Annotated in this window: 54 protein-coding genes, 1 other RNA gene and 1 pseudogene (1 of these 56 running past the window's edge); 29 read left to right on the forward strand and 27 right to left on the reverse strand. The window is 44.9% G+C overall.

Features of this window, described 5'->3' with window-relative positions; genetic code table 11:
- Window positions 1–116, forward strand: a pseudogene (locus FE392_RS14670) (IS5/IS1182 family transposase); the annotation flags it as partial.
- A 178-nt stretch (window positions 117–294) separates the two neighbouring features.
- Here the strand turns inward: FE392_RS14670 and FE392_RS14675 are convergent.
- The 3 genes from FE392_RS14675 to rsmI form a co-directional block, all read right to left on the reverse strand.
- Window positions 295–1,446 (reverse strand): IS701 family transposase, encoded by a 1,152-nt coding sequence (locus tag FE392_RS14675; RefSeq protein ID WP_319930967.1) that lies wholly within the window; start codon window positions 1,444–1,446, stop codon window positions 295–297.
- A 370-nt stretch (window positions 1,447–1,816) separates the two neighbouring features.
- An RNA gene (rnpB, locus tag FE392_RS14680) (RNase P RNA component class A) lies at window positions 1,817–2,203 on the reverse strand.
- A gap of 101 nt (window positions 2,204–2,304) precedes the next feature.
- A complete protein-coding gene (gene rsmI, locus FE392_RS14685) occupies window positions 2,305–3,183 on the reverse strand; it encodes a 16S rRNA (cytidine(1402)-2'-O)-methyltransferase (protein ID WP_319930968.1) in 879 nt (292 codons plus the stop codon).
- 63 nt (window positions 3,184–3,246) lie between these two features.
- Between rsmI and FE392_RS14690 the strand changes: the two genes are divergently transcribed.
- Genes FE392_RS14690 through dolP form a run of 4 tightly spaced genes read left to right on the forward strand, consistent with a single transcriptional unit; the run spans window position 3,247 to window position 6,763 of the window.
- Window positions 3,247–5,121: a penicillin-binding protein activator gene (locus FE392_RS14690; protein WP_319930969.1), complete on the forward strand. Its 1,875-nt coding sequence runs from the start codon at window positions 3,247–3,249 to the stop codon at window positions 5,119–5,121.
- A gap of 5 nt (window positions 5,122–5,126) precedes the next feature.
- Complete coding sequence (locus tag FE392_RS14695; RefSeq protein WP_319930970.1) at window positions 5,127–5,531, forward strand: YraN family protein; 405 nt, start codon at window positions 5,127–5,129, stop codon at window positions 5,529–5,531.
- 54 nt (window positions 5,532–5,585) lie between these two features.
- Window positions 5,586–6,176, forward strand: a complete 591-nt coding sequence (gene diaA, locus FE392_RS14700; protein ID WP_319930971.1) for a DnaA initiator-associating protein DiaA — start codon at window positions 5,586–5,588, stop codon at window positions 6,174–6,176.
- Window positions 6,177–6,187: 11 nt separating this feature from the next.
- Window positions 6,188–6,763 (forward strand): division/outer membrane stress-associated lipid-binding lipoprotein, encoded by a 576-nt coding sequence (dolP, locus tag FE392_RS14705; RefSeq protein ID WP_319930972.1) that lies wholly within the window; start codon window positions 6,188–6,190, stop codon window positions 6,761–6,763.
- 109 nt (window positions 6,764–6,872) lie between these two features.
- Here the strand turns inward: dolP and mtgA are convergent, their stop codons facing one another.
- The 3 genes from mtgA to arcB all read right to left on the reverse strand — a co-directional run bounded on the left by mtgA (window position 6,873) and on the right by arcB (window position 10,835).
- Entirely contained in the window at window positions 6,873–7,589 is a 717-nt protein-coding gene (gene mtgA, locus FE392_RS14710) for a monofunctional biosynthetic peptidoglycan transglycosylase (protein ID WP_319930973.1), read from the reverse strand.
- Between the two features lie 4 nt (window positions 7,590–7,593).
- The gene (gene elbB / locus FE392_RS14715; RefSeq protein WP_319930974.1) at window positions 7,594–8,247 is read right to left on the reverse strand and encodes an isoprenoid biosynthesis glyoxalase ElbB; all 654 of its coding nucleotides are present in this window, start codon (window positions 8,245–8,247) and stop codon (window positions 7,594–7,596) included.
- Window positions 8,248–8,483: 236 nt separating this feature from the next.
- Window positions 8,484–10,835, reverse strand: a complete 2,352-nt coding sequence (arcB, locus tag FE392_RS14720; RefSeq protein WP_319930975.1) for an aerobic respiration two-component sensor histidine kinase ArcB — start codon at window positions 10,833–10,835, stop codon at window positions 8,484–8,486.
- 704 nt (window positions 10,836–11,539) lie between these two features.
- On the opposite strand from arcB, the gene gltB reads away from it, so the two are divergent.
- The 3 genes from gltB (at window position 11,540) to FE392_RS14735 (ending at window position 18,287) form a co-directional block, all read left to right on the forward strand.
- Entirely contained in the window at window positions 11,540–15,997 is a 4,458-nt protein-coding gene (gene gltB / locus FE392_RS14725; protein WP_319930976.1) for a glutamate synthase large subunit, read from the forward strand.
- Between the two features lie 25 nt (window positions 15,998–16,022).
- On the forward strand, window positions 16,023–17,441 hold the full coding sequence (locus tag FE392_RS14730; protein WP_319930977.1) for a glutamate synthase small subunit: 1,419 nt from the start codon (window positions 16,023–16,025) through the stop codon (window positions 17,439–17,441).
- A 336-nt stretch (window positions 17,442–17,777) separates the two neighbouring features.
- Window positions 17,778–18,287, forward strand: coding sequence for a hypothetical protein (locus FE392_RS14735; protein ID WP_319930978.1), 510 nt, complete (start codon window positions 17,778–17,780; stop codon window positions 18,285–18,287).
- A 314-nt stretch (window positions 18,288–18,601) separates the two neighbouring features.
- Here FE392_RS14735 and sspB read toward each other — a convergent pair whose 3' ends face one another.
- The 6 genes from sspB to zapE all read right to left on the reverse strand — a co-directional run bounded on the left by sspB (window position 18,602) and on the right by zapE (window position 22,599).
- Window positions 18,602–19,114, reverse strand: coding sequence for a ClpXP protease specificity-enhancing factor (gene sspB, locus FE392_RS14740; RefSeq protein WP_319930979.1), 513 nt, complete (start codon window positions 19,112–19,114; stop codon window positions 18,602–18,604).
- Window positions 19,115–19,117: 3 nt separating this feature from the next.
- The gene (gene sspA, locus FE392_RS14745; RefSeq protein ID WP_319930980.1) at window positions 19,118–19,759 is read right to left on the reverse strand and encodes a stringent starvation protein SspA; all 642 of its coding nucleotides are present in this window, start codon (window positions 19,757–19,759) and stop codon (window positions 19,118–19,120) included.
- A 439-nt stretch (window positions 19,760–20,198) separates the two neighbouring features.
- On the reverse strand, window positions 20,199–20,591 hold the full coding sequence (gene rpsI / locus FE392_RS14750; protein WP_012990148.1) for a 30S ribosomal protein S9: 393 nt from the start codon (window positions 20,589–20,591) through the stop codon (window positions 20,199–20,201).
- Window positions 20,592–20,606: 15 nt separating this feature from the next.
- Entirely contained in the window at window positions 20,607–21,035 is a 429-nt protein-coding gene (rplM, locus tag FE392_RS14755; RefSeq protein ID WP_038259580.1) for a 50S ribosomal protein L13, read from the reverse strand.
- 221 nt (window positions 21,036–21,256) lie between these two features.
- On the reverse strand, window positions 21,257–21,388 hold the full coding sequence (locus FE392_RS14760; protein WP_319930981.1) for a hypothetical protein: 132 nt from the start codon (window positions 21,386–21,388) through the stop codon (window positions 21,257–21,259).
- Window positions 21,389–21,468: 80 nt separating this feature from the next.
- Window positions 21,469–22,599, reverse strand: a complete 1,131-nt coding sequence (gene zapE / locus FE392_RS14765) for a cell division protein ZapE (RefSeq protein ID WP_319930982.1) — start codon at window positions 22,597–22,599, stop codon at window positions 21,469–21,471.
- A gap of 233 nt (window positions 22,600–22,832) precedes the next feature.
- On the opposite strand from zapE, the gene zapG reads away from it, so the two are divergent.
- The 3 genes from zapG to degS all read left to right on the forward strand — a co-directional run bounded on the left by zapG (window position 22,833) and on the right by degS (window position 26,183).
- Window positions 22,833–23,234, forward strand: coding sequence for a Z-ring associated protein ZapG (gene zapG / locus FE392_RS14770; protein ID WP_319930983.1), 402 nt, complete (start codon window positions 22,833–22,835; stop codon window positions 23,232–23,234).
- Between the two features lie 252 nt (window positions 23,235–23,486).
- Window positions 23,487–24,869, forward strand: coding sequence for a Do family serine endopeptidase (locus tag FE392_RS14775; RefSeq protein ID WP_319930984.1), 1,383 nt, complete (start codon window positions 23,487–23,489; stop codon window positions 24,867–24,869).
- Between the two features lie 255 nt (window positions 24,870–25,124).
- Window positions 25,125–26,183, forward strand: a complete 1,059-nt coding sequence (gene degS / locus FE392_RS14780; protein ID WP_319930985.1) for an outer membrane-stress sensor serine endopeptidase DegS — start codon at window positions 25,125–25,127, stop codon at window positions 26,181–26,183.
- 85 nt (window positions 26,184–26,268) lie between these two features.
- Here the strand turns inward: degS and murA are convergent, their stop codons facing one another.
- The 7 genes from murA to mlaF all read right to left on the reverse strand — a co-directional run bounded on the left by murA (window position 26,269) and on the right by mlaF (window position 31,185).
- The gene (gene murA, locus FE392_RS14785) at window positions 26,269–27,531 is read right to left on the reverse strand and encodes a UDP-N-acetylglucosamine 1-carboxyvinyltransferase (protein ID WP_319930986.1); all 1,263 of its coding nucleotides are present in this window, start codon (window positions 27,529–27,531) and stop codon (window positions 26,269–26,271) included.
- Window positions 27,532–27,588: 57 nt separating this feature from the next.
- A complete protein-coding gene (ibaG, locus tag FE392_RS14790) occupies window positions 27,589–27,843 on the reverse strand; it encodes a BolA family iron metabolism protein IbaG (protein ID WP_319930987.1) in 255 nt (84 codons plus the stop codon).
- 218 nt (window positions 27,844–28,061) lie between these two features.
- Window positions 28,062–28,400, reverse strand: coding sequence for a lipid asymmetry maintenance protein MlaB (gene mlaB, locus FE392_RS14795; RefSeq protein WP_319930988.1), 339 nt, complete (start codon window positions 28,398–28,400; stop codon window positions 28,062–28,064).
- A gap of 1 nt (window position 28,401) precedes the next feature.
- A complete protein-coding gene (mlaC, locus tag FE392_RS14800) occupies window positions 28,402–29,031 on the reverse strand; it encodes a phospholipid-binding protein MlaC (protein WP_319930989.1) in 630 nt (209 codons plus the stop codon).
- Between the two features lie 40 nt (window positions 29,032–29,071).
- Window positions 29,072–29,584 carry an outer membrane lipid asymmetry maintenance protein MlaD gene (gene mlaD / locus FE392_RS14805; protein ID WP_319930990.1) on the reverse strand — a complete coding sequence of 171 codons (513 nt, stop codon included), beginning with the start codon at window positions 29,582–29,584 and terminating at the stop codon, window positions 29,072–29,074.
- Window positions 29,585–29,588: 4 nt separating this feature from the next.
- Window positions 29,589–30,377, reverse strand: a complete 789-nt coding sequence (gene mlaE / locus FE392_RS14810; RefSeq protein WP_319930991.1) for a lipid asymmetry maintenance ABC transporter permease subunit MlaE — start codon at window positions 30,375–30,377, stop codon at window positions 29,589–29,591.
- Window positions 30,378–30,381: 4 nt separating this feature from the next.
- Entirely contained in the window at window positions 30,382–31,185 is an 804-nt protein-coding gene (mlaF, locus tag FE392_RS14815) for a phospholipid ABC transporter ATP-binding protein MlaF (protein WP_319930992.1), read from the reverse strand.
- Window positions 31,186–31,415: 230 nt separating this feature from the next.
- Between mlaF and FE392_RS14820 the strand changes: the two genes are divergently transcribed.
- The 12 genes from FE392_RS14820 to FE392_RS14875 all read left to right on the forward strand — a co-directional run bounded on the left by FE392_RS14820 (window position 31,416) and on the right by FE392_RS14875 (window position 41,078).
- Complete coding sequence (locus FE392_RS14820) at window positions 31,416–32,393, forward strand: calcium/sodium antiporter (protein ID WP_319930993.1); 978 nt, start codon at window positions 31,416–31,418, stop codon at window positions 32,391–32,393.
- A 146-nt stretch (window positions 32,394–32,539) separates the two neighbouring features.
- The gene (kdsD, locus tag FE392_RS14825) at window positions 32,540–33,508 is read left to right on the forward strand and encodes an arabinose-5-phosphate isomerase KdsD (RefSeq protein WP_319930994.1); all 969 of its coding nucleotides are present in this window, start codon (window positions 32,540–32,542) and stop codon (window positions 33,506–33,508) included.
- Window positions 33,509–33,562: 54 nt separating this feature from the next.
- Window positions 33,563–34,126 (forward strand): 3-deoxy-manno-octulosonate-8-phosphatase KdsC, encoded by a 564-nt coding sequence (gene kdsC, locus FE392_RS14830; RefSeq protein ID WP_319930995.1) that lies wholly within the window; start codon window positions 33,563–33,565, stop codon window positions 34,124–34,126.
- A 17-nt stretch (window positions 34,127–34,143) separates the two neighbouring features.
- A complete protein-coding gene (gene lptC, locus FE392_RS14835; RefSeq protein WP_319930996.1) occupies window positions 34,144–34,737 on the forward strand; it encodes an LPS export ABC transporter periplasmic protein LptC in 594 nt (197 codons plus the stop codon).
- Window positions 34,718–35,266 carry a lipopolysaccharide ABC transporter substrate-binding protein LptA gene (gene lptA / locus FE392_RS14840; RefSeq protein ID WP_319930997.1) on the forward strand — a complete coding sequence of 183 codons (549 nt, stop codon included), beginning with the start codon at window positions 34,718–34,720 and terminating at the stop codon, window positions 35,264–35,266. Before lptC ends, lptA begins: the two co-directional genes overlap by 20 nt.
- A 6-nt stretch (window positions 35,267–35,272) precedes the next feature.
- The gene (gene lptB, locus FE392_RS14845; RefSeq protein WP_319930998.1) at window positions 35,273–35,998 is read left to right on the forward strand and encodes an LPS export ABC transporter ATP-binding protein; all 726 of its coding nucleotides are present in this window, start codon (window positions 35,273–35,275) and stop codon (window positions 35,996–35,998) included.
- A 68-nt stretch (window positions 35,999–36,066) separates the two neighbouring features.
- Window positions 36,067–37,506, forward strand: coding sequence for an RNA polymerase factor sigma-54 (gene rpoN / locus FE392_RS14850; RefSeq protein ID WP_319930999.1), 1,440 nt, complete (start codon window positions 36,067–36,069; stop codon window positions 37,504–37,506).
- A 23-nt stretch (window positions 37,507–37,529) separates the two neighbouring features.
- On the forward strand, window positions 37,530–37,817 hold the full coding sequence (gene hpf, locus FE392_RS14855; RefSeq protein ID WP_319931000.1) for a ribosome hibernation promoting factor: 288 nt from the start codon (window positions 37,530–37,532) through the stop codon (window positions 37,815–37,817).
- A 133-nt stretch (window positions 37,818–37,950) separates the two neighbouring features.
- Entirely contained in the window at window positions 37,951–38,418 is a 468-nt protein-coding gene (ptsN, locus tag FE392_RS14860; RefSeq protein WP_319931001.1) for a PTS IIA-like nitrogen regulatory protein PtsN, read from the forward strand.
- A gap of 85 nt (window positions 38,419–38,503) precedes the next feature.
- Window positions 38,504–39,355, forward strand: coding sequence for an RNase adapter RapZ (gene rapZ, locus FE392_RS14865; protein ID WP_319931002.1), 852 nt, complete (start codon window positions 38,504–38,506; stop codon window positions 39,353–39,355).
- A gap of 68 nt (window positions 39,356–39,423) precedes the next feature.
- Complete coding sequence (gene npr, locus FE392_RS14870) at window positions 39,424–39,696, forward strand: PTS phosphocarrier protein NPr (protein ID WP_319931003.1); 273 nt, start codon at window positions 39,424–39,426, stop codon at window positions 39,694–39,696.
- A 503-nt stretch (window positions 39,697–40,199) separates the two neighbouring features.
- The gene (locus FE392_RS14875; RefSeq protein WP_319931004.1) at window positions 40,200–41,078 is read left to right on the forward strand and encodes a hypothetical protein; all 879 of its coding nucleotides are present in this window, start codon (window positions 40,200–40,202) and stop codon (window positions 41,076–41,078) included.
- A gap of 262 nt (window positions 41,079–41,340) precedes the next feature.
- Here the strand turns inward: FE392_RS14875 and FE392_RS14880 are convergent, their stop codons facing one another.
- Window positions 41,341–42,336 (reverse strand): CgnE/CgnB domain-containing protein, encoded by a 996-nt coding sequence (locus FE392_RS14880; protein ID WP_319931005.1) that lies wholly within the window; start codon window positions 42,334–42,336, stop codon window positions 41,341–41,343.
- Window positions 42,337–43,274: 938 nt separating this feature from the next.
- Here FE392_RS14880 and alr point away from each other — a divergent pair.
- Together alr and rnk are read left to right on the forward strand one after the other, a co-directional pair.
- On the forward strand, window positions 43,275–44,507 hold the full coding sequence (gene alr, locus FE392_RS14885; protein ID WP_319931006.1) for an alanine racemase: 1,233 nt from the start codon (window positions 43,275–43,277) through the stop codon (window positions 44,505–44,507).
- Window positions 44,508–44,826: 319 nt separating this feature from the next.
- Window positions 44,827–45,237: a nucleoside diphosphate kinase regulator gene (rnk, locus tag FE392_RS14890; RefSeq protein WP_319931007.1), complete on the forward strand. Its 411-nt coding sequence runs from the start codon at window positions 44,827–44,829 to the stop codon at window positions 45,235–45,237.
- A 49-nt stretch (window positions 45,238–45,286) separates the two neighbouring features.
- On the opposite strand, the gene pmbA is transcribed toward rnk, so the two are convergent.
- The gene (gene pmbA / locus FE392_RS14895; protein WP_319931008.1) at window positions 45,287–46,630 is read right to left on the reverse strand and encodes a metalloprotease PmbA; all 1,344 of its coding nucleotides are present in this window, start codon (window positions 46,628–46,630) and stop codon (window positions 45,287–45,289) included.
- Window positions 46,631–46,828: 198 nt separating this feature from the next.
- Between pmbA and yjgA the strand changes: the two genes are divergently transcribed.
- Window positions 46,829–47,365 (forward strand): ribosome biogenesis factor YjgA, encoded by a 537-nt coding sequence (gene yjgA / locus FE392_RS14900; protein ID WP_319931009.1) that lies wholly within the window; start codon window positions 46,829–46,831, stop codon window positions 47,363–47,365.
- A gap of 75 nt (window positions 47,366–47,440) precedes the next feature.
- On the opposite strand, the gene FE392_RS14905 is transcribed toward yjgA, so the two are convergent.
- The gene (locus tag FE392_RS14905) at window positions 47,441–47,833 is read right to left on the reverse strand and encodes a BBE domain-containing protein (RefSeq protein WP_319931010.1); all 393 of its coding nucleotides are present in this window, start codon (window positions 47,831–47,833) and stop codon (window positions 47,441–47,443) included.
- A 450-nt stretch (window positions 47,834–48,283) separates the two neighbouring features.
- Between FE392_RS14905 and FE392_RS14910 the strand changes: the two genes are divergently transcribed.
- The 3 genes from FE392_RS14910 (at window position 48,284) to FE392_RS14920 (ending at window position 51,828) form a co-directional block, all read left to right on the forward strand.
- The gene (locus FE392_RS14910; protein WP_319931011.1) at window positions 48,284–49,237 is read left to right on the forward strand and encodes a D-2-hydroxyacid dehydrogenase family protein; all 954 of its coding nucleotides are present in this window, start codon (window positions 48,284–48,286) and stop codon (window positions 49,235–49,237) included.
- 327 nt (window positions 49,238–49,564) lie between these two features.
- Complete coding sequence (locus FE392_RS14915; RefSeq protein WP_319931012.1) at window positions 49,565–50,569, forward strand: PLP-dependent cysteine synthase family protein; 1,005 nt, start codon at window positions 49,565–49,567, stop codon at window positions 50,567–50,569.
- A gap of 23 nt (window positions 50,570–50,592) precedes the next feature.
- Window positions 50,593–51,828, forward strand: coding sequence for an MFS transporter (locus FE392_RS14920; RefSeq protein ID WP_319931013.1), 1,236 nt, complete (start codon window positions 50,593–50,595; stop codon window positions 51,826–51,828).
- 94 nt (window positions 51,829–51,922) lie between these two features.
- On the opposite strand, the gene FE392_RS14925 is transcribed toward FE392_RS14920, so the two are convergent.
- From FE392_RS14925 to yhdP, 5 genes are all read right to left on the reverse strand, one after another.
- Window positions 51,923–52,192, reverse strand: coding sequence for a barstar family protein (locus FE392_RS14925; RefSeq protein WP_319931014.1), 270 nt, complete (start codon window positions 52,190–52,192; stop codon window positions 51,923–51,925).
- A 4-nt stretch (window positions 52,193–52,196) separates the two neighbouring features.
- Window positions 52,197–52,667: a ribonuclease gene (locus tag FE392_RS14930; protein WP_319931015.1), complete on the reverse strand. Its 471-nt coding sequence runs from the start codon at window positions 52,665–52,667 to the stop codon at window positions 52,197–52,199.
- Window positions 52,668–52,800: 133 nt separating this feature from the next.
- The gene (gene tldD / locus FE392_RS14935) at window positions 52,801–54,246 is read right to left on the reverse strand and encodes a metalloprotease TldD (RefSeq protein ID WP_319931016.1); all 1,446 of its coding nucleotides are present in this window, start codon (window positions 54,244–54,246) and stop codon (window positions 52,801–52,803) included.
- 17 nt (window positions 54,247–54,263) lie between these two features.
- Window positions 54,264–55,112, reverse strand: coding sequence for a deaminated glutathione amidase (gene nit1, locus FE392_RS14940; protein ID WP_319931017.1), 849 nt, complete (start codon window positions 55,110–55,112; stop codon window positions 54,264–54,266).
- A protein-coding gene (yhdP, locus tag FE392_RS14945) for an AsmA2 domain-containing protein YhdP (RefSeq protein WP_319931018.1) crosses the window boundary here: on the reverse strand, window positions 55,109–57,671 show its 3' portion. Its footprint extends 1,271 nt past the window's final position; only the last 2,563 of its 3,834 coding nucleotides appear in the window; its start codon lies off the right edge, out of view — the gene reads right to left on this strand; the stop codon is at window positions 55,109–55,111. The genes nit1 and yhdP overlap by 4 nt, the downstream gene beginning before the upstream one ends.

Genomic DNA, 57,671 nt, shown 5'->3' on the forward strand with positions numbered 1-57,671 from the left:
GGATGAATCGTTACCGACGGAGACTAATTCGTTGGGAAAAGAAAATCAGTAGTTATGAAGGCATGCTGTATTTTTGTTGTGGGTTGATTGTGTGGAATAAAATCCTTTCGGGATAGGTTCTAATACTACAGTCGTAATCTCTCTATAATCATCAGGTTATTCCGAATCCGATAATGACATTGTTGTGCATAGTATTGGTGTCGCCGTCGCCACGATGACCAATGTAAAACCTGTTCGATGGTCTCTCCTGCCTTTTCCATCAATTTTGACAGCAATTTACGCAATTCCGCCACACTAAGGGCTATCAGCCCCAACGGCGTTTTTTTTCTCCTGTATCCGCAAAACCGCCAGAACCGCGTGGGCCAGTAGTGATAAGGTAATGTGCCGATACCAACTATGCCATTGCCGCACTTCGTAATGATCCAGACCGCATTCTCCCTTCGTTTCTTCAAAGCCACATTCAATTTCCCAGCGATGGCCTGCCACCTGAGCCAGGGTTGTTAGATCAGCCTGTTCTCGGCGCGCATACACGGCATAGTAAGCCCGTTCCCGTTTTTTATCCCGGCTGCGCCGGACCAGCAGATAATGGCCATATTTCCGGTCTTTCTCACTGAGTTGTAAGCGCCAGAGTGGCACCAAAATCCAGTCATACTGACGTTCGCCTTTCGCTCCCCGCCCCACAGAATGTGTTTCCCATTGCGAAGGCGTCAGGCTGTCCACAATGTTGTCCGCTCGGACATAGGTTGGCCCTTGCCACCACAACGGTTCATTTTTGGGGATCGCCAGTACAAAGGGTTGATATCGGGACTCCAGCCAACAGCGCAGCCGGCGATCCTGACCATAAACGGCATCTGCCGTCACCCAGCGACAGGGAACACCGGCCTCTAATGCGCGTTCCAGCATCTGCCGGGCGAGTTGCGGTTTGGTGGCAAAGGTGATGGAGTCAGGAATACCCGCGGCTTCGCAGCGTGGCCGGTCATCCATCCAGGGTTTGGGCAGGTATAACGCCCGGTCAATAAAGGCATGGCCGCCCTGACCGGCATAACAGAGAAAGACGCCTATCTGGCTGTTTTCGATGCGCCCAGCGGTACCACTGTATTGACGTTGAACCCCGGCAGAATGCGTGCCTTTTTTGATAAAGCCCGTTTCATCCACAATAAGTACACCATGCTCATCGCCCAAATGTTCTGTCACATAGTCCCGCAGAATATCGCGGGCGGCGTCGACATCCCAGTGAGCACGCTCCAGCAAATGTTGAATCCCATCAGGCGTGCGTTCGCCTATCCATTCCGCCAATTGCCAGCCATTTTTACGTTCAATGTCACTGAGCAGTCCTTTGAGATAAGCGAGGCTGCGTTGTTGTGGGCCGGGATGGTGAAACAAGGAGGCTAGGCGAGTATGAAGTGAGAGCAGTTCTTGTTCCCAGGCATTGGTCGGTGAGTGCATTGAACACCTCCCCGTATTTTCAGGAAAAAATGTTAGGGCTATCATGCCACAATGAGGTGTACGACTGTAGTACTAAGTCGCATTGATACTAAACTTTAATTCATATAATAAATGCGACTTTTGTCAGTGCAAAAATAGTTTTAAATAGTATCGATTGATACGTTTAGTTGAGGTTAACGCCTCAATAGTACATTTGTGGAGAAAAATCAGTGAGGTAAATTATTCAATTTGGTGGCAGTCAGCTATGCATTTGACTTGTTCAAGATGCATTTTCTGTGATGGTTGGTTGATTGGTATGGAAGTTAGTATGGAAATGGGCGCAGAGCAGAAAATAAATAAGCCCTATAGAGAAACCTCTATAGGGCTGAATTTGTGAAGTTGACCGATAAGCCGGGTTCTGTCTTGGACAGCCATTCATCTAGGCCAGCACTTGCGCACTGGCTCAAGCAACCTACCCGGGTTCGATACGGGCCGTACCATAAGAACCCCTATTTGGTCTTGCTCCGGGTGGAGTTTACCGTGCCACGAACTGTTACCAGCCGCGCGGTGCGCTCTTACCGCACCCTTTCACCCTTACCTGATCCCAATATTGCTTTTGCAAACAACATTGGGCCATCGGCGGTTTGCTCTCTGTTGCACTAGTCGTAGGCTTTCGCCTCCCAGACGTTATCTGGCACCCTGCCCTGTGGAGCCCGGACTTTCCTCCCCTTTACTTCCCCCGAAAGAGCGGTAAAGCGGCGACTGTCTGGTCAACTCCGGCGCGGATTATAAGGGGTTTATTACCCCATGTATAGGAGTTTTAACGCATCCCCTGCAATTTGCCGCACTTGCAGGCTTGGTTTGATTAAGCTTCCTTCTTTAATCCAGCTCGCCCGAATTATTTTGATCAAGTGAATAACGGTACAACGCATTTTTCTTCACGCCATGTATCTCCGCCGCCAATGCCGCCGCTTTTTTCAATGGCAGTTCTTTTTGCAACAATGCCAATGTCCGCAGTGCCTCAGGTGGTAAGCTATCATCCGCCGGTTTACGATACCCTTCGACAATCAGCACCATCTCCCCCCGGCGACGGGTTTCATCTTCTCTGACCCACGCCAGCAACTCTCCTGCCGGCATACCTTGGATAGATTCCCACGTTTTAGTCAGTTCACGCGCCAACACAACATAACGATCCGCCCCCCAGACTTCGACAATATCTTCTAAACTGTCCAGCAAACGATGTGTCGATTCGTAAAAAATAAGTGTCCTCGGTTCTTGTGCTAACTCACGCAGGGCATCCTGCCTCCCCTTGCTTTTTGCAGGCAAAAAACCTTCGTAGCAAAAACGATCGGAAGGCAATCCAGCGGCAGATAGCGCAGTAATTGCTGCACAAGGGCCAGGCAGCGGAACAACACGGATCCCGGCTTCACGACAACGACGTACAAGGTGATAGCCCGGATCATTGATCAAAGGAGTGCCGGCATCAGAAACCAAGGCGATGCTCATTCCTTGTTCTAATTTCGCAATCAATTGATCTGCTTTCTGCTGTTCATTATGATCATGAAGTGCGAACATGCGCGCATTAATGGCAAAATGTTGAAGCAACAGGCCAGTATGTCGCGTATCTTCGGCGGCAATCAGATCGACATGTTTAAGAACTTCAAGAGCACGCTGAGTAATATCCCCCAGGTTTCCAATTGGGGTTGGCACAACATACAGCGTGGATGTCGTAACCACTGCTCGATTGGTTTGATTCATTGTTTCATCCGAATGACCGATTTAAAATTGAGCATCTTTGAAAAAAACATCACTGGATACAGTATGCTTCCCTCAATTTTTGTGCGTTTCAAAACTGGTTTAGTCTATACAGCTCTGCTGTCGACTATGGTTATTGCAGGGTGTAGTACCATGCTCACACAGCAAGGGCAACCAACTTCTCAGCCTGAAGATAACATCAGCGCAGAGATTAACCGCTACCAAGCCATTATTGACGCCGCCCATAACCAACCATCGCTGGATGTTATCCGCGCTTATATAGCTTTGGAAACTTATCTCACGGGGAACCGAGTAACAGATGAAGCCGAACGCCAGAAAAATATCGATGATACCTGGCAGCAGCTGACACATCTTTCTCCACAGCAACTCAGTGAATTGGTTATCAATGCCAATGAGTATACGTTGCAGGGTTGGCTTGATTTGCTCAATACCTACCAGACCAACAATCAAGATCCCAATAAGCTGCGCTCAGCCATCCATGATTGGCAGATTCGTTACGCCAATAACCCGGCAGCCCGTCAATTGCCGAGCGCACTGCAACAAATGGAACAACAACCCAAAGATGGCTTAAACACGATTGGGTTATTCCTGCCGTTAAGCGGCCAAGCCAAGGTATTTGGTGAAGCTATCCGCCAAGGTTTTCTTGATGCACAAAAAGGGTTACCAAAACCAGTATCTCCTGTAAATGTCACCACTGCAAATGACGAGTCTGCAAATCCGGCAACAAGTGATGATCAAGCCAATGATATTGCTCAACCCAAGACTACAGATACCAGTAGCTCAGAACCAGAAAATCTGGGGTCAGAGAATACAGGTATTGCAAATGATTCTGCGGCTACAGAGGCTCCTGCCAATATTCAGACAGTAAAAGTGTATGACACAAACAGCCAGCCCCTTACCAATTTGCTGGCCCAGGCTGAACAAGATGGTGTGACGCTGGTCGTTGGGCCCTTACTGAAACCGAATGTGGAACAGTTGGCACAGGTTGATACTCCGCTGAATATTTTGGCGCTCAACGAGTTGGATGCACCACAATCCCGGCCCAATGTTTGCTATTTTGCACTGTCTCCAGAAGATGAGGCAAAAAACGCGGCCAGACACATCTGGCAACAACAAAAACATAATCCGCTGGTATTGATCCCTCGTACTGACTTAGGTACACGGGTCGCCAAAGCCTTTGCCGGGGAGTGGCAGAAGCTGGGTGGAAGAACAGTATTGCAGCAAACTTTTGCAACCCCGGCAGAAATGCGGCAATCCATGAATCGAGGCATCGGCATCCGTTTGTCCGGCACACCAATTCCTGTTAATGCTGCGGTGTCAGATCAGCCTGATACAGGTGCTGCCGTTATTGCCCAAAATACCGCCAACGGCTCGGTAGATGCTGTTTACATTGTTGCGACGGCAAACGAGCTGACAATTATCAAGCCAATGATCGATATGGCAATCAGCTCTCGTAAAAAACCTGCTCTCTATACCAATTCACGCAGCAATAAATCAGGTACAGGCCCAGATTTCCGCCTTGAAATGGATGGGATTCAATTCAGTGACATTCCTCTGTTAACCGGGGTAAATGTGCCACTGATGCAACAAGCTGCCAAAAAATTTGCCAATGATTACTCCCTGATGCGTCTCTATGCAATGGGCATTGATGCATGGTCATTATCCAATCACTTTACACAAATGCAGCAAGACACGGGTTTTCGTTTGAATGGAGAATCAGGGGAGCTTTCTGTTACGGGCAATTGCACCGTTTTGCGCCAATTACCTTGGATGGAGTTCAATAACGGCCGTATTGTGCTGGAAAATCGCTCAGTTGATGTGAATGCAGGCACAAATGATGGGGGAAATGCAGAAAGCACCGACGGCTTAACTCATTCAGACGATATGAATAATGCTGATTACAGTAATACAGTACAATAAGGGTAATGCAATATAAAAAGAGTGATAAGGCAAAGCTTGGTAAAAGTAATCGCTATGCATTGGGGCGCCATTACGAACTTAAGGCCAAGCATTTTCTGCAAAAACAAGGGCTTATTTTTGTCGCAGAAAATGTAAAAATTCGCGGTGGGGAAATTGATTTGATAATGCGTGATAAACACACGTGGGTTTTTGTCGAAGTCCGTTTCCGCCGCAGCGCACAATATGGTGATGCCATTGCTACAATTACCCAAAGCAAGCGCAACAAGCTATTGCATACCGCAGCGGTTTGGCTGTCCCAGCGCAATGAATCGCTGGACACCACACCCTGCCGCTTTGATATCTGTGCGATAACAGATAAAGAATTTGAGTGGCTAAAAAATGCTTTTACTCTGAACGAGAGCTTCTTTTAATCAGTTCTCAATTTGCTCTCTACTCAATGGATTTCAAGATAAATAGGTCATAACGTGCTGGATAGAATTAAAGTCTGCTTTACAGAAAGTATTCAAACTCAGATTGCAGCAGCAGAAGCATTGCCCGACGCTATATCACGCGCCGCAATGTTGATGGTTCAATCATTGCTGAACGGCAATAAAATTCTTTGCTGTGGTAATGGCGGTTCCGCTGCTACCTCACAACGTTTTGCTGCCAGCATGATAAATCATTTCGAAACGGAGCGCCCAAGTCTGCCAGCCCTGTCCCTGAATACTGATAATGTGGTGATAACGGCTATCGCCAACAGTAGACAACCCGATGAAGTCTACGCCAAGCAGGTCAGGGCGTTGGGCCATGCCGGAGACGTTTTGCTTGCTATTTCTACACATGGCAACAGTAGGGATATTATCAAAGCGGTAGAAGCGGCTGTCACACGTGATATGACAATTGTCGCGCTGACGGGTTTTGACGGTGGTGAAGTGGCAGGGTTATTGGGGCCTCAGGATGTTGAGATCCGCATTCCCTCACATCATAGCGTCAGGATTCAAGAAGTTCATATGTTGACAATCAACTGCCTGTGCGACTTAATCGACAATACGTTATTTCCCCATCAGGATGAGTAAGGATCCAAATAATGCGGTTATTTTCTCTATTATTGTTATGCCTTAGTACGATGTTGCTACAAGGATGTATTGGTGCTGCCGTTATCGGCTCTGCCGCGATTGCGACAAAAGCAGGTTCAGATCCGCGCACAATCGGGCAACAAGTTGACGACACAACTTTAGACGCTCGTGTCAGCACTGCCATCAGCAAAGATCCGCAAATTAAGGCACAAGCCCGTGTAGTAGCCACTGTATATCAAGGCAAAGTTCTCTTGACCGGGCAAAGCCCCAATATGGCATTGGCAAATAAAGCCGAACAGATAGCGTCAAAGGTTGACGGGACTAACGTCGTGTATAACGAAATCCGTCAGGGGGAACCGATATCATTGAGTACCGCTTCTGTTGATACCTGGCTGACAACCAAAGTTCTCTCCAAAATTTTGGCCAGTGATGCTGTTAAAACATCCAACATTAAAGTAGTGACTGAAAATGGTGAGGTCTTTTTGTTAGGTATAGTGACCACTGAAGAAGGTTCCGCAGCAGCAAAAATTGCCAGCGAAACCAGTGGCGTCAAGCGTGTAACCACCGCATTTACTTACCTGAACTGAAACCCTCTGCTGAAAAAGCGATAAAACGCGAATGTGAATGCCTGAGGAACGCGTCTCCTCAGGCATAATAACTTCAAAAAAACGTGTTCCTGCACCAATCATGTACCCTCTATCCCAACTCATTTCGCTTTAGGTAATTAACGCCTCCCATTAACTGCATCTGCCGTAAAATCCATTTCTGGCGTTGCAGTACATAAGCAGAAGGCGCATTCACTTTATATTGGTGAGGGTTTGGCAATACAGCAGCGAGCAAGGCGGCTTCGGAGGCCGTCAGCCTGCTTGCTGGTTTGCCAAAATAATGTCGGGCCGCTTCTTCGACCCCAAAGATGCCATTGCCAAATTCCGCGATATTAAGGTAGACCGTGAGAATGCGTTGTTTTGACCACAGTAATTCCACGACAAAGGTCATCCCCGCTTCCAGTCCTTTTCTTACCCAGCTACGCCCTTCCCACAAAAATAAATTTTTGGTCACTTGCTGGGAAATGGTCGACGCCCCCCTTATCCGCTTCTGATTTTTTTTGTTATACGCTATAGCAGTTTCGATAGCATTAAAATCGAATCCCCAATGATTGGGGAATTTTTGATCCTCAGCGGCAATGACGGCTAATGCCATATAAGGTGAAATTTGGTTCTGATCTATCCATGAGGAACGAGAAACATAAGATAAATTAATTGACATTAAGGCGCTCATTTGTCGCTCTATCATCACCATGGAAAACGGCACCGGCAGAAATGAAAAGGCAATTACAGCAACAAACCACAGAACTGTGATCGACAAAACAATTCTTTTGAACCAGCGCCATAATACTGAAAAAGGATTTCTCATCCAATTACTCAATCATTTCCAATATTTTCTGAACCAGCTTATCAATCCCTTTCTCTGCCTGAGACAAAGATTCTGCGAGCATATAAGCTGGCGTGGTGACAATTTTGTTTTCAAAATCAACAACAATGTCATCAACAGGACAATCTACGTGTATCCCCCCCATTTTCACTATCTCGGCAGCAGTTTCAAGATCATTGCCTATAGTGACTTTAATCGGTTTATCTAATATTTTGGGTATCATAACCGGAGAAATGCACATAAATCCCATTGGCTTGCCTAAACGATGCATCCCTTGCACCACACTTAAAAAATCTTTATTTATTTCACAATTTGACCCTTTAAAAGCGAAATTACTTAAGTTTTTGGCAGCCCCAAATCCGCCGGGAACAATTAACGCATCCAGTGTATTGATATCAACTTTAGATAAAGGCTGGATATTTCCACGTGTTATACGGGAAGATTCCTCCATTATGTTCCTGTTTTCTTTTTTCTCTTCCCCATTAAGGTGATTAATTACATGATGTTGTGCACCATCAGGTGAAAAAAAAGACACTTCAGCACCAAGACGGCTTAAAGAGAGCATAGTCAGGACTGATTCATGAATTTCACTTCCATCGTACACTCCGCAACCACTCAATATAACGGCAACAGATTTCATATTTCTCTCCATTTGTAGTAGATTAATGCTTAACCCCTTAGAGGGTTAAACACCAATCTTCATCACAGATTTTAATGAATCTTGTAACAAAAAATCTTATCTTTGCTATGTTGGTATCCGTGCTCTGTGCAGAAGAATTCTTTAGCTACTCGCACCGAAAACAAATATTAGATAAGCGGGTAAACAAGTTTCCCTGGTGTTGGCGCAGTATTCGCGCACCCCAACTTCGGTTGGGGTTATTTTTTTGTCACGTCCAACAACCAATTTCTCAATATTTCTATATCTTTCTTCCATTCCAACTTTAGCTCATCCACCCATTCCTGAACGTTGTCCCACCACGCAGGCAAATCAGGGGATTGGATCTGCTGAGCCAACTGCTGCAAATGACGCAAACCGACAGAGCCTGCCGCGCCCTTAATTTTATGAGCTTCTTCCACAATGCCTTTCTGATCTCTGGCAGTCATATTTGAATCCAACAAAGCCAGATAATTAGGCATCATTGTCTCGAAAATCATCAGATTATCGGTAATCATTGTTGGCCCGACCAATTCGATGTATTGGTTGAGCATTTCTATATCGAGTAATTCTTCATTCTTCTTCACAATATCAGCCCCTTCTTGTAGCACGCTTTCAGCATCAGAATCAGATGATGCCTTACCCCAATATTTCTCCATCATGGCAGTCAATTCTTTAACTGATAGAGGTTTATTGAGTACATCGTCCATTCCCGCTTCAAGATATTCTTTTTTATCCTTTAACACGTTTGCCGTCAGAGCTATCAGCGGAGGCAGGGATTGAGAGGAGTAACGCTGGTGCAACTCACGGGCAACATCAAGCCCCGTCATATCCGGCAGTTGGATGTCCAGCAATACTAAGTCATATTCATCAGGATCAAACATTGTCAGAGCATCATGGCCATTCATGGCAACATCAACACTGTTCCCCAGTTTTTCCAAAACAGAGCGGGCAACAATGACATTCAGTTCGATATCTTCTACCAGCAGGATGTTGAGGGCCGGCAATGGCAAACTATCCGGTTCTTCCTCCCCTGCGGGCTGTTCATCAATGGCAGGGGCGATAACTGACAACGTAAAGCAAGAACCTTTGCCCAGAGAACTGGTAACGACGATATCTCCACCCATGCTCTGTGCAAGGCGTTTAGATACAGCAAGCCCAATGCCGGTGCCGGTTGCAGGACGTCCGCCAGCACTGTCCGTGACTTGATAGTACATGGCAAAGATTTTTTCCAACTCATCGGAAGGGATCCCGATACCGGAATCGGTGACCTCGAAGAACAGGTAATCCCCTTCTTCACGCCAGATACGAACCCGAATTTCCCCTTTGGTTGTGAATTTCACGGCATTACTAATCAGGTTCCACAAGATCTGCCGCAAACGCGTTCCATCTGTCAGCACCTTGGCAGGCAATGGTTGTTTTGGCTCCAGTACGAATTTGATGCCTTTAGGCTGTGCCAGTAACCCTGAAACATTTTCCAAGTCTGACATAAAGCCAGTAAAATCAACTGGTTGGTTATAAAGTTGAACCTTGCGCCGCTCAATTTTATCTAACTCAATGATATCATTGAAAATATTACCCAAAGTAATGGCGCTGACATGGATGGTTTTCAAATAATTGCACTGCTCTGGTGTAACATCGCTGTCCATCAGGATCCGGCTTAAACCCACAATGCCATTTAAAGGCGTACGAAGCTCATGGCTAATCGTAGAGATAAAAGTGGTCTTATCCCTACTGGCATTCTCCAGCGCATCCTGATAACGCTTACGCTCTGTTATATCGCGCCCGAACCCCATTAACCCGTGCCGTTTTCCTACGCGATCATAAAAAGGGACTTTCCTAAGTTCAAAACAGGCCTTGCGGCCGTCTGGATACACCAACCACTGTTCGTAAGTCAGGGAAACATTGTGTCGAAAAACTTTTTCGTCAGTTTCCATCACCTTACTGGCTATCTCTTTGTCATAAACGTCCCTTGGAGTCAGGCCAATGAGATTTTTTTCGCTTTTGCCAGTCAGTAGTTCCATCGCCCGGTTGCAACCGGAAAACTCGTTATCTTCATTGCGGTAATAAACCAGATCCGGAGAAGCATCTAAAAATGACCGCAGGAGAATTGATTGCTGTTCAAGTTCAATCTGGGTTTTTTCACGATGCTCCATTTCCAGTTTAAGTTTATCCAGCAAGACTAGATGGGCTTTTTCTACTTTTTCCCTATCACTGATCTCCTGATTTAATTGGTCAATATTTTCTTTGAGTTGCAGGTTCAGTTCCGCATCGCGATGACGCATTTCTTCCAGTTTTGCGACCAAGCTGGATAAACGCTGGCGAGATTCCTCAAGCTGTTCCACCACGATAGAGAGAAAGTAAACGGCCCAAGGAGTGATCAACAAACCAAAAAAGATCGAGCGAATTAAGTCAATGCGCTGTACTTCACCATGCAATACAAATGTGACTGCCATTTGCATAGTCATCGCCAGAATAACCAGAGCAGATGCGAGCAATATAGAAAAGCGCACCAGCCCTAGCTTCATCATTAAATCTACATAATATTGGGCAAGCCCTCGAATAAACTTCATAACCACTCCCAGTCAAACGATTCGCAATAAAGCCACTTGATTGAATCATAACGTAAAAAAAACTCAACTTCGTTGAGGAATATCACCCTCATTTACTAAAGAATAAAAAGTCATTAAAACCAAATTAATATTCAATCTACCGCCAATTTATTTTTTAATGATGAAAAGTGTTCAATTATTTATTCTTATCGAACACAAAATACACGATATAACACCAAGTTAATCGAATTATTAAGAATAAAAAACCAATAAATTTGCACTTAACAGCATGGACAAAACAAATAATCAGAGTATTTTAGTGATATGAATCACATCATTTGATGCATATGATCTGGCTCACAAAACACGATATTCCATAATTTACTCATCTAATTCAGTTAGATAAAAACAAAAACATCAAGAAAAACACGATTTTTCGCTATTTGACCTATTCTATTTTTCTCGATAAGTTGAGAATTCACTGAAAATAACTTGTTGGATAATCAGCCAACTCATATTTATGCAGTGACGCATAATTTCATGCAGTAACACACTATGAAACACAACATCATTTTGATTTACCGCTTGTTGTTGCAAATTAACCTTGCAAAAAAACAAGTGGTGTTTGACTGAGGGCGCAATTCAGACGCCTGTAGAAATAATTAATATATCTATATCAACTCGCGAGTGATGTGAGGGTCGGACAGAACTTGGGGAGCATTACAATGTTGTATGACAAATTACAGGAAAAAGATAACTGTGGCTTTGGATTAATTGCACATATTGAAGGTGAGGCAAGTCACAAAGTAGTACGCACAGCCATACATGCGCTGTCTCGGATGCAGCACCGGGGCGCAATTCTGGCGGATGGCAAAACCGGTGATGGATGCGGCTTATTGTTGCAAAAGCCGGATCGTTTTTTTCAGATGATTGCCAACGAGCAGTCATGGCGACTCGCCAAAAACTATGCTGTCGGCATGCTGTTTTTAAGTCAGGATGCCCAAATCGCTCAATCATGCCGTGACATCATTGAACAAGAATTACAAAACGAAACGCTATCTATTGTCGGCTGGCGGGAAGTTCCCATTAACCAAGATATTTTGGGCGATATTGCCCTTTCCAGCCTTCCCCGGATTGAGCAGATTTTTATCAATGCACCAGCCGGGTGGCGGACGCAAGATCTGGAACGTCGCCTGTTCGTCGCCCGACGCCGCATAGAAAAACGCATTAACGACAGCGATTTCTATATTTGCAGCCTGTCCAATCTGGTCACTGTCTACAAAGGGCTGTGCATGGCGGCTGATTTACCCCGTTTCTACCCAGATTTAGCAGACTTGCGGATGGAATCGTCCATCTGTTTATTCCACCAGCGTTTTTCCACCAATACGGTTCCGCGCTGGCCACTGGCACAACCTTTCCGTTATTTGGCCCACAACGGGGAAATCAACACAATTACGGGGAACCGTGAATGGGCCAAGGCCAGGGCCTATAAGTTCCGCACCCCGCTGATCCCAGATTTGCAAACCGCAGCCCCCTTTGTGAATGAAACTGGCTCTGATTCCAGTTCATTGGACAATATGCTGGAGCTGTTCCTCAATGGCGGCATGGATCTCATTCGGGCAATGCGTTTGCTGGTTCCACCCGCATGGCAAAACAACCCAGATATGGATGATGACCTGCGTGCATTCTTCGATTTCAATTCCATGCATATGGAGCCGTGGGATGGGCCAGCCGGCATTGTTATTTCTGATGGGCGCTATGCAGCTTGTAACTTGGATCGCAATGGCCTGCGGCCTGCTCGTTATGTGATTACCACAGATAAGCTGATTACCTGTGCTTCTGAAGTCGGTATCTGGGATTACCAACCCGATGAAGTTGTGGAGAAAGGCCGCATCGCGCCGGGCGAATTGATGGTCATTGATACCTACGAAGGCCGCATCCTTCACTCCGCAGAAACTGACAATGATTTGAAAAGCCGCCATCCTTATAAAGAATGGCTGGAGAAAAATGTTAAGCGTTTAACGCCATTTGAAGCATTGCCGGAAGATCAGGTCGGGCAACGAAGTTTGGATGACAAACTGTTGGCAACCTACCACAAACAATTCGCCTACAGTAATGAGGAATTGGATCAAGTTATTCGGACATTGGGCGAAAACGCACAGGAAGCCACAGGTTCAATGGGGGATGATACACCGTTTGCGGTTCTTTCCAGCCGCCCGCGCATCATCTATGACTATTTCCGCCAACAATTTGCCCAAGTGACTAATCCGCCCATCGATCCACTGCGGGAAGCCCATGTTATGTCGCTCTCAACCCGTATTGGGCGGGAGATGAATGTTTTTTGTGAAGCGGAAGGGCAAGCTCACCGATTGAGTTTCGAATCCCCTGTTTTACTTTATTCTGATTTCGTGCAGTTAACGACACAGGCAGAGTCCTACTATCGCGCAGATACGCTGGATTTGATTTTTGATCCACAAGAAACCACGCTCAAGAATGCTGTATTAACCTTATGTCAGAAAGCTGAGGAACTTGTCCGCAATGGCGCGGTAATGCTGGTGCTATCTGATCGCAATATTTCACCGGAAAAATTACCGATCCCCGCACCAATGGCCGTCGGTGCCATTCAACATTGTTTGGTTGAGAAGAATTTACGCTGTGATGCCAATTTGATTGTAGAAACAGCCAGTGCGCGTGATCCACACCATTTTGCTGTATTGCTGGGCTTTGGCGCAACAGCGGTTTACCCCTATCTGGCCTATGAGTCGCTGGGGAAAATGGTCGATAACGGCACAATCAATGCGCCTTATGCCCGCGTTATGCTGAATTACCGTAACGGCATCCATAAAGGGCTATATAAGGTTATGTCCAAAATGGGCATTTCTACAATTTCGTCCTACCGCTGCTCGAAGCTGTTTGAAGCTGTCGGCTTAAATTCAGAAGTGACAGATATCTGCTTCAATGGTGTCGTCAGCCGTATTGAAGGGGCTGATTTCAGCGATTTTGAACAAGAGCTGATGAACCTTTCCAAACGGGCATGGCTGCATCGCCATTCCATCGATCAGGGCGGGCTGCTGAAATATGTTCACAATGGCGAGTATCACGCCTATAACCCTGATGTCGTGAATGCACTGCAAGCAGCGGTTTACAGCGGTGACTACAGTGATTACCAAAAATACTCTGCGTTGGTAAACGAGCGCCCGGTCACCACCCTGCGGGATCTGCTGGCGATATCTCCCCAAGGTGAGCCAATTTCTATTGACGAGGTTGAGCCTGCGGAAGCCTTGTTTAAACGTTTTGATACCGCCGCCATGTCCATTGGCGCGCTGAGTCCCGAAGCCCACGAAGCGCTGGCAGAAGCAATGAATACTTTGGGCGGGTTTTCCAACTCCGGAGAAGGTGGTGAAGATCCTGTTCGCTACGGTACGAAGAAAGTTTCTCGCATAAAACAAGTGGCATCCGGCCGATTTGGTGTCACTCCTGCGTATCTGACGAGTGCCGATGTGATCCAGATAAAAGTGGCTCAAGGCGCAAAACCGGGTGAAGGGGGACAATTGCCGGGAGATAAGGTCACTCCTTATATCGCCAGATTGCGTTACTCCGTACCGGGAGTCACACTGATTTCGCCACCACCGCATCATGATATTTATTCTATCGAAGATTTGGCACAGCTGATTTTCGATCTCAAACAAGTTAATCCAAAGGCACTGATTTCAGTCAAATTGGTTTCAGAGCCGGGCGTCGGCACTATCGCCACGGGTGTTGCCAAAGCGTATGCTGATTTAATTACCATTGCAGGCTATGACGGAGGAACCGGCGCAAGTCCCCTTTCCTCCGTAAAATATGCGGGTTGTCCGTGGGAATTGGGATTGGTGGAAACCCAGCAAGCGCTGGTAGCCAATGGGCTGCGCCATAAAATTCGGCTTCAGGTTGACGGTGGTTTGAAAACCGGCGTGGATATCATCAAGGCCGCTATTTTAGGGGCAGAAAGTTTTGGTTTCGGCACTGGCCCGATGGTTGCCCTTGGCTGTAAATATCTGCGGATTTGTCACTTAAACAACTGTGCGACCGGCGTTGCAACGCAAGATGAAAAATTGCGTCAATCCCATTATCACGGGCTACCCGAAAGAGTGATCAATTACTTCCGTTTCATTGCGCAGGAAACGCGTGAACTCATGGCACAACTGGGAGTCAGGCAGCTTACTGATTTGATCGGGCGGACAGATTTGTTGGAAGTCCTTGAGGGTATTTCGGCCAAGCAAAACAAGCTCAATCTTGAGCCATTGCTGGAAACGGCTGGGCCACATGCAGGTAAAGCCCTGCACTGCACAGAGGGGAATCCTCCCTTTGATAAAGGTGATCTGAATCAAGCCATTGTTACCCAAGCCCTGCCTTATGTAGAAAATAAGCAGAGCAAAACTTTTTATTTTGATATTCAAAATACCGATCGCTCCGTCGGTGCTGCTCTTTCGGGAGAAATTGCAACACGCCACGGCGATCAAGGTTTGGCTGCCGATCCGATCAAACTGCATTTCGCTGGAACAGCCGGGCAAAGTTTTGGCGTCTGGAATGCGGGGGGCGTTGAATTGACCTTAACCGGCGATGCCAATGACTATGTCGGCAAAGGCATGGCCGGAGGCCGCATCTCTATCCGCCCCCCTGTTGGTTCAGCTTTCAAAAGCAATGAAGCCACTATCATCGGCAATACTTGCTTGTACGGTGCCACCGGCGGAAAACTGTTCGCAGCCGGACGGGCTGGCGAACGCTTCGCAGTACGCAACTCAGGTGCCATCTCCGTTGTCGAGGGAATTGGAGATAATGGCTGTGAGTATATGACTGGCGGGATAGTCTGTGTTCTCGGTGATACAGGGGTCAACTTCGGGGCCGGTATGACAGGAGGCTTTGCCTATGTACTCGATGAGTTTGATGATTTCCGTAAACGCGTCAATGCCGAACTGGTGGAGGTTCTTTCGATAGATATACTCGCTATCCATAAAGAGCATCTCCGTGGGCTAATCACCGAACACGTCCAACTGACGGGTTCCCAGCATGGAGAAAACATCTTGGAGAACTGGTCACAATGGGTCAATAAATTTGCGTTGGTTAAGCCTAAATCCAGTGACGTCAGCGCGTTGTTGGGACACCGTTGCCGTTCTTCTGCTGAATTGCGGGTTCAGGCCCAATAGGGTCAGACACAGTAAGGAGTCAATAATGAGCCAGAATGTTTATCAATTTATCGACTTACAGCGTGTCGATCCACCTAAAAAATCGTTGAAACTCCGCAAAATAGAATTTGTGGAAATTTATGAACCGTTCTCAGAAATTCAGGCGCAAGCGCAGGCTGATCGCTGCATTGCTTGCGGCAATCCATACTGTGAATGGAAATGCCCCGTTCATAACTATATTCCAAATTGGCTGAAACTCGCCAATGAGGGGCGCATCATTGAAGCGGCAGAGTTGTCACACCAAACAAACAGCCTGCCGGAGGTTTGCGGGCGAGTCTGCCCACAAGACCGTTTATGTGAAGGTGTGTGTACGCTGAATGATGACTTCGGTGCCGTGACTATCGGCAACATTGAACGTTACATTAACGATACCGCCATTGCTATGGGCTGGAAACCCGATATGTCGCATGTCATCCCGACCGGCAAACGTGTGGCTGTGATTGGTGCCGGCCCGGCAGGGTTAGCCTGCGCGGATGTTCTGGCCCGTAACGGAGTTCAGGCCGTTGTGTATGATCGCCATCCTGAAATTGGTGGTTTACTGACATTTGGGATCCCCTCTTTCAAACTGGAAAAGGAGGTGATGATCCAACGGCGTGAAATGTTTTCTGGAATGGGTATTGAATTTCGCTTGAATACCGAGATAGGCAAAGATGTCACGTTGGCTGAACTCACAAAAGAGTTTGATGCCGTATTTCTTGGCGTAGGCACATATCAATCCATCCATGCCGGGCTGGAAAACGAAGATGCAAGCGGCGTTTATGACGCTTTGCCGTTTTTAATCGCAAATACTCGCCAGTTGATGGGATATCCTTCCCTGCCGGAGCAGCCTTATATCGATATGAAAGGCAAGCGAGTGTTAGTGCTGGGCGGGGGTGATACCGCGATGGATTGTGTTCGAACTGCGGTTCGTCAAGGAGCCACCCATGTAATCTGCGCCTATCGGCGTGATGAAGAGAATATGCCCGGCTCCCGCCGTGAAGTCGTCAATGCCAGAGAAGAGGGCGTAGAGTTCCGTTTTAATCTCCAGCCAATCAGTATTGAGGTTAACAGCACAGGGCATGTTTGTGGCGTCAAGGTTGTGAAAACCCAAATGGGTGCCAAGGATGAAAAAGGCCGCCGCCAAGCCCAGCTTATTGAGAATTCGGAGTTTTTGATAGAAGCTGACGCCGTGCTCATGGCGTTTGGTTTCCAGCCCCATACTATGAACTGGTTGAATGAACATCAGGTAGATCTCGATCAGAAAGGACGTATTGTTGCCCCTGAATCCAGTGAACTGCCTTTCCAGACCACTAATCCAAAAATATTCGCCGGAGGGGATGCAGTTCGTGGCTCCGACTTGGTCGTCACTGCCATTGCTGAAGGCAGAAAAGCCGCTTCAGGCATTCTGGATTATCTTGAAATCTAATATCTAGCTTTTTATTTATCTCCTAAACTATTTCTCCGGTCACTTGGCCGGAGATCATTTTCCCAAATGAAAAGAATTTACAAATGAAAGTATTCTAGTTTTTTCTTTTCTTCTTACTACCAGATTGGTTGTATTTTTTTGGTTTATTCGATTATTCTTGTAACCCAAAGTCAAATATTAAAATTTAATCTCCTGCACATTACAACAATACAACAATAGTGCAATACCATAATACAGCAGTAAGGTTCATTTTTTTCAAGAAGAAAGTTTCCCAGGGTAACTGATTTAATAGAAACAACTTAAAAGATTATTAAAATGAAACTACAGGAAGATAACATGCGCTTACTACTACAGATCCTCTTCTTTACTCTCACCGGTTTGGCGAGCTTGCCATCTATTGCCAAGTTATCTACTCCTGAGGAGATTATGCAACAATTGCAAGAAAGAGGGACCAATTCTGTTGTAGCTGAATTAGGTGAGGAACATGAGCGTAATGTTATTGCCCATAATATTTCAACAGGTGATAATCAATGGCTACAAATTGCTTCTAAGTTATATCCGAATATCCATCCCAAATTTTCAAAACAAATACGTGAATCTCTATCAATTGCTTTGATAAATAATCCCAAAGACGTATTAACTCTGACAGCAAAAAATCGCGCCCTTTCAATTATGGATGTCTGCACTATTCCTTCAACAATAAATGGAGCAACGCAACAGAGATCATTTATTCAGAAGGTAATAAATAGTCTACAAACGGCTGAAAAATCTAATACCGGAACCAATAAGGGTAACATTGAGATGTGTTTATGGGGATTTGAGAAAATAGCCAGCTACTATCTGTAACACGCTCATTTATTTGATAAAAATAGAGGAGATTTTAATCTCCTCTATTTTTGGAAAATGATTGCCACGCTCATCTTTCAAATTACAGCTTTATGCTCTTCGCATTTCAAGAGCTAATTTTGCATCAGTGCCACTGCTTCGGTGGTAAGTTCGCCATCGTTATCAACATATGGCTATAAACATGCCGTTTATCCAGAAGTTCATTCCCTTACAGGGCACTAAAATTCAAAATTTCTCTCGAAATCCTTTAGCATATTGGCCGCAATTTGAAATTTATCGGGAATATAACCTTGCGCCGCTATACTACGTTACGATCACTTCACAACACGTAAGGTAGGGCGACCTTTTGGTGGTTGGGGTGGTTCATCATCTGGCGAGTCATTGTCATGCGAATCATTGCTATGAGAGTCATTGTCATGAGAATCTTTGCTATCGTAGAGCTGTACCAGATTATCCGCCGTCGGTGACTCCATCTCTTCTGACTCAATATCGGATTCATAGGCAGGTTCTGGCTCAAACATCATTCCAGCACCATTTTCACGGGCATAAACCGCAATGACAGCCTCCATTGGAACATTAACCTGACGAGCAACACCGCCAAAACGGGCATTGAACCGAACTTCATCGTTAGCCAGCTCTAGATTCCCAACTGCCCTTGGCGAGATATTCAGGATGATTTGCCCATTTTGCGCATACTCCAGCGGGACGTTCACTCCATAAAAGCCAACGTCCACAACAATATGCGGGGTCATGTCATTATCCAACAGCCATTCATAATGTGCCCGCAATAAGTAAGGGCGACGTGGAGACATTTGAGTCATCTCCATAAATTAACTCCGGGACTGTAAGCGCATTTCACGTTCTGCTTCTGTCAATGAAGCCAAGAATGCGTCACGTTCAAATACACGCTGCATATAGATTTGCAGATCTTTTGAAGCTGAGCCAGACAATTCTACTCCCAATACAGGCAAACGCCACAGCAGAGGACACAAATAACAATCCACCAAGCTAAATTCTTCACTCATGAAGAATGGCATTTCTCTGAAAATAGGTGCAATAGCCAGCAGTTCTTCGGCAAGTTGCTTCCGTGCGGCATTCGCTTCCTGAGCGTTTCCTTCCTGGATTTTATACATCAGGGAATACCAGTCTTTTTCAATTCTATGCATCATCAGGCGGCTGGAGCCACGAGCGACAGGATACACAGGCATGAGTGGTGGATGTGGGAAGCGCTCATCCAGATATTCCATAATGATGCGAGAATCATACAAGGTCAGTTCACGATCAACGAGGGTAGGAACAGATTGGTAAGGATTCAAATCAATCAAATCCTGAGGCAAATTACCTGCTTCAACGTGTTCGATCTCAACGCTGACCCCTTTTTCCGCCAGTACAATTCGCACTTGATGGCTAAAAATGTCGGTCGGGCCGGAAAACAGAGTCATTACCGAACGTTTGTTGGCAGCGACAGCCATGAAAACCTCCAAGTTTATCTAAAAAAAGAAACGAACAGCCCTTTCTGAACAGCGGCTATTCTCGCTCATATTCTCATCCTGATTCGCACTTATTATCCGAGACTATCCCTTCTTCATCATTCCAGTTACGGGTTTAGTTCACGGTAACGAAAGGTTGATTGAAGATGGATTGGCCTCCACCAAATCAGGCAAACTCATGGATAAGGCAAAAAATTATTACTAGTCTACCAGATTTTGCACATTTTGTGAGGAAGTACATTGAGAATTAATGATGAAATGTTGATGTCTGAAGATTTGTCTATTTAATATGCTATTAAATAGGCTTTTTTAGCAGAAAAAGAGTATTTTTTAAGATTGGACAACGATGATAGAAATAAAAAACCCGCCATAAAATGACGGGTTTTTAACTTTAATCCACTGCCACCATAGTGGCAACAAATTAACGTTTGGAGAACTGTGGACGACGACGTGCTTTACGCAGACCCACTTTCTTACGTTCAACTTCACGAGCATCGCGAGTAACGAAGCCAGCTTTGCGAAGATCAGAACGCAGAGTCTCGTCATAAGCCATCAGTGCACGGGTAATACCGTGACGGATTGCGCCTGCCTGACCAGAGATACCACCACCTTTAACAGTGATGTACAGGTCCAGTTTGCCCAGCATGTCAACCAGCTCAAGAGGCTGACGAACAACCATGCGCGCAGTTTCACGACCGAAGTAAACTTCGAGGCTGCGTTGGTTGATTACGATGTTACCGCTACCTGGCTTAATGAAGACACGAGCGGAGGAGCTTTTGCGGCGACCAGTGCCGTAGTATTGATTTTCAGCCATTGCCTATAATCCCGATTAAATGTCCAGAACTTGTGGTTGCTGTGCCGCGTGGTTGTGCTCGCTGCCCGCGTAAACTTTCAGTTTACGGTACATTGCACGACCCAGTGGCCCTTTTGGCAGCATGCCTTTAACCGCGATTTCAATGACACGCTCAGGACGGCGGGCAATCATCTCTTCAAAGGTCGCTTGCTTGATACCACCGATGTGGCCAGTGTGGTGATAATAAATTTTGTCAGCACGTTTGTTGCCAGTTACAGCAACTTTTTCTGCGTTAACAATAATGATGTAATCACCAGTATCAACGTGCGGAGTGTATTCCGCTTTATGCTTGCCGCGCAGGCGACGAGCTATTTCAGTTGCAAGACGGCCTAAAGTTTTGCCATCTGCGTCAACAACATACCAGTCGCGTTTTACGGTTTCTGGTTTAGCTGTAAAAGTTTTCATTAAAGCTTACCCAATAATAAGTTACACGTTGGTGAACACTCGATGTTCAGAAACTGTTTTGAGGTTCACACGACTTTTGTCCAGCAAACCTACCCCTTCGAATAGCCTATGCCGGCACTAATGCAAGTTTTTGGGAAAAAAAAATCTTGCTGTAACGTGGGGTCGCAAGATTATAGAGAAGTCATCATAAAAAATCGACCCCAAATTCAATAATTATCCTGTCAGTTGATATTTCTTTCATCCAGACCGGAAATGTCCCCCATGAGTTTCGCGTTGTGTTTGGTCGGCAAGGATGTGACAAATTCGTTCCCGAAAGCCTGGATAAACAACTTCATGGCGATACGAACAACCATAAAAACGGCGGCCGGAGATTAATTGCCACCGATTATTGCCGTTGACTAAAGAGGCAACATGAAAGGCTCCCAGTGATGCATCAAGGTAAATGAGGAAGCTTCAAGTACTCTTCACTTTGCATTTCCTGCAACCGAGACAGGCAGCGCCGATATTCAAACGTCAGCAATTCGCCCTGATAAGCCTGTTCCATTGGTGCCTCGGCATTGATGATCAGTTTGACATGCCGCTCATAAAATTCATCAACCAGTGCGATAAATCGCCGCGCAGCACTTTCCTTCGATACCGCCATAACCGGCATGTCATGCAGCAAAACCGTATGATAAAGCTTAGACAACGCGATGTAATCCATCTGGCTGCGGGGATCTTCGCACAATGTTTTGAAATGAATTGCCAAGACGCCATCAACGCTGTGGATAACGGGCATGCTGCGGTGATTAATTTCCAGAATCGGGTTCGCTTCCCCTTCCTTGCCGGCCAGACGCAAGAACATGCGGTGCATCTCCTGCCGGTTTTCGTCCGACAAAGGTGTCAGATAGAGATGTGCCTGAGTCAATGTTCGCAAGCGATAATCAATTCCCGCATCGACATTCATAACATCACAATATTTTTTGATTTGTTCAATCGCGGGCAGAAAGCGCGCACGCTGCAATCCATTTCGGTAAAGCTCATCCGGCGGAATGTTGGAAGTTGCCACCAACGAAATTCCCCGGGCAAACAGGGCCTCCAGCAATGTACCGAGGATCATGGCATCAGTAATATCTGAGACAAAAAATTCATCAAAACAGAGAATGTCGGTCTGGGCCTTAAAACCATCCGCCACTATTTCCAAAGGATTTTCATATCCTTGTAACTTCATCAGCTCTTCATGCACCCGCAACATAAAACGGTGAAAGTGAAGGCGCAATTTTCGTTCCGTAGGCAAACTCTGGTAAAACATATCCATCAGCCATGTTTTGCCACGCCCAACCCCGCCCCACATATAAAGCCCCTGTACAGGCCGGTTCTGCTCAGGAGATGGCTGACGTCCAAACAATTTCCCCAACATCCCTTTCAGACCACTGGATTGCACAACATAACTGGGCCGAGCGTTGATAAGCTCGCGATGGATGATGTCCAGACGTGCAACAGTATTGCGTTGCACGTCATCAGGCTGGTACTGCCCTTCTGACAATGCAGATTGATAGAGAGATGAAGGTGTAATCGGTGACATGAAAGTGATAATCCTTAAAAATTTTATTCTCAGTTTGTATGGCATTTTACTGATAAGCATTGTGCCAATTCATAAAATAATTCGCTGCATAACCTGACAAACTTGTATAAAATTAACACATTAGACAGTACATTATTTAATTAAATAATAATCAATATTCCACTCTAGCCAAATTAGCGGTTATAGTGGTAGTAATGATATTGCAGAACAATGATGTGACTAAAGGAGTTGCTATGACCTGGGAATATGCACTGATCGGATTAATCATTGGTTTTATTGTCGGCGCGCTGGCTGTTCGCTTCGGTAGTTCAAAGCTGCGCCAACAAAATGCACAACAGGCAGAGTTGGATAAAAACCGAGCTGAATTGGAAGAATATCGCAAAGAGCTGGTCAACCATTTCGCTCGCAGTGCTGAGCTGCTGGACAATATGGCGCGCGATTACCGCCAGCTATATCAGCACATGGCTAAAAGTTCCAACGAACTGATGCCTGACATGCCAGTACGAGATAACCCTTTCAATTACCGCCTGAACGAACCTGAAACCGAAACAAGCAAAATAACCACGAATGAGCCTCCACGGGATTATTCTGAGGGTGCATCCGGCCTGTTCCGCCCTATTCAAGATAAGAAATAATCATTGCTTTAGCCGTGGTAGTTATAAATACCACGGCTAAACAACAGTGAATTCACGTAAATGCCTGTAAAGAAATACTGTAAAACTACATTATTAGTGAACTTTACTGAATAATCGGTAGTCATAACAGCATCGAAACAATTATGCTTAGGACCTATCCCATTGAGCGTAATTTCCGGGCAACGCCCCGCCTGGATAGGCTTCCCAAGCTTAATTTCCTTTTCTGACTTAGGTAATAAGAGAACGTATTCAATGAAAAGAAAAAACACATTGCTCAGCGCACTCGCAATCAGTATTGGACTATCTTTAGCTTCAGTTCCGATGGTAAGCAATGCAGCCTTACCTGCTGCAATGGCCTCTCAAGAATTACCCAGTCTCGCCCCCATGCTGGAGAAAGTACTGCCTTCTGTCGTTACCGTGCATGTTTCAGGCACAGCAGAAGTACAAAACCAACAGCTTCAGTTGCCAGAAGATTTTCAATTCTTTTTTGGGCCTGGTTTTCCTGCACCAGAACAGCCAAGCCGTCCATTCAAGGGGTTGGGCTCTGGGGTTATTATCAACGCAGATAAAGGCTATGTGTTAACTAATAATCATGTCATTGATAACGCCAATAAAATACGTGTTCAATTAAACGATGGCCGTGAATATTCTGCCAAGCTCATCGGGCGTGATCCGCAAACTGACATTGCCCTTTTGGAATTGAAAAATGCCAAGAACCTGACAGCTATCAAATTTGCCGACTCAGACCAATTGCGTGTTGGGGATTATGCTGTTGCAATCGGAAATCCATTCGGGTTAGGGCAAACTGTCACATCAGGGATCATTTCAGCCTTGGGCCGCAGTGGCCTGAATTTGGAAGGGCTGGAAAACTTTATCCAGACCGATGCTCCCATCAACCGTGGTAACTCTGGTGGGGCGTTAATTAACCTGAAAGGTGAATTGATCGGTATCAATACCGCCATCATCGCGCCGGGTGGCGGCAATGTTGGTATCGGTTTTGCGATCCCAAGTAATATGGCTAAGAGCCTTTCCGCGCAGCTTATTGCTACAGGGGAAGTCAAACGCGGTTTACTTGGCATCAAAGGCAGGGAGATGAATGCCGATATCGCCAACGCCTTCGGCATTGATGCACAACAAGGCGCATTCGTCAGCGAAGTTGTTCCGAAATCAGCCGCAGCGAAAGCAGGCATAAAAGCAGGCGATGTATTGGTTTCCTTTGATGGCAAGAAAATCGGCAGCTTTGCTGAATTGCGGGCGAAAGTTGGTACAACCACACCGGGCAAAGAGATCAAAATTGGCTTGCTGCGCAATGGGAAACCTATCACTGTCAGCGTCACATTGGATAACAATGATGGACAATCCACCAAAGCAGAAAAACTGAGTACTGCTTTGCAAGGCGCAACCCTGAGCAATGCGACAGTGAAAGAAACCCAAGGCATTAAAGTGGATTCCGTTGCTCAGAACTCACTTGCTGACAGATACGGTTTACAGAAAAATGACTTAATTGTCGGAGCCAATAACACACGCGTTAGAACTATCAATGAACTGCGTAAGATTATTGATAATAAACCGCCTGTGGTCGCGTTGAATATCATACGTGGCGACACGAACATTTACCTATTGCTGAAAAATTAAGCTGTTTGATATTGGGCATGTGATCTAATATTGATCAAACTCAGAAATTTCAAGTTGTCAGCGCAATGGCAAGGAAGCTAATCCCGGAAAAGTATAGAGAAGGCGAAGTTTATCGCCATACCGATGCACAGGGACAGCAAATACAGCCAACCAAGCAGTAACTTGAAAGAAAAAAGAGAACAGGCACAGTAAGTGCTGTGTCTGTTCATTTTAGTGCTATTCTTCTCTTTCATTCATTTATTACTGACTATTACCATGCTGATCAAGTTATTACGCTCTGTATTGATAGGCCTGTTGGTTGCTGCCATTTTGGTAGTCGCCATACCCTCCCTGCGCCCCCATGCCTTGAAAAATATGTTGAGTGATAACAACCACGACAAAATTTATAGCTTCAGCCAAGGTGTTCGGCGGGCAGCGCCTGCGGTTGTTAATATCTACAGCAGCAACATGGGGAGTTTTTCCCATGAAAGCCGGGAACTTCATCCTCTCGGCTCCGGCGTCATTATGAGCGAACAAGGTTACATTCTGACTAATAAGCACGTGATCAATAAAGTCGGCTCTATTATTGTCGCGCTGCAAGACGGGCGTTTTTATGAAGCGCTATTAGTTGGTTCAGATAGCCCGACCGATTTAGCCGTCTTAAAAATTAATGCCGAAAACCTTCCCGTTATCCCAATAAACCCAAATCGGGTGGCGCATGTTGGGGACGTCGTACTGGCAATTGGCAACCCGTACAATTTAGGTCAAACCATCACACAAGGCATTATCAGTGCAACTGGTCGCGTTGGTCTCAGTCCAACTCGCCGCCAGAATTTTCTGCAAACAGATGCATCAATTAATCAGGGAAACTCTGGCGGAGCTTTAGTCAATACATTGGGAGAGTTAGTCGGCATTAATACACTGACCTTCGATAAATCAGAATTTGGTGTCACACCTGAAGGGTTGGGATTTGCCATTCCGGCTAAACTGGCAGTGACTATCATGAAAAAACTGATCCGTGACGGACGGGTTATCAGAGGATATATAGGCATTACATCTTTGGAATTGCCCAACATTCGTTCATCCGGCAGTAATATCAATCAGATTAATGGGGTTCGCGTTTTCTTGGTTGAGGCAAATCAGCCTGCTGACAAAGCGGGAATTAAAGTCGGGGATATCATAACCAGTTTTGATCATCAGCCGGTGATTTCTCCTGCTGAAATGATGGATCACGTGGCCGAAATTCGTCCCGGCAAAGTTGTACCTGTCACCGTACTACGTGATGGCACCTCTCTCACACTTAACGTCACTATTGGTGAGTATAATGGCTACTGATGTTCCCTGCTCACACGTCCTTTGCCCACATTGAGCAAAGGACATTGGGTCGAAACGGGAAAAATAGAACTGTTTTCCCGTTTACTTATTCTGCTGACTTAATACGTTCGATGTTCGCACCAAGGCCGCGTAGCTTATCTTCGATGTGTTCGTAACCCCGGTCAATATGATAAATACGATCCACAACCGTCGTTCCTTCAGCAATACAACCGGCTAATACTAAGCTTGCTGAAGCACGCAAATCAGTCGCCATGACTTGAGCACCGGATAGTTTTTCAACACCGTGGCACAATACCGTATTGCTCTCAATTTCAGCCCGGCCACCCATTCGGATCAATTCTGGAATATGCATGAAACGATTTTCGAAAATAGTTTCAGTGATCATGCCTGCGCCCTCTGCAACCATATTCAACAAACTGAATTGTGCCTGCATATCCGTTGGGAAGCCTGGATGTGGAGCTGTGCGGAATGTGACAGCTTTAGGACGCTGACCATGCATATCAAGGCTAATCCAATCTTCTCCCACTTTGATATCCGCTCCCGCTTCACGCAGTTTGGCTAAAACTGCATCAAGAGTGTCAGGCTTGGCATGATGGCAAACAACTTTGCCACGAGAGATCGCGGCAGCAACCAAAAAAGTGCCGGTTTCAATACGATCAGGCAGGACACGATGAACACCGCCACCCAGACGCTCAACACCTTCAATCACAATACGGTCAGTACCTGCCCCGCTGATTTTTGCTCCCAATGTATTGAGGAAATTTGCTGTATCTTCAATTTCAGGTTCGCGGGCCGCATTTTCAATAATCGTTGTGCCTACTGCCAATGTTGCTGCGGTCATAATTGTTACCGTCGCACCAACGCTGACTTTATCCATAACAATGTTGGCACCTTTCAAACGCCCATCAACCGAGGCTTTGACGTAACCTTCATCCAGCACAATCTTCGCACCGAGCTGTTCCAAACCAGAAATATGGAGATCGACCGGACGAGCGCCAATGGCGCAGCCACCCGGCAAAGAAACCTGTCCCTGACCAAAGCGCGCCACCAACGGCCCCAATGCCCAAATGGAAGCCCGCATGGTTTTGACCAGCTCATAAGGAGCGCAAAATTCGTTGACGCCGCTGGCATCAACAAAAATAGAGCCATTGCGCACGACTTTCGTCCCCAGGCGATTGAGAAGTTTGATGGTGGTATCAATATCTTTCAATTCAGGAACATTTTGTAATTCCACTGGCTCTTCTGCCAGCAGCGCTGCGAACATAATTGGTAGTGCGGCATTTTTTGCCCCGGAAATCGTAACTTCTCCCGACAGGCAGGTCGGCCCTTTCACACGAAATTTATCCATCTATCATGATTCTCTTGTTTAATTCAAAGTGTGCTGTTCGCGGCGGAGCAAACAGCCTCAAAATCCCTGAAGCTTGCGGTCACGCTGCCACTGTTCTGGCGTATATGCCTTGATTGACAAAGCATGAATGCGGTTATCAGCAATATATTCCATCAAAGGGGCATATACAGCCTGCTGCTGCTTAACCCGGCTCAACCCATCAAAAATGGAACCCACTGCAATAACCTGAAAATGACTGCCATCACCGCTAACGATAGCTTCATCAAGTGCCAAATTTTCCATCAACACTTTTTTAATTTCTTCAGTATCCATAAATTGCTCACACCCGTCGTTAGAAAATAATAGTAGACGCCTATCCTAATGGAATCCAGCCGACTCTTAAACCAAGAAAAACGCCCTTGTAAGGAATGGCTTACAAGGGCGCGGATTATCAATTATCCTTCGTCTTTCAAGTTGACTCTTTGTTGGCTGGGCACATTCACTCCCTTGCCGCCGTGATGCCATTCGAAATCCATTGGATATAGATGGAATTAGGCATTTGGCTGGCTATCGTCAAGAAGGCTTTGCACCCCATACAGCGCTATCAACGTGTTGAGGCGTTCCCCAACATTTGAAAATGTCAACGCCTTGCCGCTTTGCTGAAACTCGCCTTTTAGACGAACTAACAAAGCCAATCCTGCGGAATCCACACGACTGAGCTGGGAAACATCAATATTAACGATATCTTCCAGCACACTGCTTTTTTGTTGCCAAAGCGGCAACAGACTGTCGCGATCCAACGTACCTTGCAAAAACAGGGTACTGCCGGTTTTTTCCCAACTGACTATGTCGTTATCCGCTACATTGCTGCCAGAACTGTTTTTTTCCATATCACTTTTTCTTTTCTAAAGTGATCGGCGCTTTCGCACTGATAGCCAATTGTTCGGTCAGGCCATCAATACCTTTCTGACGCAGGATATCCGCCCATTCGTTTTGCTTGGTCGTAATCATGCTCACGCCTTCTGCGATCATGTCGTAAGCCTGCCAGTTACCCGTTTTGGTGTTTTTACGCCATTGGAAATCCAGGCGAACCGGCGGCTGGCCATTAGGATCAGTAATAGTGACGCGGATAGCAAGCATGGTTTTATCACCCAATGGCTGCTCTGGTTCGATTTGGTAGTTTTGACCATGATACATCGCCAAAGCCTGACCATATGCCTGCTCCAGATAGGTTTCAAACGCCTTGAAATAAGCGTCACGCTGCGCAGGTGTCGCATCTTTGTAATAAGGCCCCAAAACCAGTGCGCCGGCATATTTTATCTGCACATACGGCAACAATTCTTCACGCACAATCTGACGCAGAACATCTGGGTTTGCCTGTATCTGAGGCTGATCATTCTTCAAGCGGGTAAACGTTTTTTCCGCTGCATCTTTCATCAACGCATAAGGATTGGTTTGATCCGCTGCGCTGGCCAATGGTGCGACCACCAGCAACGCAATCATGAGTAATCGTTTGAACATGGGTGTTTTTCCTTCTAAATTCTAAATAGTAGGTTGCCGGTTAGTGTGCCTGCCCAGGCGCAGAGGCAGATTTATCTTTATTTCCGCCACCGCTCTTGTACAAGAACTGACCAATCAAATCTTCAAGTACCATAGCAGAATGTGTGGTTTCAATGCGATCGCCATCCTTCAGCATGAAAGTTCCCAAATCTTCATCAGTAAATCCAATATTCAATGCAAGATACTGTTCACCTAACAGCCCAGACGTTCGGATAGAAAGTGAGCTGGTATTTGGGATATTGTCGTATTGAGTAAAAATATCCAGTTCAACTTGTGGTGCGTAATTTGTGTGATCCAGCCAAATTTTACCCACACGACCAATAACGACTCCGCCAACTTTCACGGGTGAGCGCACTTTCAAGCTACCAATATTACTAAATGAGGCATAGACACGGTAAGTTGGCTGATTGCCAAAAGAGCGGATATCCGCAACCTTCAGACATAAAAAAATGATTGCCGCCAACGCAATCAAGACAAAAGCCCCTACCCAAATTTCATTTTTCTTGCTTTGCATCGACTCAATTCCCAAACATCAGTGCTGTCAGCACAAAATCCAAACCCAATACCGCCAACGACGCATGAACAACCGTACGCGTCGTCGCCCTGCTAATCCCTTCTGATGTCGGGATAGCGTCATAACCATTAAATAGAGCAATCCACGTTACTGTGATGGCAAAAACAACTCCCTTCAGAAAGCAGTTGAGCAAATCTTTTTTCCACTCCACCGCAGATTGCATGGATGACCAGAAAAAACCGCCATCAATACCTTTCCAATCCACACCAACCATTGCACCGCCCAAGATGCCAACGGCAACGAAGATCAATGTCAGCAAAGGCATACTGATTAAACCTGCCCAGAAACGAGGAGCGATGACGCGGCGCAACGGATCTACCGCCATCATTTCCAAACTGGAAATCTGTTCAGTGGCTTTCATCAAACCAATCTCTGCAGTCAGCGCTGAACCCGCCCTGCCCGCAAACAGCAAAGCCGTCACCACAGGCCCCAGCTCACGCAGCAACGACAGTGCGACCATCATACCGAGGCTACCCTCTGCACTAAATGTGGTCAGAACCAGATAGCCCTGCAAGGCCAGTACCATGCCGATAAACAGCCCTGATACCACAATAATCAGCAATGATTGGACACCTATGCTGTAAAGCTGCTGGCGTAATAGCGCCCATTGTTTGGCAGGCTCTGGCTTGCCTATAATTGCACTGAACAGCATAAAGCCCGCACGACCGAATGAAGCAACCACTTCAATCGTTCGACTGCCCAGTGCCGCCAATGCCTGTGTCAACTTCAACATCCCATTATCCTAATAACTCAGTTTTATAATCCCCGGCAGGGAAACGGAAAGGCACTGGCCCATCAGCAACTCCATCAAGAAATTGCCGTACCCGTTGATCCTGATTTGCTCTCAACTGCTCCGGTGTACCTTCTGCGATCACTTTTCGTTCTGCCACAATGTAAGCATAATCTGCAATACTCAGCACTTCTGGCACATCATGGGAGACGACCACACACGTCACGCCAAGCGCCTGATTAAGTTCATCAATAAGTTTAACCAAAACCCCCATCGTGATCGGATCCTGACCAACAAACGGCTCATCAAACATGATCAAGTCTGGATCAAGTGCAATTGCCCTCGCCAATGCCGCTCGCCTTGCCATACCCCCGGACAATTCCGATGGCATCAAGTGTGCAGCACCACGCAGCCCGACAGCTTCCAATTTCATCATTACAGTTGTATGAATCAATTCTTCTGGCAATTGAGTGTGCTCACGCAAAGGAAAAGCAACATTGTCAAAAACATTCAGATCGGTAAACAATGCCCCCGACTGAAATAACATGCTCATTTTCTTGCGGGCAGCATAAAGACGCGGACGGGACAAGGCAGGAATGTTATCGCCATCAAACCAGATTTCACCTCGTTCAGGGCGAATCTGCCCTCCAATCAGGCGTAACAGCGTTGTTTTCCCGATACCGGAAGGCCCCATAATGGCAGTCACTTTTCCTTTCGGAACGGTCAGATTAATATCAGCAAAAATCGGACGTTGACCCCGGGTAAAATGCATCCCACAGATCTCAATAAGATTTGCTGTTTGTTGATTCATTATTAATAACCCCTAACCGTTAATAGGTCATTTTCATGACTGTATTTAAATAAACTATGGTGCATACTACAAAAAATTTTCCCAATTTGCGTTAGTAAAGTTGTGACAAATTTTACTTTTCTTTCTATGACCGTCAGAATGTATAAGTCTAGCTAAATAAACATTTCATGTTTAAAAATCAACCACTATCAGCATAATGCTCGGAATAAATTTCATTTAAGGGACACACCATGTTTCTGACTATTTTACTACTCATTACCGGACTGATTTTACTGGTCTATGGTTCTGATAGATTAGTTTATGGTGCGGCAGTTTTTTCCCGGGCACTGAAAATTCCGCCCCTGGTTGTGGGGTTGGTCATTATGGGCATAGGCACCTCATTACCTGAATTGATGGTATCTGTCACAGCAATTTTAGACGGGCAACCCGATATGGCCGTAGGCAATGCCATTGGTTCCAATATCACTAACCTCCTGCTGATTACTGGTGCAGCAGCTTTCATTAGGCCAATCAGAGTAAAATCGGATATCCTACGGCGGGAAGTGCCTTTGATGCTGCTGATTACTGCGTTTGCCGGGTATATACTATCCAACAATTATTTGAGCCGTTTGGATGGGATATTCCTGCTGTTTTCTGCCATTGTCTTCATTGCGTTGATGTTCAAAATGACAACATTATCTCAACATGATGGTGTTGACAGTTACACTCAGGAGCGGAATTCAGAAGTACCCGTTGAAGGCAACAAGGGGATTGCACTGCTTTGGGTTGTTCTGGGCTTAATTATCCTGCCGATCTCCACCCGCATGGTGGTTGACAATGCGGCTGTCATTGCACGCATTTATGGAATAAGCGAGCTGGTTATCGGCCTGACAATTCTTGCCGTGGGAACCAGTCTGCCGGAACTTGCCACTTCCATTGCTGCCGCCATAAAAGGTGAGAATGACATGGCAATGGGCAATATTATTGGTTCCAATGTGTTCAATGCCACCCTTGTCTTGGGGATCCCCGCCATACTTTCTCCCAGCGTTATTTCTCCGGAAGCGTTTTCACGGGACTTCTGGGTCATGATGGCAGCCAGTGTACTGTTCACTGTATTTTGTCTGGGAAGGAAGCATCGATTGAACAGGTTGAATGGCATTCTGTTGTTGGGTTGTTTTATCGCGTATTTTATCGTCCTTTTTGTTTCTGACTATTACCGCGTTGAATAACAGTCAATGAGCAGTAGCCATTGAATAGCAGTCATTAAATAACAACATTAAATGACAGTATCGGAGCACGGTACTGCATAATTGCCCTGAGTGAGCACAGGGTCAGTGGGAAAAAGAAGAGTTGGAAAAAACAGGAATAAATAAAAATGCCTAAAATCGATTTTCAACAAGCTGGTAAAAAAGTATTACATATCGAACTTGACGGATTAACCAGTCTGGAACAGTACATCAATGATGATTTCAACCGCGCCTGCGAATTAATGTTCGGCTGTGAAGGGAAAGTCATCGTGATGGGAATGGGCAAATCCGGTCATATCGGGCGTAAAATTGCGGCAACCTTTGCCAGTACCGGTACGCCTTCTTTCTTTGTCCATCCCGGTGAAGCCAGCCATGGCGATTTGGGCATGGTGACATCAAAAGACATTGTGCTGGCAATTTCCAACTCTGGTGAATCGAATGAAATTTTGGCATTGATCCCTGTTCTCAAGCGGCAAAAAGTTCAGCTCATTTGCATGACAAACAATCGCAACAGCAGCATGGGAAAAGCGTCGGATGTACATTTGTGCATTAAAACGCCACAAGAAGCCTGCCCGTTGGGTCTGGCACCAACCACCAGCACCACCGCCACACTTGTTATGGGCGATGCTATGGCCATTGCGCTTTTGCAGGCGCGTGGCTTTACTGCCGAAGACTTTGCCCTCTCCCACCCTGGTGGCGCACTTGGGCGCAAGCTTTTGCTACTGGCCAGTGATTTAATGGTTTCCGGCGAGCACATTCCCCGAGTTTCCCGCACCGCAACCTTGCGCGAGGCTTTGGTGGAAATTACCCGCAAAAAACTGGGCATGACGGTTATTTGCAGTGATGACATGCAAATTGATGGTATTTTTACCGATGGTGATTTACGCCGTGTTTTCGATATGGGAATCGATCTCAACAATGCAAAAATCGCTGATGTCATGACGTCCGGTGGTATCCGCATCAAGCCCAACTCGCTGGCTGTTGATGCCCTGAACCTGATGCAATCCCGCCACATTACATCCTTGCTGGTCACTGAAGACGATAAACTGCTTGGTGTATTGCATATGCACGATCTTTTACAGGCCGGAGTGGTATAACAAGGCGTGATGTAAACATTGATATGATATAAATCTTAAGAGAATCCCTTAATAATGAGTCAAAAAGAATATCTGGACACCTGTTATGGGCCAGTAAGCAAAGATATTATCGAGAAAGCCCGTAAAATCCGTCTTCTGATTTGTGATGTTGATGGCGTAATGTCTGACGGGCTTATCTATATGGGCAATGAAGGTGAAGAACTGAAAGCCTTTAACGTCCGTGACGGTTATGGTATCCGTTGCTTAATTACCTCCGGGATTGAAGTTGCCATTATTACTGGCCGCAAAGCAAAACTGTTGGAAAATCGTGCGAAAACGCTAGGAATTACACATCTTTACCAAGGGCAGAACGATAAGATTTTGGCGTATAAGGAACTGTTGGATAAACTAGCATTACAGCCAGATCAAATTGCCTATATTGGCGATGACCTTATTGACTGGCCCGTGATGGCACAAGTTGGGTTATCAGTTGCAGTATCTGATGCCCACCCGCTTCTGTTGCCAAAAGCAGATTATGTGACTCAGATTGCAGGTGGTCGTGGTGCAGTCAGGGAACTTTGTGATTTGGTGCTCTTAGCTCAGAATAAGCTGGAAGATGCCAAAGGGTTATCCATATAAATTAAAACTGAAAAAGAATGAGCAAAATTCAATCCTGGCTGATCGCAACATTGGTACTGATCGCACTTGTGCTGATTGGCTGGAATTTATCCAGTGTAAATGATGATTCTTCTTCATCCATTGTCGATGACGGTCATCCTACTTATCAAACGCAGGAAGCAGTTACTTTTGTCTATGATCCAGAGGGGAAACTGGTTTACAAGTTAGTGGCAGATGATGTCAAAAACTTTGCCGATACAAAACTGACTTGGTTTACCAAGCCAGTATTGACGACATATGACCCAAACAGCCCCTCTGAAAATCCGACCGCCACATGGACAGTAAGCTCGGTTAAAGCCAAACTAACCAATGACAGAATGCTCTATCTGTACGGAGATGTCCGTGTGAACAGCCTGACCGAAGCATCACAACTGCAACAGATAAAAACAGATAATGCGACTGTCAATCTGACAACACAAGACATTGCATCCGATGACCAAGTGACTATCACAGGTATTGGCCTGCAATCTGTCGGAATGAAAATGCGTGGCAATTTGCGAAATAAAACTGCTGAACTGATTGAAAAGGTGACTACTCAATATGAGATCCCACATGAACAACCTAATCCGTAACACCCTTATTGCCAGTACACTTTTTGCAACCAGCCTGCCAGTACTGGCTTTAAAAGATGATACAAAACAGCCCATTACCATCGATTCTGCAAGGCAGTCTCTGGATCTAACCGGGAATATTGCCACATTTACGGATAAAGTCATTGTAAAGCAAGGTTCTATTGATATTCGTGCTGATAAAGTTGTCGTTACCCGCCCCGATAACGATTCAAAAAAGACAGTCATTGAGGCTTACGGCAATCCGGCCACTTTCTACCAATTGCAGGATGACGGGAAACCCATTAAGGGCCATGCATCCAAAATGCGCTATGAAATGGGCAAAGAATTAGTCACACTGACGGGTAATGCTTACCTTGAGCAACTAGACAGCAATATCAAGGGCGATAAGATTACCTATCTGGTGCCGACACAGCAAATGGAAGCATTTAGTGATAAAGGTAAACGGGTCACTACCGTCCTGCTGCCATCCCAATTGCAAGAAAAAGGCCCGAATACCCACGGCTCTGATGTTCACAAAAAGAGTAAATAACGACTTATGGCAATACTAAACGCAGAAAATCTGGCAAAGGCCTATAAAAGCCGCAAGGTTGTTGAGAACGTCAGCCTGAAAGTAAAGTCAGGGGAAATTGTTGGCTTGCTCGGCCCCAACGGGGCAGGCAAAACCACCACTTTCTACATGGTGGTGGGCATCGTTCCACGTGATGCAGGCTCTATCACCATTGATGGAGAAGACATCAGCCTGCTGCCACTGCACGAACGTGCCCGCCGCGGAATCGGCTATCTGCCACAGGAAGCCTCTATTTTCCGCCGCCTGAGCGTATTCGACAATTTGATGGCGATTCTAGAGATCCGCAAAGATCTCAATCATGAACAAAGAAAGGAACGTGCCGAAGAGCTGATGGAAGAATTTCACATCGCTCACCTGCGTGATAACCTTGGGCAATCGCTTTCCGGTGGTGAGCGCCGCCGTGTGGAAATCGCCCGTGCGCTGGCTGCCAATCCAAAATTCATCCTGCTGGATGAGCCTTTTGCGGGCGTAGATCCCATTTCCGTTCTGGATATTAAAAAAATCATCCAACACCTACGGGATTCTGGGCTGGGAGTATTGATTACTGACCACAATGTCCGCGAAACACTGGATGTTTGTGAACATGCCTATATCGTCAGCCAAGGTCACTTGATTGCTCACGGCACACCTGATGAAATACTGAATAACGAACAGGTCAAACGCGTTTACTTGGGAGAAGGTTTCCGTCTTTAATCTTGATTTATCTGTCAGGCGCACTTTCAGGGATCATTCAAGCCAGATAAAGGAGAAGTGGTAACGCTATGAAGCAAAGTTTGCAACTCAGGCTCAGTCAGCAATTAACGATGACACCCCAGCTCCAGCAAGCTATCCGTTTGTTGCAACTTTCCACGCTCGAACTTCAGCAGGAGATCCAACAGGCATTGGAAACCAATCCATTACTTGAACAGGATGAGCAGCATAGCGAAGTAGAAACCCAGAGCCTTCCTGAGAATGAAGCTGAAGTGATGGATACCCGGGAAGCGCTTGAACAGCAAGAGATGCCGAAAGAGCTGCCCTTGGATACCAGCTGGGATGAAATTTACAGCGCCGGCATACCTTCGGGGTCGCACAGTGATTACTACGCTGATGACTTTCCAGTTTATCAGGGAGAAACCACCCAAACCCTGCAAGATTACCTGACATGGCAGGCAGAATTGACCCCCTTCACCGAAACAGATGCCGCAATCGCCACATCAATAATTGACGCCATTGATGATAGCGGCTATCTGACAGTTTCCGCCGAAGAGATCCTTGCCAGTATTGGTGATGATGAACTCACATTGGAAGAAGTCGAAGCCGTTATCAAACGCATACAGCATTTTGATCCAATCGGCGTTGCGGCGCGTGACCTGCGTGAATGCCTGCTGATCCAAATGGCAATGCTTCCGCCTGAGACAACTCATCTCAACGAAGCCAAGCTGATTGCCGCTAACTACCTTGAACTGCTGGGTAATCGAGACTTTCGTAATTTATTGCGTCAAAGTAAATTAAAAGAAAGTACTCTTAAAGGTGCGATTGATATCATCCAATCACTGGAACCGAAACCGGGGTTAATGATCAATACGGGTGAATCCGAATATGTAATCCCGGACGTATTGGTACAGAAAGAAAATGAAAGTTGGCAAGTCAGGTTAAATACCGATAGCATTCCCCGTCTGCGCATCAATCAACATTATGCAGCATTGGGGCAACAGACCCATAATGAAAGTGACAGCCTGTTTATTCGCAATAATTTGCAGGAAGCCAAGTGGCTGATAAAAAGCCTCGAAAGCCGCAATGAAACATTGCTGAAAGTTGCTGGCTGCATTGTTGAGCGGCAACAAGATTTTTTTGAATATGGTGCAGAACACATGAAACCGCTGGTACTGGCCGATATTGCCTACCAGATTGACATGCATGAATCCACCATTTCGCGCGTGACGACACAGAAATACCTGTATAGCCCACGCGGGATTTTTGAATTGAAATATTTTTTCTCCAGTCACGTCAGCACTGACAGCGGAGGTGAAGCCTCTTCAACCGCAATACGTGCCTTGGTGAAAAAACTTGTCGCGGCAGAAAACCCGGCCAAGCCCCTGAGTGACAGCAAATTGACCAGTATACTGGCGGAACAGGGCATTCAAGTGGCGCGCCGGACTGTCGCAAAATATAGAGAGTCGTTATCCATCCCTCCTTCAAACCAACGCAAAACGCTGGTTTGAGCAACTCAGAGAAGGAAAACACTATGCAACTCAATGTAACAGGCCACAATCTTGAAATCACAGATGCACTACGCAATATTGTGCAAGCAAAATGCGGAAAACTGGATCAATATTTCGATAAGATTAACCTTATTCAGGTCATCCTCCGAGTGGAAAAAGTGAGTCAAATCGCCGAAGCCACCGTGCACATTAACGGAGGTGAGTTGCATGCAACCGCAGAACATGAAGATATGTATGCGGCAATTGATGCGCTGGCAGATAAACTTGCGCGTCAATTGACCAAACATAAAAGTAAATTGAGACAACATTAACCGCTTTCAGGCAACGGGGCCGTCATAAAATAGCCACTGTTCTATCTGTAGCTCCTACTATAGCCCAGTGTATCAATACCAGATGTCCCACAATCCGGCATCTGGTATTTTCAGGCTCTAAGTGAATAAAGAAATGAACAACGAAACAGATTTACCACTAAGCTCAGTACTTTCACCCGAATGTACACGCAACAACGTACCTTGTTCGAGTAAAAAACGGGCTTTAGAGATTATCAGTGAACTGGCATCCAAACAGCTTGGATTACCGGAAAATGTCGTTTTCGAAGCCATCCTGACCCGCGAAAAAGTGGGCACGACCGGTATTGGAAACGGAATTGCCATTCCCCACGGCAAACTCGATAAAGAATGTTCAGATAATGCCGTCGGCGTGTTTTTGCATCTGGAGCAACCTATTACCTTTGATGCTATTGATAATCAACCTGTTGACTTGCTTTTCGCTTTATTGGTGCCATCAGACCAGTGCCAAACCCATTTACACTCACTATCATTAATAGCAAAGCGCCTTGCAGATAAAAATCTCTGCCGCCGCCTGCGCTCAGCTCAGAGTGATGAAGAGCTATATAAAATTATTACTGAATAATAAAAAGTTATACTTAAGGGATTTCAAGCTGCGGTTTGAAATACGGCAGGTATAATACAATTATAAACATTTAGGGAGTCACCTCATGGTGCTGATGATAGTCAGTGGTCGCTCAGGTTCAGGAAAATCTGTCGCCCTACGCGCACTGGAAGATATGGGCTTCTATTGCGTAGATAATCTGCCGGTCGTATTGCTGCCAGAACTGGCAAGTACGTTGGCTGAACGTGATATTTCGGCGGCGGTGAGCATTGATGTCAGGAACATGCCGGAATCACCCGAGATTTTCGAAGAAGCCCTAACGCAATTACCTGACAGTTTCTCGCCACAGCTACTGTTCCTTGACGCCGATCGCAATACCCTGATCCGTCGTTACAGTGACACTCGGCGTTTGCATCCGCTCTCCAGTAAAAACTTGTCACTGGAAAGTGCGATTGACCACGAAAGTGATCTACTGGAACCTTTGCGTTCACGCGCCGATTTGATCATCGATACCTCTGAGATGTCCGTTCATGAACTGGCAGAAATGCTCAGAACGCGTTTATTGGGCAAACGGGAACGTGAACTGACCATGGTGTTTGAATCTTTTGGCTTCAAGCATGGTATTCCCATTGATGCAGACTATGTTTTCGACGTGCGCTTCCTGCCGAACCCTCATTGGGATCCGAAATTACGCCCAATGACAGGGTTAGATCGCCCTGTCGCCGCATTTTTGGATCGCCATACTGAAGTACATAACTTCATCTACCAGACACGCAGCTATCTGGAACTTTGGTTGCCCATGCTGGAAACCAACAACCGCAGCTACTTAACCGTGGCGATTGGCTGTACCGGTGGTAAACACCGTTCCGTTTATGTAGCAGAGCAGTTGGCTGATTATTTCCGCTCTCGCGGTAAAAATGTGCAGTCACGTCACCGTACACTGGAAAAACGCAAATAATGTAAGCAATTGCTTGTTAGGCAATTGCTTTAAAAACGGTTAATTCAAAAACAAGCGGTAGATACAGCATGACAGTCAAACAACGGCTTGAAATCAAAAATCGGCTTGGTATGCATGCCAGACCTGCAATGAAACTGCATGACCTTGTGCAGCAGTTTCAATCTCAGGTTATTTTGCGCAATAGCAATAATATCCAGGCCGAAGCCAGTAGTGTGATTGCCATGCTGATGCTGGATTCTGAACAAGGCAGTTGCATTGAAGTTGAGGCAACCGGCGCTGATGAACAGCAAGCACTGGCCGCTATTGTTGATCTATTCAATTCTGGTTTTGACGAAGATTAATCGGTTCCATTAAAAGCATTATTTTTCCGGTAAAAACATCACCTTCCTTTAATAAAGTTATTTCCCCTGTAAAAACAAAGCATTCCCTTAAAAACACACATCGAACCAGCCGCCAGATTTTCGATAGTTATAGATTGTGATATAAAAAACTATATTTATAACTAACTTGAATAGTAGAGATAGTGAATATTTTTGCCTTTCTTGATATATCTCACACAAATCAGTAACTTATTCTATTTATACTCATTTATCGTCAATTCATCATCTAAAAATGCTGACTGACCTATATAAATCAGTTTAACGTATTAAAAATAGAGAATACTTTTATATTTATCAAGTATTCATCAAAACTAAACATTCATATTTATTTACAACTATTTTATAGGGTGTCTTAGCCGAAAACATTCGCCCTTACCAATTAGCAATGATAAGAGCCGTACAAAAAATATTAATTTTCTATTTAAATAAAATCATTAATTTTCATTATAGACAGCAATAAATATATGAATAAAAAACCAACACCAAAAATAACAACAATAAAAAAAGAAAACATAAAAAAAGAATGTAAATTTGAGCATGATTTAAAAGAACTCATTAATTACCATCTTGACTGTGCTGAAAAGGACTGGCAACAAGTTCGCCATAATTTTAATAAATATAGTCTGTCAACAGATAAAATTAATGATCATGCTCATCAACTTATAATCGGCGGATCGATAAATAGTATTGGCAAGAATATCGTTTCTCAACCAATCATCGCTCCTCCGTCTTCTTATTACAGGCATGAAAACAACGTTGACTCCATACTGAAAAAAGAGATGGTAGAAACGCTCATCCCCGGCTATCCATTTTTAGAGAATGATAAGCCAGAAGTCAGTGAATTCGTGGCATTCATGATGGACATGAGAAACTCCAGCTCCAGCTTTAAACAGTATTCGACTTCCCCCATTATAGAATGCGGGTTACAAAAAATTTTCTATGAAACGTCTTCATTGATCCCGGCAATTACTTATACCGCAGCACAAGAAGGTGGAAAAGCAACAGAACTGCTTGGCGATGGTGCATTAATTTTATTTCATATTAAACCAGGTAGTTTAATTAATGTAATAAATAAGGCTTATATAGCTGCTGAAAAATGCATAAATAATACTATGCATCATATTAATGATATTTTATGGCAACGATATAAATTCCCGCCTTTAAAAATTGGCATAGGGCTGTCTTATGGTGCTGCCATTATCAAGGTCATGAACGTAAACGGCTATCACCCTAAAGTCATCGGCCAGTGCGTTTGGGAAGCCGCAAAATTAAGTAACGGTGAAAATACAATAGGATTATCAGAAGAAATACAGAAGATACTGAATTTAACTAAAGCATGTTGATAGCTAGCCCGAGCCAATAATCTCACCGTTTATCAGCTTATTTTGCAACATATGGGAATGCATAGCATGGTACTGGGAACCCCGGAAATGATCGCTTATGGTCGATCACGTTATTCCCCTATTGCAAAAAAGAAACCTCTTCCGGCCTGACTATACAGAACAAACCCTCCGAGAACGCTTGGGCGTAGCTTGTGATTGATTTTTGGCAACGGCATCCGTACCCAGTTGGTTTCGATGAAAACTAACGCTTTCCTTGCGAAATTTATTGGAGATCGAAACGATTATTACGAACAAAAATATTTTCATCAAAAGATAACGTGCCACCTTGAACGATTAAATCTAAATGATGGCTGCCGATTGCCCCCCCACCTAACCCAAGGTGCAAGCCAGGATGCCGCTCTTCAAAACCTGCATTTAAGCCATAAAGCCGTTTGACACCGCAATTGGTGCCGATACCAAACTCTTCAATAACACTGTTGCTTGGGTTTGCAGATAGATACTTATCAAAATCTTGCGAAAAATTGACATCATGACATTTAAAATCAATGACTTTGCTATCTTTGATGGTCATTTTAAAAAAATCTTTCACTATTCCATACTTAATGGCAAAGGGAATTGTGCTGAGAAAAGTCCCACTGAATATAATATCACCTTCCAATTTATGGAATTTTGTTGCAATTTCCCCCGGCGTTAAATCATAGTTTCCTGAACCATCAATAGAAGTCCATGACTGATTTTCATTCATTGTTGCAACTAGCGAATAATCATTTTTCTGTTTAAAAATAACTTGCTTACTTATTACTGCATGCGCTATTAGTAACTTATTTCTATTTTTAATGATATCGATATCTTCGGAAAAAGATTCATAGAAATGATTGCTGTAATCTTTGAATAAAATGGATTTACTCCAATGCTTTTGCATTATTTTCTTTATTGGTGCAAGAAACTTAGGGCCGGCAGAACTAAATGGTTTTAATGTTGATGAAAGATAAAAAAACATAAAAGCATCGCATTTTTCAATTTCTTCTATTAAAACACCTGATGGCGATTCATTAAGTGGTAAAGAGCGAATATCCAATAAAGGTAATGTTTCAGAAATTTTGATAATATTTTTTACGATTTCTTTATGGCTTTCATCCCACCCAATCAACAAGTGAATAATCTCTGCATTATTTGCTTTTTCCTTGACAGCGGGATGGTTAAATAAACAAAACAACATATTCATTATGCTTTTGTTTTCTTCATCATTTAATTGCATGATAACCTCGTAATGATAACCTTATCACTAATAGCAAAAAATTAATCAGAAACGAATTTACCCAGCCACATGATTGCCAATCACTCAAAGTTTATTTCAAATTAATGAATCTGAGATTCTTTGGGTATTAAGGTAAACATGTAGCTGGAGTTAATATACGACGATTATAAATACATTACCATTGTAATATTAAAGCTATAGAAGATTTAAACAGGCCACATGGTAGTCCCGAATGGGATGACTGCTTTTTCCTGTATGATTTCAACTGCCGCTTCAAACGTTTCTTCTTCAAGCCATTCATTTAAATCGATATTGCTGTTTTCCATAATTACCTCTTTCTATATTTAGAATCAAATGGAATAGAGAATTATTTTAAAATATATGTTTTAAACTATGTTATTTTTAAGTGACTGAAATAACATTACTAACAACACAAAATTACAACCAGAACAAAATCAATGTATATCACGATATCTAAATAAACATTCAATAAACGAACTATTCTACATTTGTAAAATTATGTTGTGCCGCCATAACTCTCCAGATGCCCCCTTGCACTTTCCATGACGATCCACCACTTAATTTAATGACTACTTGATTTAATTTCTGGTGAATAAATTAACGCACATTAAAAATATTGATAGATACTTTTCAAATGATTTCTAAAATTTCCCTACCAAACTCCATTATTGTAAAAATGCCGCCCTGATTTTCGCATTACTTTTTCATTAAAAATGAAAGTTCAAAACATTATTAATTACTTGACCAACAAATTTAATTAAGAATAAATAATATTAAGCCATTTACAAATAGCCAATTATCACAATTTAAATAACATTAAATAATAATTAACTGTATGAACGAATAGGAAAATATTTACCATTTAGGGGTATTTGCATAAATATAAATAAACATATAAAAACCCGGAGATTTATTTCATGAATTTGAATAAGACAGCACTTGCTGTCGTTCTTGGCCTAACTTTATGCCAAGGCGTAACTCAAGCAGCTCCAACACTTTCTTTGAATAACACACAAGCAGAAAGCATTGCACAAAACAATAATGCTTGGGTTGAAATCAATACCACAACTTTCGAAAACAATATCCACACACTGCAAAAAACACTAAATAAAGACACTAGAATGTGTGTAGTTTTGAAAGGAGACGCTTATGGTCATGGTATCGGTCTGTTGATGCCATCCATCATTAAAACAGGTATACCATGTGTAGGGATCACCAGTAACGAAGAAGCGCGCATCGTGCGTGAAAGCGGCTTCAAAGGCCAGCTTATCCGTATCCGCACAGCCGATGTGAGCGAAATTGAAAGCACACTGGGCTATGATATGGAAGAAATGGTCGGTGATCTGGAACAGGCGCAGGCTGTTGATGCCCTGGCTAAAAAACGCGGCAAGCAACTGCGTGTGCATCTGGTACTGAACACCGGCCTGATGAGCCGTAATGGTCTGGAAATGAAGACCGAACAAGGTAAACAAGATGCATTGAAAATCGTGCAGTTGCCTAACCTGAAGCTGGTCGGCATCATGAGCCACCACGCTCTTACCGATCTGGATGTCATTCGTGCAAGCATCAAGAACTTCAAAGAACAGACTTCTTGGCTGATCAAAACAGCCAAACTGAACCGCAAAAACATCACCTTGCATGCATCAAGTTCTTTTGCATCCGCCAGCATCCCTGAAGCACAATTCGACATGGTACGCGTCGGTAGCGCACTTTACGGCGCCCTGAGCGACAGCCATCCAGAATACAAGCCGTTGCTCGAACTGAAAACCCGTGTTGCGTCTGTTAAATCATACCCACAAGGCAATGGAGTCAGCTACGACAACACTTACATCCTCAAGCGTGATTCCAAACTCGCTAACCTGCCGGTTGGTTTCTCTGATGGTGTCAGTTCCAACCTGTCGAACAAGGCTTATGTTTTGATCAACGGGCACCGTGCACCAATCATCGGCCTCATTTCCATGAATACCACTATGGTCGATGTGACTGATCTGCCTGATGTGAAGGCCGGCGATGAAGTTGTTATTTTCGGTAAGCAACAGAATGATGAAATCACTCAATCTGATATTCAGAAATGGAGTGGCATGCACATTGTTGAGCTGACTTCCATTTGGGGAATAACCAATCCAAAGATTACTGTGAAAGCCCCCTAATCCACAGTGTCATACCCTACGGATTTTGGGTTGCATCAAGGTGGCAAGAGAGACCCCCGATGATCGGATGAATGGGTGCCGCCGGCAAAGAGGCAGCCAGAAAAACAGCGGGGACAGGCAGGCATAAATGGCACCGGATTATTCTCATAACTAGTGGTTAGCAACCTCTTCACATTAAAAACACAAAACAGTTCGTGATCATGATCTCTTTATTTTCACGCCAGAACAGCCTAATATCATTTTAAACACTTTGAAAATAACACCCCCCTCCTTGTGATGTGGGGTGTTATTTTGTATTGAGCCTAATTTGGAGCGTGGTATGAAAAAACCTAAAATTATCATTAATGAACTGGATGCAGAACGTTTAGATTCTCTGTTGGAACAACCTGCGTTTGCCAACACCAGCATCGCAGAAGCCTTGAATGAAGAGCTGGATAGAGCGGAAATCGTGCCTCCGGTTGATATTCCGGCTGATGTTGTCACCATGAACAGTGAAATTCGCTTTATCGATTTGGGCAGCAATGAAGAGCGCATTCGCACATTGGTCTATCCGGCTTCCCTGAAAGACAGCACACAACATCTGTCAGTCATGGCCCCTTTGGGTGCCGCACTTTTAGGTCTTCGGGTCAACGATGAGATTACATGGGAATTGCCAAACGGCGAACAGACCCGCATAAAAGTATTAGAAATACTTTATCAACCAGAAGCTGCAGGTGAATATCACCGTTAATTCCAGCCAGCTCAGTTAAACTGAACTGGCTGCTGTTGATTGAGTATCCCTATTGACCGGCGATACTCATTTCCGGCAGCAACACCGAACCACACTGAATATTGCTGCGTGTTTCGATATCATTGCCAATTGTGACCATATTTGCCCACATATCTTTCAAGTTGCCTGCGATGGTGATTTCACTGACAGGATATTGGATCTCGCCATTTTCAACCCAGAAACCGGATGCACCGCGGGAATAATCCCCAGTGACCGCGCTAACGCCCTGCCCCATCAATTCTGTGACAATCAAGCCGGTGCCCATTTCACGCAGCAAACCGTCAAAATCCAGCCCTTGGCCTGCGATATGCCAGTTATGAATTCCTCCGGCATGGCCTGTGTTCACCATTCCCAGCTTACGGGCAGAATAGGAAGTCAGCAGCCAAGTCTGCAAAATTCCTTCTTTAACAATATCACGTGGCGTAGTACGCACACCTTCGCTGTCAAATGGAGTGGAAGCCAGACCGCGCAATAAATGCGGTTGCTCAGCAATGGTCAGCCATGAAGGCAGGATCTGCTTGCCCAGGCTATCCAACAAGAAAGAAGACTTACGGTAAATGCTGCTGCCGCTGATTGCGCCAACCAAATGACCGAACAAGCCCGTAGCGACTTCCGCAGAGAAGATAACCGGAGCTTTCATTGTAGGTAATTTACGCGCACCAAGACGTGAAAGCGTGCGGCGGGCACACTCCTGACCAACCCACTCTGGCGATTTCAGCTCATCAAGATGGCGGCTCATCGTATAAGCGTAATCACGCTCCATGTTGCCATTTTGCTCCGCGATCACACAGCTCGACATCGAGTGACGACTTGAGCAGTAGCTTTGCAGCATGCCATGACTATTGCCAAATACCCGAATGCCATAATGACTATTAAAACTGCCACCTTCAGTATTGGTAATACGTTCATCAGCCTGCAACGAAGCTTGTTCTGCGCGAGCAGCCAATTCAATGGCCATGTCTGCATTCAGGTCAGCGGGATGAAAAAGATCCAGTTCCGGTGCTTCAAATGCCAATAACTCCTTATCTGCCGGGCCGGCACAAGGGTCAGGAGAAGTATAGCGGGCGATATCAATGGCGGCCTGAACAGTACGGGCAATGGCTTCAGGGCTTAAATCTGTTGAGGAAGCACTGCCTTTGCGCTGCTGGTGGTAAACGGTGATCCCCAGCGCACCGTCGCTGTTGAACTCAACATTTTCGACTTCACTGAAACGGGTACTGACGCTAATCCCCGTGGTTTTATTGACCGCGACTTCCGCAGCATCACAACCGGACTTCGCTAATTCCAGAGCATGGGCAACCGCATCTTCCAGTTGCTTGCGTTGCTCTGTGATTTGTTGATTAGTGACTATCATTAATTAACCGTAATCCATTGAATTAAAGATGAAATTCGTCAGAAAAAATGCCTTATTCCGGTTCATCGCATTAATGCCGAGTGGTAATCAGGCAATTTTCCCAGTTACAATACACAATATTAGGATGTTAACACCCACCGGACGATAGGTCATTCTCCAAAACGCACCTTACCCGGCCTTTTTAGAAGGAAAACGATTATGGCAAAGCAGCCTGAAGATTGGCTCGACAATTATCCTGCTGAAGAGGAAGAAGAAGAGATAATTTGGGTCAGCAAAAGTGAAATTAAGCGGGATGCTGAAATACTGAAAAAACTGGGACTAGAATTAGTTGAGCTTAGTAAAAGCCAACTGGAGCGGATCCCGCTGGATGAAGATTTGCTGGCTGCCATTGAACTGGCGCAGAAAATCAAACGTGAGGGTCGTCGTCGCCAATTGCAGCTGATCGGTAAACTGCTTCGTGCCCGTGATCCTGAACCTATCACCATTGCGCTGGATAAACTGAAGAACCGTCATAACCAGCAAGTCGTTATATTGCACAAGCTGGAAGAGTTGCGCGATAAGCTGCTCGAAACTGATGATGCCTTCGAAGAAGTTATTGCACTGTATCCGCATGCAGACCGCCAACAACTTCGCACTCTGGTTCGCAATGCGAAAAAAGAGAAAGCGGCGAACAAACCACCGAAGTCTTACCGTCAGATTTTTCAATATTTGAGAGAATTATCTGAAACAGAATAACAAAAAACGCATCTGGCATTTATGCCAATGACAAACCGCCCTGAAAAGGGCGGTTTACTCAATCATCATATCGTCTTATAGATCTGGCTTTAAGGGAATCGACATTTCATGTCGGAAAATATTTCCTGCATCAAATAAAGTTTTTACTTCAATTAATTCCTGTGAAATTTTTTCCCCGTAGTATAGTTCCATCCATTTGGCATCAATAATCACAGTATCTTGTAATTTATCGTTATTCTTGAACGTATTATTACTGACAAACCCTTCATAACAATGACCACCACTACGAATAGTAATTCTTTTTCCGTTATTGAATACCGCGGCATAGGCAGCATCGCTAACTTCTACTTCATTTTTACAAATAAAAACACCAGCAACATCATTATCTTTATCAGGCCAACGAAGATTAAATCCTTTTTTCAATGGGTTAAATCTAATGTCATTCTTATTTATATAATTATCTGCCATATTACCCCCGATAAATAAATTTTTTATTTATTAAACATAAAAAATCTAATTACTCTTATTTAATGAGATAATTAATATAAAACATCACCACTGTATGAAAAATAATATATTAGAAAAAGATGACACCTCAAATAACTATATGGCTAAAGTTTAATTAAAACAATTAACAAAATTATAATTTTAAAAATTAAATATATATGTTGCTCAAAAATAAAGTTATATGAATTTATTATATCCAATGGGATAAAATTACAGAGTGACGGCAAATAGGCGGGTTTTTAGGCGTATAGGAAACTGGTTATATTAGATTGACTTAAGTTAACAAATAACCTTTAATGTTAGCAAATTGTGAAAATCACGATATAGAACAATTGGATAAATATTCTGCGACATGAAGTCACTTCACTTTGCTAATCCGCTCCATACAAATAAATACAAAGGATGTCTCAAATGCCATTAGTTATTATTCCGGATGATTATCAGAAAGCCACAAAACAAATTCAATCGTTATATCAAAACAGTGATTTTGAAGTCGTTTGCCTCGGAGCCTTGGATAGAGATCCTAAAGCAGAAGAGTTGTTGTCTAAAGCTGATGCGCTAATTCTGATCCGGGAAAGAACCCTTATTGATGAGAAATTCCTGTCCAAAACTCCCAATTTAAAACTGATAAGCCAGACAGGAAAAGTGGCTTACAACATCGATCTGGAATTGTGTAAACAACGGGGCATTGCCGTTGTTGAAGGCATCGGTTCACCCGTTGCCGCAGCAGAATTAACTTGGCTATTGATTCAAAGTTCCATTCGCCGGTTTACCCCTTCGGTAGAAATGATGAAAAAAGGTTTCTGGCAAACTGAATTTGGCGATACGGTTGCGGGGAAAACACTGGGAATTGTCGGTTATGGCAAGATAGGCCAGCTTGTTGCCAAATATGCCCAAGCATTCGATATGAAAGTACAGGTTTGGGGATCAGAGCGCGCCCAGAACCAAGCTCGTCAGGAGGGGTTACACGTTCCTGAATCCCGTGAGGTGTTTTTCCAGACTTCAGATGTAATCACCCTGCATCAGCGGCTGGTCAAAGCAACTGAGGGCGGCATTACCTTCAACGATCTGATCAACATGAAACCCACCGCCGTATTGGTCAATACTGCCCGCTCTGCATTGATTGAAAAAGGTGCATTAGAAAAGGCCCTCGACTTAGGCACCCCTGGCTTTGCAGCTCTGGATGTTTTTGATAGCGAACCGATTTGGGATTCAGAACATCCATTATTGAAACGGGATAATGTACTTTGCAGCCCACATATCGGCTATGTCACTAAAAGCTGTTATAACATCTATTTTGATAGCGCATTTAAGAATGTTGAAAAATATTTTTACGGTGATGAAAGTCACGTGATCAATAAATAAAATTCACTGTCGTTCTATTCTCCATTTTTTCTTTACTATAAAATGGAGAATAAATTATCCATATTAAACAGCAACATATTTAACTCCCGCAATCTTATTTCTTTTATTATTATCTCCCCCAAGACTTCTTAATCTTTAACAAAATAACAACCAAAGCTATTTAACTTCATTTCATTGACAGTACAGGATTCTTTTTTACAAAAAAACACAAAACATTCAAAACAATATTGATAGAGTAAATTGGTCGTCAACAACTCATTTTTATCTTAATTACCTTATTCATAAAAAGAATATGAATAAATAGCACATGAATAAAGAGAGGTTAAAGTGAAATTAAATTATTTTTTCACCAATGAATTGCCTAATATAATAAAATTAAAAGAAAATCTATATTGTGTTTATTTCCCCCTTATGAAGCTCCTTCCGGCAAAATATATACTTAACGAAGCAGAAGAAAAAGGATTGTTACAGAAAGGGGATAAGATCGTAGAAAGCACATCAGGAACATTTGGGTTGGCACTCGCTCTCTTGTGTGCTGAGCGCGGCTACAATCTAATACTGGTTGGCGATTCTTCTATCGATAGTTATCTGTCTGCAAGGCTAAAAAATCTTAATGTACGAATAGAACTTATTGATAAAACTATTGAAGAAAAAGAAGGGCCACAAAAAGCCAGGCTTGAGAAAGTCAATGAGATTGTTGCCCAAGAAAATGCATTTTGGCCACAACAGTATTTTAATCAAGGAAATATAAAGTCTTATCAAATCGTTGCAGAGACTATTCATCAGGTGTTAGGTCATGTTGATATTCTTTGCGGGACAGTAGGAACAGGTGGCTCAATATCCGGGATCTCTAAAGGTTTCAGGGAATATAATAGCCAACTTTTCACTGTCGGAATCGATACACACCATAGTGTGCTCTTTGGTCATAAAAATGGAAAAAGGTTATTAAGGGGATTGGGTAACAGCATTATTCCCGGCAATATTTTATATGAGGAATTCAATGAAATACATTGGGTTAGTGCCGCAGAGGCTTTTCTTTCATCCCGGGAAATTTATAAACAACACGGCTTGTTTATGGGAGGAACCAGTGGGGCGGCTTATTTGGTCGCTAATTGGTATGCCCAAAATAATCCTGACAAAATCATCATTACCGTTTTCCCAGACGAAGGGCATCGCTATTTTGATACGATTTACAATGATGAATGGGTTAAATCCATTCCCAACTGGAACAAAACCCCCTTCGATGAGCTTGCGCCCATAGCCGTAAAATATCCCGATGAAGAATTACAAAATTGGTCAATGTTCAACTGGAATAGAAGGGAACGCATGTAACTCAAAGGACGAAAGATTAACAAATGAAAATCTTATTAACCTTAAAGAACAAAACGATTAGCCGACTTTGGTCAGCCATGACTCTCGCCAGCATTGGTGCTGAAATCTATGCGTTCGCGATTGTCTGGATAGCCACGGAACGGTTCGGTAGCCAAGCTGGCTACCTTATTTCGTTGCAGGCGGCGGTCATGATAATTGCAGCTTTGACTGCGGGCATGATCACGGAAGGGTTTTCCAGCAAATCAATGATGCTCCTCTCCGATTTGGTCAGGTTTATCGTCACATTATTGCCTTTTATCAGTTGGTTGCTGACAGGCTCTTTACCCACCAGCCTGCTGATTGCCGCCATTGTTGTTACATCCTATTTCAGGCCCGTTTTTGATCCTGCGATGATGTCGGTGCTGCCGGGGATTTCAACCGACCGCTCTTTATTGCAGGCAACAAATGGTTTATTTGATATTGTCCGGAGAATTGCCCGTGTAGCAGGCCCAACAATTGCAGCATACCTGTTTACCAAAATGCCCATATATAATTTTTTTGCTTTTAATGCAGCAACTTACCTTGTTTCTGCCATCTTTATTCTCAGCGTATCCCGTGAACTGAATCATATTCATGCCAATCAGCCCCGTGCCATTCATCACGGTTCATTTATATCGCGCAACATTGCCATCACCAAGGCAGGTTTTAAAGCCCTGAACCAAAAATCTGCCATTAATTATCACCTTATTGCATATGCTATTTGTAATAGCGGTTGGTATATCAGTTTAGTTGTCGGGCTGGCATTGAAAGTCCGTCAGGATTTTCCGGATAAATCAGAATATTTCGGCTATATCCTAGGTATCTATGGGCTTTTCAATGTGTTGTCCAATCTCGTTGTTTCTGAAGTGAGGATCTCAAAACCGATACGTGCCATGTCTATTGGGCGCTTTCTTTCTGGATGTGCCCTGTTTTGCATGGCGTTCAGCAATAGTATTGGGATGATGATGTTGTTTGCGGCCATTGCGTCCATTGGCGCACCAATCACTCAGATCCCTCTGGCAACATTGATGCAAACGCACTTCCAGAAACAAGACATTGACAAAGTGTTCCGCTGCCGTTTGTTTTATGAACAGCTATTTATCCTTCTCGTCCTGCTTATCGCGCCGAAACTAATTGAGATATTTAGCCTTCATGCCGTTATGGTCGGTTCATCCTTGCCCTATATCATTCTGGGAGCATTAGGGTTTTTTATTACGCGGGAGATGTTATCGGAGAAGTGACAATAAGGAATATCCACGTCGATTTATTGAATGATTTTGTGCAGAAAGACTCCCCATGCCAATAAAATGGGGAGTCGCAATCAGGGGACAACATTTAATTGATGATATCAAAGCGCAATTCCCCTTCCAGCTCTTCTTCCGCTTCTTCAAACAGCAATACCAACGATGCAAAACGCGCCCGTTTCTGCGAAGTCAGGTGAACAAAGTTGATCTCGGCAGGTAACGCAATGGCACCCGTCACGACGTCCCACAGCGCATCCAGATTATCCCCGAAATCATCCCCAAGACTGAAGCACACTTTGAATTCACGATAGAAAGTGGCTAAGTCAGGGATTTGGTCAAAATCAAATTCCGCCTTTTTCATATCATCATTCCAACCGAGTGAAGTTTTTGTAGTGATCAACCGTCAGGTAAATCAGGCCATCATTAGAATAAAGCAACCGATCACTGCCTCTGTGCCCGCATCGATAATTCACATCCGCTTCAAACCACTTACGTCCGTGTTCTGACGGTAATTTGTTTTCACGGTTAGAGAAGTTATCGCCGCCAATCGCCCTGCCCGGCAAAACATCGCATAAATTACCCCGGCGTGCTTCCCAACCAAGACTGCGCGCCTGTTTCTTCGTGATGTAGTAATCAGGCAATTTATGGTGCTGCCGGAGATAATCTGCGACCCGATTTTGTTCGGTCAAAACATCAATTTGCTGGGACGATGCACTCTCTGAGGCCATAATATGCTGTGAGGGTTTATCTGTACCAAACGGTATTAACCCTTTGGTAAAGGCACCATACACCACAGCCAGAATCAACAATACAACCGCTAGCATGCTCTTTTTCATGATGACCTCAACTCATCTATGTATATGCCCAATGGATTTCAAGCCGCATCGCGGCGGCAAGACAATGACAAATTCGTCGGGAACGAATTTGAGCAGCCAACAAAGAGGCGACTTGAAAGACGAAGGGTATTTATCAGGCTGTCCCACCAACGGTCAGATTATCCAGTTTCAAGGTTGGTTGCCCAACACCCACTGGAACACTTTGGCCTTCCTTACCGCAAACACCCACACCTTTGTCGAGAGCTAAATCATTTCCAACCATTGAAATTTGTTGCATAGCTTCAATGCCTGAACCAATCAACGTTGCACCTTTCACTGGTTTGGTAATTTTACCGTTTTCAATCAGATAGGCTTCTGATGTTGAGAAAACAAACTTACCGGAAGTGATATCAACCTGACCACCACCAAAATTAGGGGCATACAGACCATTATCGACACTCGCGATAATTTCTTCCGGCGTAGAATTACCCGCCAGCATGTAAGTATTGGTCATACGAGGCATCGGCAGATGCGCATAAGATTCGCGGCGGCCATTCCCGGTGGGAGCCACGCCCATTAAACGTGCATTGAGTTTATCCTGCATATAGCCTTTCAGAATGCCGTTTTCGATCAATACGTTGTACTGACCCGGAACACCTTCATCATCGATAGCCAATGAACCACGACGCCCTTCAATTGTGCCGTCATCCACCACCGTACACAGTTCAGAAGCTACTTGCTGCCCAATCTGGCCGGAGAAAACAGAAGTTCCGCGACGGTTGAAATCACCTTCCAAACCATGTCCCACGGCTTCATGCAGTAAAACGCCGGGCCAACCCGCGCCCAATACAACTGGCATGGTGCCCGCAGGGGCTGCAACTGCCGATAAGTTGATCAGAGCCATGCGAACAGCTTCACGGGCAAACTGTTCTGCCAGAGTCTGGCCATCTTCTGTTTGCAGGAAATATTCGTAACCGTAACGGGCACCACCACCGCTGCCGCCGCGTTCACGCTTGCCATTGTCTTCCACCAGTACACTGACGGAAAGGCGAACCAGCGGGCGGATATCCGCAGCCAGTGTGCCGTCGGTCGCTGCCACCAGCACCTGCTCATAAACACCGCTCAGGCTGGCATTCACTTCTTGCACGCGCGGGTCTTCCGCCCGTGCAATTTGGTCAACCCGGTGTAGCAGCGCGATTTTTTCCTCGCGGCTCATACTCTGTAAAGGATCCAGCGCCGGATAAAGGGCTTTATTCGTTACTGCACCCAAAGTATGGGCAACACCATTACCAGTCTCCCTCACGATGCTGCGCGCTGCCAGGGCACTTTGGTTCAGTGCGTTTAACGTAATTTGATCCGCGTAAGCAAACCCTGTTTTTTCCCCGCTGACTGCGCGAACACCGACACCCTGATCAATATTATAGGAGCCATCTTTAATAATGCGGTCTTCCAGCACCCATGTTTCATGGTAGCTCGATTGGAAATAGAGATCGGCATAGTCCAGGCGGCGTTCTGCCAATTGGCCCAGAACAGAAAATAAGTCTTGATGATTCAGATTATTAGCAGCCAGTAAATGTTCACTGACATAAGTTAAACTCATAGTGATTACTCTTTACCTTAATTTGTATTCTTTTTTATTAAAGAAGTCAGTTGTGGACGGAACCGATTATGTTTCACCACTTTGATCTGCTCACGCATGTGGGTCAAGCTGTCCCGCCGGATATTAAGTTGCAATGCGCTGACGGTCAGGGAATTTTTCTTGATGACTTCCCCCCAGCCACTCACTGCCATTGAATGCCCCCATGTTCTGCGAGAGCCATGTACGCCGACCTGCGCCGGAGCCAAAATAATGCATTGGTTCTCAATGGCACGGGCTCTCAGCAGCGGTTCCCAATGTGCCTTTCCGGTCAACCGGGTGAAAGCGGCCGGAACGGAAATAAGCTCAGCCCCTTGCTCACGCAACGCCTGAAATAGCCCGGGAAAACGTAGATCATAACAGATAGTCATGCCCAAACGACCGACTGGTGTATCAACAACAGTGATATGTTCCCCACGTTGGTAAATTGTGGATTCGTTATAGGCACCATGCTCATCATTGATATTGACGTCAAACATGTGGATTTTATCGTAGCGGGCACGGATTTCACCCTGATCATCAAACAACAGGCTACTGCTCGTGATGCGTGTCGGATCTTCACGGCTGATCAGCGGCATAGAGCCAATCAGTAACCAAACGCCATAACGCTGTGCCATCTCGCCCACAGCTTGCTGCAATGGCCCATTTCCCTGTATTTCTGCATGCTCGCGGTAGGTATCAGCATCAGCGAACAACAACGCATTTTCCGGGGTCAAAACCAGCTTGACTGTCTCTGGCAGCTGCTTAATCTGTTGTTCAATTTGCGCTAAATTATATTTAACATTTGTCCCACTGCATAATTGTAAAAGTGCAACATTGATGTTTCTCATGACCCTTTATTCTCCTTAAGCTGACGTAAGACTTCATCAATTTTCGGCTGTTCAAGGCTGCCAGTTAACCGATAACGGATCACCGATATTTTGCGCCACAGCGGCCCCAATGCTTTTGTTGCTGCAAAAACTGCTGCACCAACCACAGGATTAACGGCAAAAGCTGTCGCGACTCCAACCGTTGTTGATATTTCAGGTGTGATCACGAGATCCATATTGATCTGGCGATGAACTAAATCTACCGAACCTTTGGCATTGATATCTGCTGCCAATCCGTCAATGACGAAGTTATCGGTATCAATAACACCACGTTTTACGGTCGCATCTCCACGGATAGAATCAAAGTTGAAATCATTACTGAATGTGTCACTGAAATCCAACTGTAATTTACGCAACAAGGCATCAAAACTGACAAGCCGCAATAACTGCCCAGCTCTGCCACCCCCCAGTTTGGAAATAGCCCCTTTTTTCATCTTTCCGTTCAATGTGCCATCCAGCGTTTTCAAGTCTGGCTGCCACGGGACATCCTTCCACTTCAAATTAAAATCAAACGTAAAAGGCGCATCAATAATCGGGACGATAAAACCCAGATAAGCAGCCATGTCATCGAATTTTTTTCCTGAGAATTGCCCTGTGGTTTGAGTATAACTCTCCGTATTATTTTCATGCCAACGCGCGGATAAGGTCAATTTTCCCGCATCATTTTCTATCAGGCCGTGGGACAGCACCAAGGCACCACCTTCTGGTTTAAGAGAAGCTGAGATTTTGCCAAGTTTCAGCCCGGCAACCCAACATTCTGTACACTCCACATCCAATGCCGGCCAGCTCTCCAGAGAATAGTGGATAGCCGGGGATTTATCCGATACGAGTTTATCACCATCAGCCAATGTGTTTGGCCCAAACAGGGGATCGTAATAAAGGTAATTGATCGATGCCTGCATCTGCTTGTTGCTTTGAATCAACAAACTGCCGTCAATATTTTCTCCTACCGCACTTACCTTCATGCCATCCGCTTGTTGCATGATATTAAATGTAAGCTGCTGCCAATGCTGACCCACCAAATCCAACGAAGGCAATGAAATTTCTGCGGCATTGGGTAACATTAAGACCGAATTTGACGATGATCCCCAATTAAGCGGTTTAACCAATGCCAATAATTCTTCGCCATTGATGGCGGGCAATTTCAATGACAACAACGATTTTTCCGGCAAATCTGGGATCCCTTCACCATCCGTCAGCAGAATGCCCCGCTGCAATCGGACATGTTGTTTTCCCAATTCCCATTGGCTATTGAAAGCATATCGTTTACCGATGCTGCCTTTCATCCGGAGCTGCTCCATACCACCATCAGCAAGGATATTAACTCTATTCCAGTTGCGTAGGGTTTCTGTATTCAATGCCGGCAGTGTACTGTTGATATGTGACAAATCAGCATCCATCTCAACACGGAATTTCACCCCATCCTTTGAAGATGCATTTCCTGCCGGCATATCACCCGAAGGTATGCTGATATTGACTTTGCCCTTCCAGTTCAGTGCCCCTGATAATTGACGGCGGATCACTGCCGGCAGTTCCGGCAATGTTTTCGCCGCCCAATGCGCATCCAAATTCACATCGACCTGATACTGCTTTGGCAAATCTTGCGTTGAAAACCGCAGGGACAAAGGCTGCCCAAACCATCTGGCAGACAGTCTGTCGCTTGTTAAGTTGCCATTGTCAAAGCGGAATTTTCCGCTGAGATGTTCCATATGGCTGTTCAGTGGCTTGATGAACAAATGGGTATCTTTTAGCGCAACCTCGCCACTCGCCCTGACTTCACGATGATCCAACGGAATATCCAGATGGAGCTTGCCATCAACTTTGCCATCAAGCTGCAAACTTTCCAGTGTGCTGCCTATCGATTCTGACAGCGGGCTGTGGCTGAAGTAATTGTGGATCCCCTTTCCATCACCCGATATTTCAGCATCAATAAACAGGTTATTCTGATCATAATCGGGAAGCTGTACAGAAACTTGGCTGGCGTCAACTTTACCCAGTTTTATTTTCGGTGCCTGCATCTGTAATCCGTTATTCTGGAAATTCAGATCAACATCCAAATCAAACAGGGCTGGCCAATCGGGTTGATATTGAAAGGTTGCTTGGCGTACAGGTGCAAAAACCTGAAATTGCCCGTTGCCCTGCTTAAAGGGAAAATCATGGGGATTGCCGCGGAAAACCAACGTGGCATCATCTATCTTCCCCTTGATTAAGGAGCTGGTCAGATAGTCAGTCAAAGACTCTCCCATCAGAGTCTTGGGAAAATAGCGCCATGCTTCCCCCACATCATTGACTTTAATTCCCGCGAGAATCTCCAGAACAGGCGACGCATTTTGTGGTTGCAGATAATGGAAATCACCTTTGACCCATAATGATTTTGCCTGCAAATCCAGCCCCCGACCCCATACGTTCATGCTGCCCTGTTCGTTATTCCAGCTCACCTGCCCTTCACTACTGGCAATATCAAGCGGAGCCTGAAACGCCGAGCCATAATCAATGACACTGTTTTTCAGGGCAAACGTG

Source organism: Xenorhabdus santafensis (genome assembly GCF_033949405.1).
Taxonomy (GTDB): Bacteria; Pseudomonadota; Gammaproteobacteria; order Enterobacterales; family Enterobacteriaceae; genus Xenorhabdus; species Xenorhabdus santafensis.

What these genes read in the sequence shown, in the direction of transcription:
- FE392_RS14925 (WP_319931014.1), bottom strand. Translation starts at nt 52,192, where the DNA reads ATGAAAAAGGCGGAATTTGATTTTGACCAAATCCCTGACTTAGCCACT.
- rpoN (WP_319930999.1), top strand. Translation starts at nt 36,067, where the DNA reads ATGAAGCAAAGTTTGCAACTCAGGCTCAGTCAGCAATTAACGATGACA.
- gltB (WP_319930976.1), top strand. Translation starts at nt 11,540, where the DNA reads ATGTTGTATGACAAATTACAGGAAAAAGATAACTGTGGCTTTGGATTA.
- elbB (WP_319930974.1), bottom strand. Translation starts at nt 8,247, where the DNA reads ATGAAATCTGTTGCCGTTATATTGAGTGGTTGCGGAGTGTACGATGGA.
- dolP (WP_319930972.1), top strand. Translation starts at nt 6,188, where the DNA reads ATGCGGTTATTTTCTCTATTATTGTTATGCCTTAGTACGATGTTGCTA.
- rnk (WP_319931007.1), top strand. Translation starts at nt 44,827, where the DNA reads ATGAAAAAACCTAAAATTATCATTAATGAACTGGATGCAGAACGTTTA.
- murA (WP_319930986.1), bottom strand. Translation starts at nt 27,531, where the DNA reads ATGGATAAATTTCGTGTGAAAGGGCCGACCTGCCTGTCGGGAGAAGTT.
- degS (WP_319930985.1), top strand. Translation starts at nt 25,125, where the DNA reads ATGCTGATCAAGTTATTACGCTCTGTATTGATAGGCCTGTTGGTTGCT.
- FE392_RS14880 (WP_319931005.1), bottom strand. Translation starts at nt 42,336, where the DNA reads ATGCAATTAAATGATGAAGAAAACAAAAGCATAATGAATATGTTGTTT.
- rsmI (WP_319930968.1), bottom strand. Translation starts at nt 3,183, where the DNA reads ATGAATCAAACCAATCGAGCAGTGGTTACGACATCCACGCTGTATGTT.
- FE392_RS14775 (WP_319930984.1), top strand. Translation starts at nt 23,487, where the DNA reads ATGAAAAGAAAAAACACATTGCTCAGCGCACTCGCAATCAGTATTGGA.
- mtgA (WP_319930973.1), bottom strand. Translation starts at nt 7,589, where the DNA reads ATGAGAAATCCTTTTTCAGTATTATGGCGCTGGTTCAAAAGAATTGTT.
- kdsC (WP_319930995.1), top strand. Translation starts at nt 33,563, where the DNA reads ATGAGTCAAAAAGAATATCTGGACACCTGTTATGGGCCAGTAAGCAAA.
- sspB (WP_319930979.1), bottom strand. Translation starts at nt 19,114, where the DNA reads ATGGAGATGACTCAAATGTCTCCACGTCGCCCTTACTTATTGCGGGCA.
- zapE (WP_319930982.1), bottom strand. Translation starts at nt 22,599, where the DNA reads ATGTCACCGATTACACCTTCATCTCTCTATCAATCTGCATTGTCAGAA.
- FE392_RS14730 (WP_319930977.1), top strand. Translation starts at nt 16,023, where the DNA reads ATGAGCCAGAATGTTTATCAATTTATCGACTTACAGCGTGTCGATCCA.
- lptA (WP_319930997.1), top strand. Translation starts at nt 34,718, where the DNA reads ATGAACAACCTAATCCGTAACACCCTTATTGCCAGTACACTTTTTGCA.
- mlaE (WP_319930991.1), bottom strand. Translation starts at nt 30,377, where the DNA reads ATGTTGAAGTTGACACAGGCATTGGCGGCACTGGGCAGTCGAACGATT.
- pmbA (WP_319931008.1), bottom strand. Translation starts at nt 46,630, where the DNA reads ATGATAGTCACTAATCAACAAATCACAGAGCAACGCAAGCAACTGGAA.
- FE392_RS14930 (WP_319931015.1), bottom strand. Translation starts at nt 52,667, where the DNA reads ATGAAAAAGAGCATGCTAGCGGTTGTATTGTTGATTCTGGCTGTGGTG.
- mlaC (WP_319930989.1), bottom strand. Translation starts at nt 29,031, where the DNA reads ATGTTCAAACGATTACTCATGATTGCGTTGCTGGTGGTCGCACCATTG.
- FE392_RS14905 (WP_319931010.1), bottom strand. Translation starts at nt 47,833, where the DNA reads ATGGCAGATAATTATATAAATAAGAATGACATTAGATTTAACCCATTG.
- arcB (WP_319930975.1), bottom strand. Translation starts at nt 10,835, where the DNA reads ATGAAGTTTATTCGAGGGCTTGCCCAATATTATGTAGATTTAATGATG.
- mlaF (WP_319930992.1), bottom strand. Translation starts at nt 31,185, where the DNA reads ATGAATCAACAAACAGCAAATCTTATTGAGATCTGTGGGATGCATTTT.
- FE392_RS14875 (WP_319931004.1), top strand. Translation starts at nt 40,200, where the DNA reads ATGAATAAAAAACCAACACCAAAAATAACAACAATAAAAAAAGAAAAC.
- nit1 (WP_319931017.1), bottom strand. Translation starts at nt 55,112, where the DNA reads ATGAGAAACATCAATGTTGCACTTTTACAATTATGCAGTGGGACAAAT.
- ibaG (WP_319930987.1), bottom strand. Translation starts at nt 27,843, where the DNA reads ATGGATACTGAAGAAATTAAAAAAGTGTTGATGGAAAATTTGGCACTT.
- yjgA (WP_319931009.1), top strand. Translation starts at nt 46,829, where the DNA reads ATGGCAAAGCAGCCTGAAGATTGGCTCGACAATTATCCTGCTGAAGAG.
- zapG (WP_319930983.1), top strand. Translation starts at nt 22,833, where the DNA reads ATGACCTGGGAATATGCACTGATCGGATTAATCATTGGTTTTATTGTC.
- rpsI (WP_012990148.1), bottom strand. Translation starts at nt 20,591, where the DNA reads ATGGCTGAAAATCAATACTACGGCACTGGTCGCCGCAAAAGCTCCTCC.
- FE392_RS14910 (WP_319931011.1), top strand. Translation starts at nt 48,284, where the DNA reads ATGCCATTAGTTATTATTCCGGATGATTATCAGAAAGCCACAAAACAA.
- FE392_RS14820 (WP_319930993.1), top strand. Translation starts at nt 31,416, where the DNA reads ATGTTTCTGACTATTTTACTACTCATTACCGGACTGATTTTACTGGTC.
- tldD (WP_319931016.1), bottom strand. Translation starts at nt 54,246, where the DNA reads ATGAGTTTAACTTATGTCAGTGAACATTTACTGGCTGCTAATAATCTG.
- lptC (WP_319930996.1), top strand. Translation starts at nt 34,144, where the DNA reads ATGAGCAAAATTCAATCCTGGCTGATCGCAACATTGGTACTGATCGCA.
- FE392_RS14735 (WP_319930978.1), top strand. Translation starts at nt 17,778, where the DNA reads ATGCGCTTACTACTACAGATCCTCTTCTTTACTCTCACCGGTTTGGCG.
- hpf (WP_319931000.1), top strand. Translation starts at nt 37,530, where the DNA reads ATGCAACTCAATGTAACAGGCCACAATCTTGAAATCACAGATGCACTA.
- ptsN (WP_319931001.1), top strand. Translation starts at nt 37,951, where the DNA reads ATGAACAACGAAACAGATTTACCACTAAGCTCAGTACTTTCACCCGAA.
- FE392_RS14690 (WP_319930969.1), top strand. Translation starts at nt 3,247, where the DNA reads ATGCTTCCCTCAATTTTTGTGCGTTTCAAAACTGGTTTAGTCTATACA.
- mlaB (WP_319930988.1), bottom strand. Translation starts at nt 28,400, where the DNA reads ATGGAAAAAAACAGTTCTGGCAGCAATGTAGCGGATAACGACATAGTC.
- FE392_RS14675 (WP_319930967.1), bottom strand. Translation starts at nt 1,446, where the DNA reads ATGCACTCACCGACCAATGCCTGGGAACAAGAACTGCTCTCACTTCAT.
- alr (WP_319931006.1), top strand. Translation starts at nt 43,275, where the DNA reads ATGAATTTGAATAAGACAGCACTTGCTGTCGTTCTTGGCCTAACTTTA.
- mlaD (WP_319930990.1), bottom strand. Translation starts at nt 29,584, where the DNA reads ATGCAAAGCAAGAAAAATGAAATTTGGGTAGGGGCTTTTGTCTTGATT.
- FE392_RS14695 (WP_319930970.1), top strand. Translation starts at nt 5,127, where the DNA reads ATGCAATATAAAAAGAGTGATAAGGCAAAGCTTGGTAAAAGTAATCGC.
- rplM (WP_038259580.1), bottom strand. Translation starts at nt 21,035, where the DNA reads ATGAAAACTTTTACAGCTAAACCAGAAACCGTAAAACGCGACTGGTAT.
- rapZ (WP_319931002.1), top strand. Translation starts at nt 38,504, where the DNA reads ATGGTGCTGATGATAGTCAGTGGTCGCTCAGGTTCAGGAAAATCTGTC.
- lptB (WP_319930998.1), top strand. Translation starts at nt 35,273, where the DNA reads ATGGCAATACTAAACGCAGAAAATCTGGCAAAGGCCTATAAAAGCCGC.
- sspA (WP_319930980.1), bottom strand. Translation starts at nt 19,759, where the DNA reads ATGGCTGTCGCTGCCAACAAACGTTCGGTAATGACTCTGTTTTCCGGC.
- npr (WP_319931003.1), top strand. Translation starts at nt 39,424, where the DNA reads ATGACAGTCAAACAACGGCTTGAAATCAAAAATCGGCTTGGTATGCAT.
- FE392_RS14920 (WP_319931013.1), top strand. Translation starts at nt 50,593, where the DNA reads ATGAAAATCTTATTAACCTTAAAGAACAAAACGATTAGCCGACTTTGG.
- kdsD (WP_319930994.1), top strand. Translation starts at nt 32,540, where the DNA reads ATGCCTAAAATCGATTTTCAACAAGCTGGTAAAAAAGTATTACATATC.
- FE392_RS14760 (WP_319930981.1), bottom strand. Translation starts at nt 21,388, where the DNA reads ATGGTTGTTCGTATCGCCATGAAGTTGTTTATCCAGGCTTTCGGGAAC.